Annotated in this window: 61 protein-coding genes, 1 tRNA gene and 2 pseudogenes (2 of these 64 cut by a window edge); 34 read left to right on the forward strand and 30 right to left on the reverse strand. The window is 68.8% G+C overall.

The features are described 5' to 3' along the window. The 3 genes in view from M1203_RS08785 to M1203_RS08795 are tightly spaced (at most 30 nt apart) and all read left to right on the forward strand, a layout consistent with a single transcriptional unit that may run on beyond the window. Positions 1-2,512, forward strand: the 3' portion of a protein-coding gene (locus M1203_RS08785) for a CHAT domain-containing protein (RefSeq protein ID WP_249948970.1). It extends 1,352 nt beyond the left edge of the window; only the last 2,512 of its 3,864 coding nucleotides appear in the window; its start codon lies beyond the left edge, outside the window; its stop codon occupies positions 2,510-2,512. A 30-nt stretch (positions 2,513-2,542) separates the two neighbouring features. Next, complete coding sequence (locus M1203_RS08790; RefSeq protein ID WP_249948971.1) at positions 2,543-3,241, forward strand: hypothetical protein; 699 nt, start codon at positions 2,543-2,545, stop codon at positions 3,239-3,241. 1 nt (position 3,242) lies between these two features. Continuing rightward, positions 3,243-3,914 (forward strand): RES family NAD+ phosphorylase, encoded by a 672-nt coding sequence (locus M1203_RS08795; RefSeq protein WP_249948972.1) that lies wholly within the window; start codon positions 3,243-3,245, stop codon positions 3,912-3,914. 18 nt (positions 3,915-3,932) lie between these two features. Here M1203_RS08795 and M1203_RS08800 read toward each other — a convergent pair whose 3' ends face one another. Beyond that, positions 3,933-5,102, reverse strand: coding sequence for a CaiB/BaiF CoA-transferase family protein (locus tag M1203_RS08800; RefSeq protein ID WP_249948973.1), 1,170 nt, complete (start codon positions 5,100-5,102; stop codon positions 3,933-3,935). Positions 5,103-5,356: 254 nt separating this feature from the next. Here M1203_RS08800 and nhaA point away from each other — a divergent pair, with 254 nt between their 5' ends. Then, positions 5,357-7,192, forward strand: coding sequence for a Na+/H+ antiporter NhaA (nhaA, locus tag M1203_RS08805; RefSeq protein ID WP_249949082.1), 1,836 nt, complete (start codon positions 5,357-5,359; stop codon positions 7,190-7,192). Between the two features lie 46 nt (positions 7,193-7,238). Here the strand turns inward: nhaA and M1203_RS08810 are convergent, their stop codons facing one another. Continuing rightward, entirely contained in the window at positions 7,239-7,523 is a 285-nt protein-coding gene (locus M1203_RS08810; RefSeq protein ID WP_249948974.1) for a hypothetical protein, read from the reverse strand. A 310-nt stretch (positions 7,524-7,833) separates the two neighbouring features. Between M1203_RS08810 and M1203_RS08815 the strand changes: the two genes are divergently transcribed. The 3 genes from M1203_RS08815 to M1203_RS08825 all read left to right on the forward strand — a co-directional run bounded on the left by M1203_RS08815 (position 7,834) and on the right by M1203_RS08825 (position 10,274). Beyond that, on the forward strand, positions 7,834-8,301 hold the full coding sequence (locus M1203_RS08815; RefSeq protein WP_249948975.1) for an ATP-binding protein: 468 nt from the start codon (positions 7,834-7,836) through the stop codon (positions 8,299-8,301). A 237-nt stretch (positions 8,302-8,538) separates the two neighbouring features. Further along, complete coding sequence (locus M1203_RS08820; protein ID WP_249948976.1) at positions 8,539-9,519, forward strand: PmoA family protein; 981 nt, start codon at positions 8,539-8,541, stop codon at positions 9,517-9,519. After that, entirely contained in the window at positions 9,516-10,274 is a 759-nt protein-coding gene (locus M1203_RS08825) for a cupin domain-containing protein (RefSeq protein WP_249948977.1), read from the forward strand. The genes M1203_RS08820 and M1203_RS08825 overlap by 4 nt, the downstream gene beginning before the upstream one ends. Positions 10,275-10,343: 69 nt before the next feature. Here the strand turns inward: M1203_RS08825 and M1203_RS08830 are convergent, their stop codons facing one another. Continuing rightward, positions 10,344-12,713 (reverse strand): discoidin domain-containing protein, encoded by a 2,370-nt coding sequence (locus M1203_RS08830; protein WP_249948978.1) that lies wholly within the window; start codon positions 12,711-12,713, stop codon positions 10,344-10,346. A 290-nt stretch (positions 12,714-13,003) separates the two neighbouring features. Between M1203_RS08830 and M1203_RS08835 the strand changes: the two genes are divergently transcribed. After that, positions 13,004-16,291 (forward strand): family 78 glycoside hydrolase catalytic domain, encoded by a 3,288-nt coding sequence (locus M1203_RS08835; RefSeq protein ID WP_249948979.1) that lies wholly within the window; start codon positions 13,004-13,006, stop codon positions 16,289-16,291. Between the two features lie 98 nt (positions 16,292-16,389). Here M1203_RS08835 and cobF read toward each other — a convergent pair whose 3' ends face one another. Next, positions 16,390-17,271 (reverse strand): precorrin-6A synthase (deacetylating), encoded by an 882-nt coding sequence (gene cobF, locus M1203_RS08840; protein ID WP_249948980.1) that lies wholly within the window; start codon positions 17,269-17,271, stop codon positions 16,390-16,392. Positions 17,272-17,429: 158 nt separating this feature from the next. Between cobF and M1203_RS08845 the strand changes: the two genes are divergently transcribed. The 3 genes from M1203_RS08845 to M1203_RS08855 are packed head-to-tail and all read left to right on the forward strand — an operon-like array spanning position 17,430 to position 20,316. Then, positions 17,430-18,149: a (Fe-S)-binding protein gene (locus M1203_RS08845; RefSeq protein WP_249948981.1), complete on the forward strand. Its 720-nt coding sequence runs from the start codon at positions 17,430-17,432 to the stop codon at positions 18,147-18,149. Then, complete coding sequence (locus M1203_RS08850; protein WP_249948982.1) at positions 18,146-19,603, forward strand: LutB/LldF family L-lactate oxidation iron-sulfur protein; 1,458 nt, start codon at positions 18,146-18,148, stop codon at positions 19,601-19,603. The genes M1203_RS08845 and M1203_RS08850 overlap by 4 nt, the downstream gene beginning before the upstream one ends. Next, positions 19,600-20,316: an LUD domain-containing protein gene (locus M1203_RS08855; RefSeq protein ID WP_249948983.1), complete on the forward strand. Its 717-nt coding sequence runs from the start codon at positions 19,600-19,602 to the stop codon at positions 20,314-20,316. The genes M1203_RS08850 and M1203_RS08855 overlap by 4 nt, the downstream gene beginning before the upstream one ends. Here the strand turns inward: M1203_RS08855 and M1203_RS08860 are convergent. Beyond that, the gene (locus M1203_RS08860) at positions 20,306-20,788 is read right to left on the reverse strand and encodes a DUF309 domain-containing protein (protein WP_249948984.1); all 483 of its coding nucleotides are present in this window, start codon (positions 20,786-20,788) and stop codon (positions 20,306-20,308) included. The two genes, M1203_RS08855 and M1203_RS08860, sit on opposite strands and share 11 nt — an antisense overlap. A 105-nt stretch (positions 20,789-20,893) precedes the next feature. Here M1203_RS08860 and M1203_RS08865 point away from each other — a divergent pair. Further along, a tRNA-Pro gene (locus M1203_RS08865) sits at positions 20,894-20,967 on the forward strand. A 1,151-nt stretch (positions 20,968-22,118) separates the two neighbouring features. Here M1203_RS08865 and M1203_RS38680 read toward each other — a convergent pair. Genes M1203_RS38680 through M1203_RS08880 form a run of 4 tightly spaced genes read right to left on the reverse strand, consistent with a single transcriptional unit; the run spans position 22,119 to position 24,241 of the window. Next, positions 22,119-22,244: a hypothetical protein gene (locus M1203_RS38680; protein ID WP_283958321.1), complete on the reverse strand. Its 126-nt coding sequence runs from the start codon at positions 22,242-22,244 to the stop codon at positions 22,119-22,121. Positions 22,245-22,284: 40 nt separating this feature from the next. Further along, entirely contained in the window at positions 22,285-22,950 is a 666-nt protein-coding gene (locus M1203_RS08870) for a hypothetical protein (protein ID WP_249948985.1), read from the reverse strand. Continuing rightward, complete coding sequence (locus tag M1203_RS08875; protein WP_249948986.1) at positions 22,947-23,558, reverse strand: hypothetical protein; 612 nt, start codon at positions 23,556-23,558, stop codon at positions 22,947-22,949. Before M1203_RS08875 ends, M1203_RS08870 begins: the two co-directional genes overlap by 4 nt. Before the next feature lie 2 nt (positions 23,559-23,560). Further along, on the reverse strand, positions 23,561-24,241 hold the full coding sequence (locus M1203_RS08880) for a hypothetical protein (protein WP_249948987.1): 681 nt from the start codon (positions 24,239-24,241) through the stop codon (positions 23,561-23,563). An 82-nt stretch (positions 24,242-24,323) separates the two neighbouring features. Between M1203_RS08880 and M1203_RS08885 the strand changes: the two genes are divergently transcribed. Further along, positions 24,324-25,103 (forward strand): isoprenyl transferase, encoded by a 780-nt coding sequence (locus M1203_RS08885; protein WP_249948988.1) that lies wholly within the window; start codon positions 24,324-24,326, stop codon positions 25,101-25,103. A 6-nt stretch (positions 25,104-25,109) separates the two neighbouring features. On the opposite strand, the gene M1203_RS08890 is transcribed toward M1203_RS08885, so the two are convergent. The 10 genes from M1203_RS08890 to M1203_RS08935 form a co-directional block, all read right to left on the reverse strand. Further along, positions 25,110-25,946: a hypothetical protein gene (locus M1203_RS08890; RefSeq protein WP_249948989.1), complete on the reverse strand. Its 837-nt coding sequence runs from the start codon at positions 25,944-25,946 to the stop codon at positions 25,110-25,112. After that, complete coding sequence (gene uppS, locus M1203_RS08895; RefSeq protein ID WP_308404853.1) at positions 25,943-26,698, reverse strand: polyprenyl diphosphate synthase; 756 nt, start codon at positions 26,696-26,698, stop codon at positions 25,943-25,945. The genes M1203_RS08890 and uppS overlap by 4 nt, the downstream gene beginning before the upstream one ends. Continuing rightward, complete coding sequence (locus M1203_RS08900; protein ID WP_249948991.1) at positions 26,632-27,726, reverse strand: polyprenyl synthetase family protein; 1,095 nt, start codon at positions 27,724-27,726, stop codon at positions 26,632-26,634. Before M1203_RS08900 ends, uppS begins: the two co-directional genes overlap by 67 nt. A 61-nt stretch (positions 27,727-27,787) precedes the next feature. Then, entirely contained in the window at positions 27,788-28,195 is a 408-nt protein-coding gene (locus M1203_RS08905) for an NUDIX hydrolase (protein WP_249949083.1), read from the reverse strand. Then, a complete protein-coding gene (locus M1203_RS08910) occupies positions 28,134-28,301 on the reverse strand; it encodes an NUDIX hydrolase (protein ID WP_249949090.1) in 168 nt (55 codons plus the stop codon). Before M1203_RS08910 ends, M1203_RS08905 begins: the two co-directional genes overlap by 62 nt. Before the next feature lie 334 nt (positions 28,302-28,635). Further along, complete coding sequence (locus M1203_RS08915) at positions 28,636-28,944, reverse strand: hypothetical protein (RefSeq protein ID WP_249948992.1); 309 nt, start codon at positions 28,942-28,944, stop codon at positions 28,636-28,638. A gap of 350 nt (positions 28,945-29,294) precedes the next feature. Further along, complete coding sequence (locus M1203_RS08920) at positions 29,295-29,741, reverse strand: DUF6082 family protein (protein ID WP_249948993.1); 447 nt, start codon at positions 29,739-29,741, stop codon at positions 29,295-29,297. A gap of 1 nt (position 29,742) precedes the next feature. Next, positions 29,743-30,147, reverse strand: a complete 405-nt coding sequence (locus tag M1203_RS08925) for a DUF6415 family natural product biosynthesis protein (RefSeq protein WP_249948994.1) — start codon at positions 30,145-30,147, stop codon at positions 29,743-29,745. Positions 30,148-30,301: 154 nt separating this feature from the next. Then, complete coding sequence (locus tag M1203_RS08930; RefSeq protein WP_249948995.1) at positions 30,302-30,787, reverse strand: hypothetical protein; 486 nt, start codon at positions 30,785-30,787, stop codon at positions 30,302-30,304. Then, the gene (locus M1203_RS08935) at positions 30,784-31,221 is read right to left on the reverse strand and encodes an ATP-binding protein (protein WP_249948996.1); all 438 of its coding nucleotides are present in this window, start codon (positions 31,219-31,221) and stop codon (positions 30,784-30,786) included. Before M1203_RS08935 ends, M1203_RS08930 begins: the two co-directional genes overlap by 4 nt. A 206-nt stretch (positions 31,222-31,427) precedes the next feature. On the opposite strand from M1203_RS08935, the gene M1203_RS08940 reads away from it, so the two are divergent. Further along, positions 31,428-32,210, forward strand: coding sequence for an aminotransferase class IV family protein (locus M1203_RS08940; RefSeq protein ID WP_249948997.1), 783 nt, complete (start codon positions 31,428-31,430; stop codon positions 32,208-32,210). Positions 32,211-32,219: 9 nt separating this feature from the next. Beyond that, positions 32,220-33,137 carry an SUMF1/EgtB/PvdO family nonheme iron enzyme gene (locus M1203_RS08945; RefSeq protein ID WP_249948998.1) on the forward strand — a complete coding sequence of 306 codons (918 nt, stop codon included), beginning with the start codon at positions 32,220-32,222 and terminating at the stop codon, positions 33,135-33,137. Between the two features lie 32 nt (positions 33,138-33,169). On the opposite strand, the gene M1203_RS08950 is transcribed toward M1203_RS08945, so the two are convergent. Then, positions 33,170-33,640: a recombinase family protein gene (locus M1203_RS08950; RefSeq protein WP_249948999.1), complete on the reverse strand. Its 471-nt coding sequence runs from the start codon at positions 33,638-33,640 to the stop codon at positions 33,170-33,172. A 325-nt stretch (positions 33,641-33,965) separates the two neighbouring features. Here M1203_RS08950 and M1203_RS08955 point away from each other — a divergent pair, with 325 nt between their 5' ends. Next, entirely contained in the window at positions 33,966-34,862 is an 897-nt protein-coding gene (locus M1203_RS08955; RefSeq protein WP_249949000.1) for a helix-turn-helix transcriptional regulator, read from the forward strand. A gap of 39 nt (positions 34,863-34,901) precedes the next feature. Next, positions 34,902-35,105, forward strand: coding sequence for a DUF397 domain-containing protein (locus tag M1203_RS08960; protein ID WP_308404856.1), 204 nt, complete (start codon positions 34,902-34,904; stop codon positions 35,103-35,105). A gap of 207 nt (positions 35,106-35,312) precedes the next feature. On the opposite strand, the gene M1203_RS08965 is transcribed toward M1203_RS08960, so the two are convergent. Genes M1203_RS08965 through M1203_RS08975 form a run of 3 tightly spaced genes read right to left on the reverse strand, consistent with a single transcriptional unit; the run spans position 35,313 to position 36,108 of the window. Next, positions 35,313-35,696 (reverse strand): hypothetical protein, encoded by a 384-nt coding sequence (locus M1203_RS08965; RefSeq protein WP_249949001.1) that lies wholly within the window; start codon positions 35,694-35,696, stop codon positions 35,313-35,315. A 53-nt stretch (positions 35,697-35,749) separates the two neighbouring features. Further along, positions 35,750-35,941, reverse strand: a complete 192-nt coding sequence (locus M1203_RS08970; RefSeq protein WP_249949002.1) for a holin — start codon at positions 35,939-35,941, stop codon at positions 35,750-35,752. After that, a complete protein-coding gene (locus M1203_RS08975; protein ID WP_249949003.1) occupies positions 35,938-36,108 on the reverse strand; it encodes a hypothetical protein in 171 nt (56 codons plus the stop codon). The genes M1203_RS08970 and M1203_RS08975 overlap by 4 nt, the downstream gene beginning before the upstream one ends. Before the next feature lie 105 nt (positions 36,109-36,213). Here M1203_RS08975 and M1203_RS08980 point away from each other — a divergent pair. After that, positions 36,214-37,049 (forward strand): IS5 family transposase gene (locus M1203_RS08980; protein WP_374402490.1). Its coding sequence is split into 2 segments (ribosomal slippage): positions 36,214-36,559 and positions 36,559-37,049, totalling 837 coding nucleotides; the frame shifts between segments, so codons are not numbered across the junction. Here the strand turns inward: M1203_RS08980 and M1203_RS08985 are convergent. Beyond that, a complete protein-coding gene (locus M1203_RS08985) occupies positions 37,014-37,418 on the reverse strand; it encodes a hypothetical protein (protein WP_249949005.1) in 405 nt (134 codons plus the stop codon). The genes M1203_RS08980 and M1203_RS08985 overlap by 36 nt on opposite strands. Before the next feature lie 428 nt (positions 37,419-37,846). On the opposite strand from M1203_RS08985, the gene M1203_RS08990 reads away from it, so the two are divergent. The 3 genes from M1203_RS08990 to M1203_RS09000 are packed head-to-tail and all read left to right on the forward strand — an operon-like array spanning position 37,847 to position 42,134. Then, positions 37,847-38,134 (forward strand): hypothetical protein, encoded by a 288-nt coding sequence (locus tag M1203_RS08990; protein WP_249949006.1) that lies wholly within the window; start codon positions 37,847-37,849, stop codon positions 38,132-38,134. Next, positions 38,127-41,828, forward strand: a complete 3,702-nt coding sequence (locus M1203_RS08995) for a hypothetical protein (protein WP_249949007.1) — start codon at positions 38,127-38,129, stop codon at positions 41,826-41,828. The genes M1203_RS08990 and M1203_RS08995 overlap by 8 nt, the downstream gene beginning before the upstream one ends. Positions 41,829-41,843: 15 nt before the next feature. Beyond that, positions 41,844-42,134 (forward strand): hypothetical protein, encoded by a 291-nt coding sequence (locus M1203_RS09000; protein ID WP_249949008.1) that lies wholly within the window; start codon positions 41,844-41,846, stop codon positions 42,132-42,134. A 146-nt stretch (positions 42,135-42,280) separates the two neighbouring features. Here M1203_RS09000 and M1203_RS09005 read toward each other — a convergent pair. From M1203_RS09005 to M1203_RS09030, 6 genes and pseudogenes are all read right to left on the reverse strand, one after another. Further along, positions 42,281-42,424: pseudogene (locus tag M1203_RS09005) on the reverse strand (IS5/IS1182 family transposase); the annotation flags it as partial. Between the two features lie 14 nt (positions 42,425-42,438). Continuing rightward, positions 42,439-42,807, reverse strand: a complete 369-nt coding sequence (locus M1203_RS09010) for a hypothetical protein (RefSeq protein ID WP_249949091.1) — start codon at positions 42,805-42,807, stop codon at positions 42,439-42,441. Positions 42,808-42,855: 48 nt separating this feature from the next. After that, positions 42,856-43,917, reverse strand: a pseudogene (locus M1203_RS09015) (IS630 family transposase); the annotation flags it as partial. A gap of 146 nt (positions 43,918-44,063) precedes the next feature. Continuing rightward, positions 44,064-44,432: a hypothetical protein gene (locus M1203_RS09020; RefSeq protein ID WP_249949009.1), complete on the reverse strand. Its 369-nt coding sequence runs from the start codon at positions 44,430-44,432 to the stop codon at positions 44,064-44,066. Beyond that, positions 44,429-44,824, reverse strand: a complete 396-nt coding sequence (locus M1203_RS09025; protein WP_249949010.1) for a hypothetical protein — start codon at positions 44,822-44,824, stop codon at positions 44,429-44,431. Before M1203_RS09025 ends, M1203_RS09020 begins: the two co-directional genes overlap by 4 nt. A 269-nt stretch (positions 44,825-45,093) precedes the next feature. Next, on the reverse strand, positions 45,094-45,489 hold the full coding sequence (locus tag M1203_RS09030; protein ID WP_249949011.1) for a hypothetical protein: 396 nt from the start codon (positions 45,487-45,489) through the stop codon (positions 45,094-45,096). A gap of 676 nt (positions 45,490-46,165) precedes the next feature. On the opposite strand from M1203_RS09030, the gene M1203_RS09035 reads away from it, so the two are divergent. The 13 genes from M1203_RS09035 to M1203_RS09095 all read left to right on the forward strand — a co-directional run. Beyond that, entirely contained in the window at positions 46,166-46,657 is a 492-nt protein-coding gene (locus M1203_RS09035; protein WP_283958421.1) for an ATP-binding protein, read from the forward strand. A gap of 508 nt (positions 46,658-47,165) precedes the next feature. Continuing rightward, a complete protein-coding gene (locus M1203_RS09040) occupies positions 47,166-47,441 on the forward strand; it encodes a hypothetical protein (protein ID WP_249949012.1) in 276 nt (91 codons plus the stop codon). A gap of 14 nt (positions 47,442-47,455) precedes the next feature. Then, positions 47,456-48,283: a hypothetical protein gene (locus tag M1203_RS09045; protein ID WP_308404854.1), complete on the forward strand. Its 828-nt coding sequence runs from the start codon at positions 47,456-47,458 to the stop codon at positions 48,281-48,283. Between the two features lie 229 nt (positions 48,284-48,512). Continuing rightward, a complete protein-coding gene (locus M1203_RS09050) occupies positions 48,513-49,067 on the forward strand; it encodes an SAF domain-containing protein (protein ID WP_249949013.1) in 555 nt (184 codons plus the stop codon). A gap of 50 nt (positions 49,068-49,117) precedes the next feature. Continuing rightward, the gene (locus tag M1203_RS09055; RefSeq protein WP_249949014.1) at positions 49,118-49,921 is read left to right on the forward strand and encodes a hypothetical protein; all 804 of its coding nucleotides are present in this window, start codon (positions 49,118-49,120) and stop codon (positions 49,919-49,921) included. Beyond that, entirely contained in the window at positions 49,918-51,267 is a 1,350-nt protein-coding gene (locus tag M1203_RS09060) for an ATPase, T2SS/T4P/T4SS family (RefSeq protein WP_249949015.1), read from the forward strand. The genes M1203_RS09055 and M1203_RS09060 overlap by 4 nt, the downstream gene beginning before the upstream one ends. Further along, positions 51,267-52,187, forward strand: a complete 921-nt coding sequence (locus M1203_RS09065) for a type II secretion system F family protein (RefSeq protein ID WP_249949016.1) — start codon at positions 51,267-51,269, stop codon at positions 52,185-52,187. The genes M1203_RS09060 and M1203_RS09065 overlap by 1 nt, the downstream gene beginning before the upstream one ends. After that, positions 52,184-53,083: a type II secretion system F family protein gene (locus M1203_RS09070; protein ID WP_249949017.1), complete on the forward strand. Its 900-nt coding sequence runs from the start codon at positions 52,184-52,186 to the stop codon at positions 53,081-53,083. Before M1203_RS09065 ends, M1203_RS09070 begins: the two co-directional genes overlap by 4 nt. Before the next feature lie 43 nt (positions 53,084-53,126). Then, positions 53,127-53,324 (forward strand): hypothetical protein, encoded by a 198-nt coding sequence (locus M1203_RS09075; protein ID WP_249949018.1) that lies wholly within the window; start codon positions 53,127-53,129, stop codon positions 53,322-53,324. Between the two features lie 3 nt (positions 53,325-53,327). Continuing rightward, on the forward strand, positions 53,328-53,741 hold the full coding sequence (locus M1203_RS09080) for a TadE/TadG family type IV pilus assembly protein (protein WP_249949019.1): 414 nt from the start codon (positions 53,328-53,330) through the stop codon (positions 53,739-53,741). A gap of 50 nt (positions 53,742-53,791) precedes the next feature. Continuing rightward, complete coding sequence (locus tag M1203_RS09085) at positions 53,792-54,172, forward strand: TadE/TadG family type IV pilus assembly protein (protein ID WP_249949087.1); 381 nt, start codon at positions 53,792-53,794, stop codon at positions 54,170-54,172. After that, on the forward strand, positions 54,169-54,618 hold the full coding sequence (locus M1203_RS09090; protein ID WP_249949020.1) for a pilus assembly protein TadG-related protein: 450 nt from the start codon (positions 54,169-54,171) through the stop codon (positions 54,616-54,618). Before M1203_RS09085 ends, M1203_RS09090 begins: the two co-directional genes overlap by 4 nt. Positions 54,619-54,667: 49 nt before the next feature. Beyond that, positions 54,668-55,184: the beginning of a BTAD domain-containing putative transcriptional regulator gene (locus M1203_RS09095; protein WP_249949021.1), read on the forward strand. It continues 2,279 nt past the right edge of the window; 517 of the gene's 2,796 nt are visible here — the first part of the coding sequence; it begins with the start codon at positions 54,668-54,670; the stop codon falls past the right edge of the window.

Here is a 55,184-nt window from a genome sequence, read left to right on the forward strand (position 1 = left end):
CGCACCGGCCGCTCTGGCGTTGCTGGGAGGCACGCTCGACTTCCACTATCTGCGGCACGGCACCCGCCAGGACGCCGAGACGGGACGGATCTTCCTGGACCACGCCACCGGCGCCGCGGTCGCGCACCGGCCCCTCAAACGCCCCGCCAGGTACCAGAAGTTCGGCGAGACCTTCCGGGCCCTCGCCCTGGGGCTGCGCGCCAATGAGGAGGGCGACGGCGCGGCGGAGGCGCTGGCCGAACTCCGGACCATCGTCGGGAGCGACGGCGCACTCCTGCTGCCCGCGCCCGTGAACGTCGCCACGGCCATCGGCATGCTCGGACACGCCATGAAGAACCAGGACTGGGACGAACTGACCGCCGGGCTGGACCTGCTGGAGGAGACCGCACTCGGTGACGATTTCGCCGTCTCCTGGCTCCAGCCGATGGCGGCCACGTTCGGCGGGCTGGCTGCCGTGGTGCGAGGGGCGGTACGGGGGGACACCGCCGAGCTGCGGCGAGGGACGTCCCTGCTGGAAGAGTTCGTGGCACAGGAGTCGCGGCTTCCCGCGGACTTCCGCCTCATGGGACACGCCGGTCTCGGCTCGGCCCGGCTGATGCTGAATCTGCTCAACGGCGATCCGGAGGTACTGGCGACTGCGCTGCTCGGCCTGGAACGCGCCCGGGAGCGGATGGGCCCGGATACGCCGCCCATCGCGGCCGTGGCCGTACTGGACGGCCTCGCCGACGGATATCGGCGGCGCGGAGATCCCGCGGCGGGCGACCTCTCCGCCGCGGTCGACGCGGGTCTCGCCGTGATCCGGACCGTGGCCGCCGAGGTGATGCTCCAGCGCGGCGCCCATCACGGACTGCTCCCCGCCAGGGGCGCGGCGCGCAGGGCCGTACGCGTCGCGCACTGGAGTCTGGCGGACGGACATCCGCGCACGGCCGTCGAGGCGCTCGAACTGGGGCGGGCGCTCGTACTGCGCGCCTCGACCACCGCGACCGACGTACCGGACCGGCTGGTGGCGGCCGGGCGGCCGGACCTCGCCGACCGCTGGCGCGCCCATGTGCTCGACAGCCCGGCGCCGGTGCTGCCACCGGCGCCTCCCCTGGTGTCCGCGCCCGGATCCGGGGGCGCGGCGGACCCGGACGCCGTCGTGGCCGAGAGCCTGCGCGGTACGGTGCGGCTGCTGCTCGAACAGGGCATGCCCGGCGGGGAGATCCCCAGCGAGCTGCGGCGGCAGGCACTGGGCGTACTCGCCGAGCACGACGGCCGGCACAGCCTGCACGAAGCGCTCACCCCGGCGGCTCTCGGGAAGTCCCTCGCCGCGGTGCACGCCGACGCGCTGGTCTACCTCCTGGACGGGCCCGAGGACAGCGATGCCCCCGGCGCCGCGCTGCTGGTGGACACGGACGGCCGCGTCGTACACATCCCCCTGCCAGGACTGGCGTGGCGTGCCTGTGCTCCGCTCCGGTCGTACATCTCCGCCCGCACGGCGTTCTCCCGGGCCCGCGGCGCCGGGCGCGAAAGCGCCGAGAGCGACTGGCGGGCCGCGCTGGACCGCCTCTGCGACTGGGCGTACCCGGCGGCGATGGGACCGGTGCTCGACGAGATCGCGGCCTGGGACCGGGACCGCGACCGGCCCCCGCATCTGGTGCTTGTGCCCTGCTCCACGCTCGGCGTGGTCACCTGGCACGCCGCCCGCGCCCCGGCCGCCGGCACCGGCGACGCGACGGGGTACCGCTATGTGATCCAGGACGCGGTGGTGTCCTACGCGGCGAGTGGCAGGCAGTTCGCGGAGGCGGCCGGACGCGACCAACTGCCGCCCGCCGACGACCCCGTCATCGTTCTCGACCCCAGCGGCGACCTCCTGTGGCCGGTGCTGGAGGCGGAGGGCATCCGCGACGCCCACTACCCGCGGGCCCGCGTCCTGGGCGCCGAGACGGAAACGGCCGAGGAACACGCCCGACTGCCCGAGCGCGTACTCGCCTGTCTGCCCGGCCGGGGAGAGACGGGCGCCTCCCTCCTCCATCTCGGCTGCCACGCCGACACACGAGAGGTCCCGCTCGATTCGGCCCTGCTCTTCGGCGGCACCCGGGAGAGCGAGCGTGCCGCGCGGACCGAACTGAAGCTCCCGATCTCGCGGGTGCTCGAACGGGCGGCGGGCCGCCGCCCCGGCAGCCCCGGCGGCCTCGTCGTACTCAACGCCTGTCTCAGCGATCTGAGCGAACGTGACCACGACGAGGCGCTCACTCTCGCCACCGCCTTCCTGACCGCGGGAGCGGCCGGCGTCGTCGGCTCACGCTGGAACGTTCCCGACCGGCCCGGCGGCCTGCTCATGACCGTGTTCCATCACCATCTCTCCCAGGGCGTCACGCCCGCACGCGCCCTGCGCGCCGCGCAGCTGTGGATGCTCGACCCGGAGCGCGCGCCCGTCCCCGGAATGAGCCGGCTGATGGCCGGGCAGGTGAACGACCCCGAACACCTTCACATCCACGCCTGGGCCGCGTACACCCACCAGGGACGCTGACCTCCCACCGTCCAGCCGGAGTTGACGCCGATGAGCTTGGCAGACCTGAACAGGATCGTGACGGACCACCGGGCCGACCTGGTCGCGCGGCTCGACGCCGGCGACCGGGCCGAAGTCGCGTCGATCCAGGCCCGGATGCGAGCCGCCGATGACCCGAAACCGCACGCGAGACGGCTGCTGCTCGCCCTCGCCGAGGCGCTTCCCCCCGACCACCCGGTGGCGCTGGCGATCCTTCGGGGGGCCAACTGGCGGGCTCCGGACGTGCTGGACCGCGCGGCCATCGACGCGGAGGCCGCGGCCATCCTGTCCCTCGCCGGTCTCTCCTTCGAGCCGGAGGACGCCGATACCACGGACGCCGGTATCCCGGTCCCCGCACCCGCCGCGCTCATGGACCTCGTCCGGCGCCGCGTGCTCGCGGTCACCCCCGTGCTCAGCGACGACGAGGCACGCGCTCTGCGCCGGAACCCCATGGCGCGCGACCTCATCCGGCTGGACAGGCCCGGAGAGGCGACGGCCTTCCCCCGCTTCCAGTTCGAGCCCTCGGGCCGGCCCCGGGAGGTGGTGGTACGGGTCAACCGGTTGCTCGGCGCCGACCGGGACCCATGGGGTGTGACCGCCTGGTGGCTGGCCTCGAACGTCTGGCTGGGGAAGCCGCCCGCCGCTCTGCTGGGCGCGGACAGGGACGACGAGCTGGTGGCCTGCGCCGGTGCGGCCCTGGGGGAGGACTGATATGACGGCGCAGGCCCTGCCGGACGTACCGGTCTTCCCCCACGCGCACACCGTCCCCGCCGGAACGGTGCTGTGGCGGGTCCATGGATCCACCCGCGCGGTGACGGACTTCAACCCCCGTCCCGCCGATCCCTACTTCGGCGGCTCACGCTTCGACGGCGTCACCGAGAGCCCATACCCGTTCCTGTACGCCGCGCCCGACCCCGCGACGGCGCTCGCCGAAGTGCTGCTGCGCGACCGGGACTTCGACATGAGGCTGGGGGTACGGGTGATCCTCGGCCATGAGGTCGCGGAGCGGACCCTGTCCGCGCTGGAGGTCACCGAGGATCTGAGGGTGGTGTCGCTGTGCTCGGCGGTGGAGCTGGCCGCGGTGTGCCAGGACGGCTGGCTCGTCGAGGCCGACGGCCCGCAGTACGCCTTCACCCGACGCTGGGCCAGGTACCTGCGCGACAGCGCCCCCTGGGCCCAGGGCCTGCGCTGGCAGGCACGCCGCAACCGGCCCCTGGAGTCCCTGATGTTCTTCGGCGACCGCCGTGCCCCCGACGCGCTGAAACCCTCGGCGGCAACGCCGCTCCCGCTGGGAACGCCCGAGGGGATCGAGCACGTCAACGAACTGCTGGCGCCGCTGCGGGCGGTGATCTTCCCGCCGGCCCCGCTTCCTGATCCGGCCTGATCCGGACGAGGACCCGCCCTAGACTCCCCGCGAGCCGCTGTGCCGCGCCGCCGTCGAGTTCAGTTCGGCCAGGATGCGCTCGCGGTGTTCGTCCAGGGCCGGTACGCGACCCATCCTGGGCTCCCGGCCCGCGACGGTGACCGGCGGCAGGAGCGCGTCGAGCGGCCCCACCGGGGAGTCCACGGTGCGCCAGCGGTTCCGGGCGGCGAGCTGCGGGTGCTCCGCGAACTCCGCCACGTCCCGCAGCCGGGCATGGGCGATCCGGGCCGATTCGAGGCGCCGCTCGACCTCGCTCGCGTTCAGGGTGGCGAAACGTTCCTCGATCCGGGTCCGCAGCGCGTCACGGTTCGCCACCCGCAGGGAGTTCCTGGCGAACCGCGGGTCGGTGGCGAGACGGGGCGCGTCCAGGACCCGCGCGCAGAAGTCCTCCCACTCGCGCTCGTTCTGGATGCCGAGGAAGACCCGTACCCCGTCGGCGGTGGCGTACGGACCGTAGGGGGCGATGGCCGCGTGCTCGGCGCCCGAACGTCGCGGCTGGGCGCCGCCGTAGCGGGTGAAGTAGCCCGGATACCCCATCCACTCCCCGAGCGCTTCCAGCATCGACACCTCGAAGGCCCCGCCCCGGCCGGTGCGTTCGCGTTCGTAGAGCGCCGTGAGGATGCCGCTGTACGCGTACATCGCGGCGGCGATGTCGGCGACCGGGATACCGATCTTCGCGGGTGTCTCCGCCGTACCCGTCAGTGACATCGCCCCGGACTCGCACTGCACCAGCAGGTCGTACGCCTTGTGGTCCGTGTAGGGGCCGCCGGTTCCGTAGCCGGAGATGGCGCACACGACGAGCCGGGGGTGGGCGCCGATGAGGGTCGCGGCGTCCAGGCCCAGCCGGTCGGCCGCACCCGGGGCGAGGTTCTGTACGAACACATCGGCCCGGTCGACGAGCCGCCGGAGCACGTCGGCGTCCTCGGGCCGCTTCAGATCGAGAGCGATGGATTCCTTGCTCCGGTTGAGCCAGACGAAGTGGCTGGACATGCCCCGGACCGTCTCGTCGTAGTCACGCGCGAAGTCGCCGGTCCCCGGGCGCTCCACCTTGATGACGCGGGCGCCCAGGTCGGCGAGCTGGCGGGTGGCGAACGGGGCCGCGACCGCCTGCTCGACAGAGATCACGGTGATGCCGTCCAGTGGGAGCACGGGAGGTCCTTTCGAACGGGGCCGGACGGGTTCCGCCCGCCCGCGCCCGCCCCGGAGGCGGGGGAGGCCCTACGATCGTCCTCCTCGCGACCGTATCCCGCCCTGAACACGGCCGACCTTCCGGAGCGCGACGCACCGGGCGTTCCACGGCGCGGCTGAGTCACTGAGCCATGGCGCCCGCGCCGCAGGAGAATGGCGAGGTGACCGCGGACCCGGCGACCCCGAACCTCTCCGGCCAGACCGAGCGCGACGACATGCGCACGCCGTTGCGCGACTTCCTGCGTACGGAGACGGGCAGCGCGGCCGTCCTGCTCGCCGCGGCTCTCGCGGCGCTCGTCTGGGCCAACGCGGGTCCGGGAACGTACGAGGAGTTCTGGCGGACGGCGCTCTCGGTCCGGATCGGCTCCGCCGGGATCTCGCTGGAGCTGCGCGAATGGGTGAACAGCGGACTCATGACGCTGTTCTTCTTCGTCGTCGGTCTGGAGGCCCGCCGCGAGTTCGACATGGGGGAACTGCGCGAACGGAAACGGGTCGCGCTCCCGATGATCGCCGGCGTCAGCGGAATGCTGGTGCCGGTCGCCATCTTCCTCGTCTTCAATGCCGGACACACCTCGGTGCACGGCTGGGGCGTCGCCATGTCCACGGACACCGCGTTCGCGCTGGGCGTGCTCGCCGTCTTCGGCACCCGGCTGCCGCGCGGGCTGCGTGTCTTCATCCTGACCGTCGCCGTCGTGGACGACTTCGTGGCGCTCGGTGTGATCGCGATCGCCTACAGCGGGCGGGTCCGTACGGTCGCGCTGGTCGTGGCCGTGCTCATCTTCGGGCTCGTCCTGCTGCTGCGCGCCTGGGGCGTGCGCCGGGGTGTGGTGTACGGGGTGCTGGCGGTGGCCATCTGGGTGGCGATGCTGGAGTCGGGGGTGGACCCGGTCGTCACCGGTCTGGCGATGGGGCTGGTGACCTTCGCGTACCCGGCCTCGCGCAGCGATCTGGAACGGGCGAGCGGACTGTTCCGGCTCTTCCGCGAGCAGCCGACACCGGAGCTGGAACGAACGGCGCGGCTCGGGATCGCCTCGGCGATCTCACCGAACGAACGGCTCCAGCGGATGTACCACCCCTGGACGAGCTATGTGGTCGTGCCCGTCTTCGCGCTCGCCAACGCCGGTATCACCCTCAGCGGCGGCCAGCTGGCACGGGCCTTCGAGTCGCCGATCACCCTCGGCATCCTGTGCGGCTATGTGCTGGGCAAGCCCATCGGCATCCTCGGCGCCTCGCTGCTGACGACCCGGCTGAGCCACGGCCGGCTGCGCCCGTCGGTCGGCTGGGGCGCCACGGCGGCCGGTGGCACCATCGCCGGTATCGGCTTCACGGTCTCGCTGCTGATCGCCACCCTCGCCTTCGACAGCGAACAGCTGGAGCAGGCCAAGATCGGCATTCTCGCCGCGGCCGTCTGCTCGTTCGCCACCACCTGGCTCGTCACGCGCGTCATCGGAGCACTGCCCCGGCGGCGGCGGATCCGGGCCCTGCTGGGCAGCGCCGAGCAGATCGTCGATCTCGTCGAACCGGTGGACCCGGACCGCGACCATGTGCGGGGACCCCGGGAGGCGCCGGTGACCGTGGTCGAGTACGGCGATTTCGAATGCCCGTACTGCGGGCTGGCCGAGCCCGTGATCCGCGAACTGCTCGCCGATTTCGGGGACGTCCGGTACGTCTGGCGCCATCTGCCGCTCAACGACGTCCACCCGAACGCCCAGCTCGCGGGGGAAGCCTCCGAGGCCGCGGCGGAACAGGGCGCCTTCTGGGAGATGCACGACCTCCTGCTCGGGCACCAGGGCGCGCTGCGGCCCGCCGATCTCCTCGGGTACGCCGAGGAGATCGGGCTGGACACGGACCGGTTCCACCGCCATCTGCGGTCGCACAAGGGCGCCGCGCGGGTCGCCGAGGACGTCGAGAGCGCGGATACGTACGGTGTGTCGGGCACCCCCACGTTCTTCGTCAACGGACGGCGCCACCACGGCGCGTACGACATCGACGCCCTCACCGCGGCCGTACGCGCCGCGAAGGCACGCACCGTGCTGGGCGATCTCCCCTGACCCCCTCGCCCGCCGGGTCGCCACGGACACGCCCCCGGGCGTGCCGTCAGAGCCCCGCCCGGCCGGTCAGGACGAGGTCCACGTCATCGGCCTCCGCCAGACGTCTGATCATCAGCAGCGCGGCCAGCTCCGTCGGGTCGCCCGCCATGCCGGGCCCGCAGTGCAGCTCCAGCCGGCTCACACCCCGGTGGGCGCGCAGCAACTGCCGTACGGTGTCCACCACTTCGTACGAGGTCTCGTCGTCCATCTCGCCGTCGAGCCTGATCTCGACCGTGTCGGACCGGGGAGTGGTGACGACGATGGTCAGCGGATCAGGCGGAGAAGAGGTCATAGGGGCATACCGGACGTCCTGACGAGGTGATGCTCGGCATCGCGGCCCAGCACCGTGGTCGTAGGCAACGGTCCTCCTCCGGAGCGCGCGGCGCAATCCCCTCCAGGGAGGATCCATCCGTGAGCGAACCAGGTCTGACCTGGCCTTTGTGCACGGTACGCGGCGCCGCCGACGGCCGCGTCCGCCCGGCGTCCCGGACGTACGTGACGCCCTTCACGAAACCGACGGGCATACCGAGGGCGTGTATGGGCATAAGGGGATCCGGGAAGAGGGCCCCCGAACGTCCTCATCGGTGGGCGGGGCAGGAGCTATGAACGAACGGTCCATTATCGGTACCGCCCTCGCGGCCCTCTCGGATTCCGTGCGGCCCCTGCGCAAGGCCGCCGAATTCAGCGGGGCCCCCGGCTGCGCGGCCGAGGCCAGGCAGCTCGCCGGCCGGTTCCTCCAGCAGTTGGAGGCGGAGTGGTTCGCGGTGCTCGGCGACCGCACGGCCGGTGATCTGCTGCTGGTCGTCACCGAACTGGTCACCAACGCCGAGCGGCACAGCCATGGCCCGTATCTGCTGGAGCTGGAGGGCACGGACCGGCAGGTGCTCGTGACGGTGTACGACAGTAGTTCGACCCTTCCGCACCGCTACGACCGGGACCCCGGCCGGCCGGGCGGTCACGGTCTGGAGATCGTCCACGCGCTGGCCGACCGCCTGGGCGCCGAGCGGGTCCCCGTCGGCAAACGCGTCCAGGCCGTCTTCGACCTGGAACGCCGCCGGGTCTCGTCCTGACGCGGAGGCCCGGAGGGGTGTTACGGGGGTCTCGACCGGACCACCCCGCCGGACCCGCCCGGCCCGATCCCACCCGTTGACATCACTGGGGGCCCATCCTACGTTTCTGTTGGAAAGCGCTTGCTATCGGCTGGTCGCCATCGGTGCTTGCCATATCGGTGCTTGCCATCCGCGCTTGCTGTCCGGAGCCCCCGGCCGGGCACCCTCGCACCCCGTCCCCACCACGGAGATCCCCGTATGACCAGCTCAGGAACGCCGGACACCCTGGACGCGCCTGTCTCGGTGGCGGACATCGCCGCGCCGGGACTTCGGCTGGCCCACACCCACGGTGACCGCATCGATCTGCGCTTCGGCGAAGTCACCCTGATCCGGTATGTCTACCGGCCCGAGGCGGCATGGGAGGCCCCCAAGCCGTATATGCATCCGCTGCGGTCGCTGTCCGGCGGTGTGGTCACCGACTACCGCCCCCATGACCACCGCTGGCACAAGGGCCTCCAGCTCACCGCCTCCCATCTGTCGGGACAGAACCTGTGGGGCGGCAACACGTATGTGCACGGCGAGGGTTACCGCCCGCTGCCGGAGCGCGTCGGCTCGATGAGCCACGAGGGCTTCGACGAGGTGACGGCCGACTCGGGGCGCGCCGTCATCGCCGAGCGGCTGGTGTGGCGCAACCACGACGGCGACGCGTGGGCCGACGAGTCCCGCCGTATCGAGGTCCATGACGTCGACACCGAGGCCGGCGCGTGGACGCTGACCTGGTCCTGCGCCCTCACCAACCGGCGGGACGAGCCACTGCGCCTCGGCAGTCCCACCACCGCGGGGCGCGAGATGGCCGGCTACACCGGTCTCTTCTGGCGCGGACCACGTGCCTTCCGGGGCGGGCGGCTGATCGGACCCGAGCGGGAGGGGGAGGAACTGATGGGTACCCAGGCCCCATGGGTCGCCTACAGCGGTGAGTTCGACGGCATCGACGGACAGGCCACACTCGTCTTCGCGCACGCGCCGGAGAACGATCACACCGGGGCGGGCGGACAGCACCCCGCGCACTGGTTCGTACGCAGCGATCCGTTCGCGGCGGTCGCCCCCTCCTGGGCCTTCTACGAGGAACTGGTCCTCCCGCCGGGCGACACACTGACCCGGCGCTGGCGGGTGATCGTGGCCGACGGCGGCTGGGAGCGCGAGGACATCGCCACGTACCTTGAGCGGCAGTCGTGGTGAGCCGGGCGGCGGGGTTCGCCGGACTCCCGGGGGCGGTCGCGGTCTCGCATCTGAGCGTGTACGACTGGGAGTCCGCCGACGGGGCGAGCGGTGGCACCCCGCATCTGCATCTCACCTGCTCCGAGGCGTATGTGGTGACCGAGGGCCGGGGCTCCGTGCAGACGCTCAGTCCCACGGGTCTCGACACCACACCGCTGGCGCCGGGGGCGCTGGTGTGGTTCACGCCCGGCACCATCCACCGGCTCGTCAACGAGGACGGGCTGCGGATCGTCGTCCTGATGCAGAACAACGGTCTGCCCGAGGCCGGGGACGCCGTACTGACCCTGCCACCCCCCTATCTCACCGACCCGGACACCTACGCGCGGGCCGTACGCATCCCGGACGCGCCGGAGCCCGAGCAGGCCGCCGCCGCGCGCCGCCGGCGTGATCTGGCGATCGAGGGATTCATGGCGCTGCGCAGCGCGTGGGAGGCGGGCGACCAGCGTCCCCTGCTCGACTTCCAGCGGTCGGCCGCCGCGCTCGTGCGGCCCCGGGTGGCCGAGTGGCGGGCGCGCTGGGAGGCAGGCGCGGCCGAGGCGGCCCGGCAGACCGGGGCCCAGCTCGACCGGCTGGCCGCCGGTGACGCCGCGCATCTGGCCGAGGCGAGGCTGCACGCCCGAGTCCCGGCGTACCACGGCAGGTTCGGCATGTGCGGGCGGCTGAACACGTACGACATCGACGGCCCGGGCGGTGACGGCCGGGCGGGAGCCTCCTGACGGGAGCCGCGTGCGAGAACGCCCGGCAGGGATCTCCCGGCCGGGCGTTCCGCGTGTGCTGTTCCTGGCTCAGCTGGTGTAGGCCTCCAGTTCGGAGAGCTGGGCGGCCGGCCAGCCGGTGTTGCCCGTGACCGTCAGCCGCAGATAGCGGACCGGGGTCCCGTCCAGGGTGACCGTCGCGGTGTTACCGCTCGCCGGGTTGAGGGTGTAGCCCGCCGACGCCTTGAGCGTGCTGTACGAGGAGTTGTTGGTGCTCCCCGACACACTGAGCGTCTGGGTACGGGTCGTCCACGCCGACGCCGGAGGCAGCTTCAGCACCACCCGCTTGACCGCCTTCGACGCGCCGAGGTCCACGGTGATGGTCCCCGGGAACGCGTTGTTGGTGCTCTCCCAGTACGTGGAGGCGTTGCCGTCGACCGCGTTGCCCGCGCCGTACACATCGGCATGGCCGGACTCCGTGACCGGACGGCCCAGAGCGAGATTGCCCGGGTCCGTCGGGGGGTCCGTGGGCGGGTCGGTGGGCGGATCCGTCGGCGGGTCGGTGGGACCGCCGGGCACACCGCCGTTGGTCCACACCGGGTCGGGCCAGGTGCCGGTGCACGCGGGCGGATTGGCGTACCAGCCCGAGTTCCCGGCGCCCTGGGTGATCTGGAAGCCGCTGCCCACACAGTTGTGGATCGGGTTGGACTGCGCGATATGGGTGGCGGTCACATTGGTGAAGGAGGCCGTGCCCGGAGCCTGGATCTGGAGCGCGTACGTTCCGGCGCCGTCGATCCGGATGTTGTTGAAGTGCAGCCCGTTCGTCGCGCCCTCGATCAGATGGATCGCGGCGTAGGAGCTGTCCAGGACCTCGCTGTCGGTGATGTTGATGGTGGCGTTGATCGGCTCGTTGAGACCGCTGAACCAGATCGCCCCGACGCCGAAGCGCCAGTTGTAGTCATTGTTTCCGGCCCGGATCAGGGTGTTGCGCGCGGCGGTGGTGGTGCCGGAGACCGCCGTGCCCTGACCGGAGTTGACGCCCGGGTAGCGGTTGGCGATATGCAGTCCGCCGCCGTTGGTGATGGTGTCCGACATGACGTTGTCGGAGATGGTGATGTCCCTGCCGCCGTACGTGACGATGTTGTTCGCCAGGATCGGCAGGATCACGGTGTTGAACGTGAACTTGTTCTTCACGTTCGGAATATTCTCGGCCCACATGGCCAGCCCGTCGTCACCGGTGTTGCGCACAAAGGTGTTGGTGACCGTCGAGTTGGTGACACCTATGTGGAAGTTGACGCCGTCCGCGGTCTGGTCGAGGATGCGGCTGTTCTTGATGGTGAAGTTGTCCATCGGGCCGTCCATCCAGGCGCCGCACTTGGTGTGCTGCATCCAGACGTTGTCGACGACCGAGTTGGACATGGCGCCGCCGATGGCGTTGACCTGGTCGTTGTCCACACGCTCACGGATGTCGCCCATGATGGCGAAGTCCTTGAGGGTGACATTGCTGCTGCCGCCCGCGTTGGCGTATTTGCCGTAGACACCGACGGCCTTGCTGCGGTCGGACGGATCACGTCCGGTCAGCACGCTGTACCAGGGACCCGCGCCACGCAGGGTCACCTTGTCGACGATGATGTGGTCGCGCACCTGGAAGGTGCCCTGCGGGATATAGACCTCCCTGCCCTGCGTACGTCCCGCGTCGACCGCCGCCTGGATCTTGGCCGTCGAGTCGGCGGCGCCGCTCGGGTCCGCGCCGAAGTCGCTCACCACGTCGAGCGCGCCCGAGGGCTTCCCGATCGGGGCGGCCACCTGCTCGAAGTCGGCGAGGTCGATGGTGAACGTGGGCGACGCGGCGGTCGAGGAGACCTGGAGCCGGACCTTCGTGCCGGTCGGCAGCGTCGACCCGAACATGGTGCGGGTCTCGTCGTAGAAGTGGTGCGGGTTGGTGTCACCCGGGTTGTTGTTGAACGGGTAACCGCCGTAGTACCAACCGTATTTGGAGGTCACGGGCACGCTCTTGAGGGAGGTGCCGTTGACCCGTAGATCGATGGTCGCGTCCCGGCCGGTACCCGCCGCGTTGTCCGGCAGCGAGTAGCGGAACGACATCGCGTTCGCCGGTGCGGTGAGGGTGAACTCCACATACTCACCGACCGCGTCGAGCGTCACGGCCTGTCGGCCCGAGGCTTCCGAAGGCAGCGTGCCGTAGAGGCGGTTGGGGCCGATCAGGGAGCCGTTGGTGGCGGCGTACTCGGCTTCCTGCTCCTTGAACGGCACCGTGGCGCCGCGGCCGGGGACATTGATGGGGGAGGGGGCGGGTACCGCCGCCGCCTGCGCGGCGGGGGCGGTGGAGAGCACCACCGCCGCGGCCGTCCCGGCCACGGCGAGTGCGAGGGATACAGATGCGGCGATGCCGCGCCGGAGCAGGCGGGCTCGTGGGGGTCCGGTGGGGAGTGTCACAGACATACGTCCTTGCGGCTCGTGGGGACTCTGCGGACGCGAAAAGGTTAGAAGTTGCCTTACAAGAAGTCTATGAATCCGCGCAAATTTTGGAGGTGGATGCAAAAATCCACGACCCGGTGGGGGTCCGAGGGGCCCGAAGCGGGAGTTGGGGCGCGGGCGCGTGGGTGCGGGGCCGACTTCCGGCCCGCCCGCATCAGGGGTCCCGCGCACACCTCTTGTAGCGCGGACGCGGTCGGCCCTACGATGCCCGACAGGGGCATGAAACGTTTCAATCCAAGGGAGCCGCGATGGGCATGGGCTGGACACGCCGAGGTCTTCTGCACACCTCCGTGGCGGGCGCCGGGGTGGGGATCGCGGGGCTCGCCGCCGCCTCCCCCGCCGCGGGCGCGCCGACCGGCGGCTCGCCGGGAACGGGCGGGCGGCAGGGCCGGCTCCATGTCACCACCGCCACGGTCGAGTACACCGAGCGGCTCCTCGGCACCGACGCCGAGGCCCCGCTGCTCTCCTGGGAGCTGAGCGGTGAAGAGGGCGCCAGGGACGCCCGTCAGAGCGCCTATCAGATCCGGGCCGCGACCGATCCGCGCGCGCTCACCTCCGGCCGAGGACTCCTCTGGGACACCGGCCGCGTGGCCTCCGACCGGAGCGTCGCCGTGCCCTACACGGGCCCGCAACTGCCACCCCGTACCCGCTGCCACTGGCAGGTCCGCGTCTGGGACGCCGATGGACGCGTCTCACCGTGGAGCACGGCGGGCTGGTGGGAGACCGCGCTCGGCGCCGAGCCGTGGCAGGCGCGCTGGATAGGCGCCGACCAGGCGCCACAGCCGCCCGGCTTCGACGGCGCGTCCTGGATCTGGACCGAGGGGGCGACCACCGGCAACGCCCCCGTCGGCCCCCGATGGTTCCGCGGCGGACTCGAACTCCCGCCCGGCGCGAGGGGCGAGGACATCGCACGGGCCACCCTCCTCGCCACGGCGGACGACGACTTCACGCTCCATCTCAACGGCAGGCAGACGCTCCACGCACCCGAACAGGTCGACGGCTGGCGCACCGGACGCACGGCCGAGGTCACCGAGGCCGTACGGTCCGCCGCCGACGGCCGGCTCGTCCTCGCCGCCCTCGCGGCCAACCGCGGCGCGGTCTCCGTCAACCCGGCGGGACTGCTCGTACGGCTGCTCGTCGAAACAGCCCAGGGCGCCAGGCACGAGCTGGTCACCGGCCCCGGCTGGCGCGCCGCGGACACCGAGCGACAGGGCTGGGAGCAGCCGGACTTCGACGACAGCGGCTGGGCCCCGGCGGCCGTACTCGCCCCCTACGGCCAGGGCCCATGGGGAAGCGGAGTCTCGATCCCGGCGCCCGAGGCGCCCGCGCCCCTGCTGCGCCGCGAGTTCACCCTAGCGAGGCCGGTCAGCCGCGCCCGGCTCTACATCAGCGGACTCGCCTACTACACAGCCGAGTTGAACGGGAAGCGAGTCGGCAGCCAGGTGCTCGACCCGGCCTTCACCGACTACGACGAGACCGTGATGTACGCCGTCCACGATGTGACCTCGCTGCTGCGGCGCGGTGACAACGCGATCGGTGTGACCCTGGGCCGTGGCTTCTACGGCATGACCACCCCCAATGTCTGGAACTGGCACCAGCCACCCTGGCACGGCGAACCCCGGCTCCTGTGCCGGCTGGAGGCCGAGCACCCCGACGGCTCCCGCACCACCGTCGTCTCCGACACCGACTGGCGGATCACCGAGGGCCCCACGCTCACCAACTCCCTCTACGCGGGCGAGACCTACGATGCCCGGCTGGCCCCCGAGGGCTGGACGATGCCCGGCTTCGACGACAGCTCCTGGCGCTCCCCGAACCCCCAGATCGCGCCCAAGGGCACCCTGCGCGCCCAGCCGCACGACCCCATCGAGATCATCGAGACCCTGACCCCCACCGCGATCACGGAGTTGCGCCCCGGGGTGTATGTCGTCGACATGGGCCGCACGACGGCGGGCTGGACCCGGCTGAGCGTACGGGCCCCGGCGGGCACCCTCGTCCAGCTCGTCCACGGCGAGAAGCTCAAGGCGGACGGCAGTGTGCACGCCGAGACCGGTCATGTGCCGGGACGCTTCCAGCGCGACGAGTACATCTGCGCGGGCGGCGGAACCGAGGTCTGGGAGCCCTCCTTCTCGTACAAGGGCTTCCGCTATGTCCAGATCAGCGGATTGCCGAGCCGCCCACGCCCCGCCGATGTGCTCGGCCGGGTCGTCCATACGAAGGTGACCGAGGTCAGCTCCTTCGACTGCTCGGAGCCCTTCTACGAGCAGCTCGACCGGGCGATGCGCCGCACCCTGCTCAACAATCTGCACGGCATACCGACCGACACCCCCATGTACGAGAAGAACGGCTGGACCGGGGACGCGCAGCTCGGGGCGCCCATCATGGCGTACGCCTTCGGAGTCCACCGCTTCCTGGCCAAATGGCTGGACGACCTGGCGGACAGTCAGAACGCCGAAGGACAGCTGCCGGTGATCGTGCCCAGCGGCGGCTGGGGCTACGGCGACCTCGGGCCCTCCCCGGAGTGGACGACCGTATACCCGTTCCTGATAAGGGAGATGTACCGGATCTACGGCGACGACCGGGTGGCACGCGCGCACTGGACCACCCTGACCCGTTATCTGGACTGGGAGTTGGACCGGCTGGTGGACGGTCTCGCCATCACCGCGCTCGGTGACTATCTGCCACCGGGATACGGCGGCAACCCGCCCGAGGACACCCGCCTCACGGCGACGGCGTATCTGCACCGCGCGCTGACCCAGACGGCCGAGCTGGCCGAACTGCTGGGCCACGGCGAGGCCGGGGACCGCTACCGTACGGCGGCCACCGGGCTGAAGGACGCCTTCAACGCCACATTCCTCGACCCCGCGTCCGGCCATTACCGGACCGCGAAGGACCCCGGCTACCGGCAGACCTCCAACGCCCTGCCGCTCGCCTTCGGTCTGGTACCGAGCGGCGCCCGCGCGTCGGTGCTCGACAGTCTCGTCGCCGACATCAAGGCCCGCGGCGACCACCTCAACACCGGCGCACTGGGCACGAGCGTGCTGCTGCGCGTCCTGTGCGCCCACGGCCGCCCCGAGGTCGCGCACGCCATCGCCACCCAGCGTACGTACCCGAGCTGGGGCTACTGGTTCGACAACGGCGCCGACACCATGTGGGAGATGTGGCCCGTGGACTCGCGCTCGCGCGACCACTACTTCCAGGGAACGGTCGTCCAGTGGCTGTACGAGAACGTGGCCGGCCTGCGCCCCGGGGACGGGGGCTACCGCACCTTCACCGTACGGCCCGACGGCCGGACCGGAGTCACCTGGGCACGCACCTCGATCCGTACCGTACGGGGCACGGCCTCGGTGGCCTGGTCCGCGATAGGTCCCGATCTGCGGCTCTCGGTGCGGGTGCCGGTCGGCGCGACGGCGGAGATCCATGTACCGGCCGAGCGCCCGGAGCTGGTGAAGGCGCCGGGCGGAACGGAGTATGTGCGTACGGAGCCGGGCTTCGTGGTCTATCGGGCGGGACAGGGGACCTGGGACTTCGTGGGGCGCGGCTGACGGCGCAGCCCAGTGGGGCCCGTAACGCGCCGCGAGGGAGCCGACGGGAAGCCGAGGGGGACGTGTCCTTGAACGTTTCGGAGCGTCCCCGGCGGGCCTCAGTCCCGGCGCAGCAGATACGTGTCCATGATCCATCCCTTGCGGGCGCGCGCCTCGGACCGCAACTCCCTGATCCGGTCGGCCACTTCGGAGAGCCGGCCGGAGACCAGGATCTCGTCCTCGGTCCCCACATAGGCGCCCCAGTGGATGACGGGATCGGCTGCCAGATGGTGGCGGAAGGACTGGTGCGCGTCCAGCATCACCACGACATCGTCCGCGCCGTCCGGCCAGCCCTCGGCGAGCCGGCGGCCGGTGGTGATCTGTACGGGCCTGCCCACCCGGGTCAGTCCGACGCGGTGCCTGGCGGCCAGCGCGGAGACGCTGCTGATGCCGGGGATCACCTCGTACTCGAACCGGACCGAGCCGCGCGCCAGGATCTCCTCCAGGACGGCGAGCGTCGAGTCGTAGAGGGAGGGGTCGCCCCAGACGAGGAACGCCCCGGTCCCGCCGCGGCCCTCGGTCCTGGCGCGGTCCCCGGTCCTGGCGCGGTCCCCGGTCCCGTCCCGGTCGAAGACCTCGCTCTCGTCGGGGCTCTCGCTCCCGTCAGGGGCCTCGCCGCCGCTCAGCTCATCGATGATCGCGCGTTCGCAGAGGGCGGCGCGTCGGCTCCGCCAGTCGTCGACGGTCCCGGGATAACCGGCGCTGTCGGTCGTCCCCTCCCGCACCGGGTCGCGGATCTCGACCAGCCGATAGCCCCGGTCGCCCGAGGCCTCCCCGGCATGGCGGCGCAGGATCTCGTGCCGGAGCGCGATCAGATCCGACTTCTCGGCGCCCTTGTCGAGCAGGAAGAAGACGTCCACGCGCCGGAGAGTCTTGACCGCCTGGACGGTCAGCTGGTCGGGGTCGCCCGCGCCGATACCGATGACATAGATCTTTCGCACACCGCCGAGTCTGCCGCATGTTCCTCGGCCGCCCGGATGCCGCCCCGATACCGCCCGGATGCCGCCCGGAGGAAGGTCATATCCATCGGATGTCTGATGAACCGTCACTCACCTCGAAGGTCTTCCGCGCACCCTCGCGGCCGACATATGCTCCGCCCATGCGCGCCGCCCTCTTCGTCACCTGTGTCAACGACGCCGTCTATCCGGCCACCGGCATCGCGACCGTACGGCTCCTGGAACGTCTGGGTGTCGATGTCGACTTTCCCGACGCGCAGACCTGCTGCGGCCAGCCCCAGTTCAATACGGGCTACCGGCGGGAGACCGAGCCGCTGGTCCGGCGGATGACCCGGGCCTTCGAGGGGTACGACTATGTGGTGACCCCGTCCGGGTCCTGCGCCGCCATGGTCCGCCACCACTACCCCAGGATCGGCGACGAGGCGGCGGCCTCGCTTGCCGCGCGGACGTACGAGCTGACCGAGTTCCTGGTCGACGTGGTGGGCGTGACGGATGTGGGGGCGCACTTCCCGCACACCGTCACCTACCACCCCTCCTGTCACGGTCTGCGGCTGCTGGGGCTGGGGGAGCGGCCACGCAAGCTGCTGGAGTCGGTTCGGGGACTGGAGTTGCGGGAGCTGCCCGGCGCGGACGAGTGCTGCGGCTTCGGCGGCACCTTCGCGGTGAAGAACTCCGATGTTTCGGCCGCGATGGGGCAGGACAAGGTGAGCAACGCGGTCTCCACCGGGGCCGAGGTGCTCTGTGGCGCGGACAATTCCTGTCTGATGCACATCGGCGGGATCGTGAGCCGGGAGGGTGCCCCGCTGCGTCCCGTACATCTCGCGGAGATCCTGGCGTCGACGGAAGAGGAGCCCTGGTCATGAGCGGTACGTATCTGGGGATGCCGGCGTTTCCGGTGGCGGCGAAGGAGGCGGTCGGCAACGAGACGCTGCGCGGCAATCTGCGGCACGCCACCCACACCATCCGCGACAAGCGCGCCAAGGCCGTGGCGGAGCTGGACGACTGGGCGCTGCTGCGGGAAGCGGGCAAGCGGATCAAGGACCATACGCTGCGCCATCTGGACCGCTATCTGGTGCGGCTTGAGGAGTCGGTCACGGCGGCGGGCGGGGTGGTGCACTGGGCGGCCGACGCCGAGGAGGCGAACCGCATCGTCGCGGAGCTGGTGAAGGCCACCGGCGAGACCGAGGTCGTCAAGGTCAAGTCCATGGCCACCCAGGAGATCGGACTCAACGAGGCGCTGGAGGCCGAGGGCATCTCCGCGTACGAGACCGACCTGGCCGAGCTGATCGTCCAGCTCGGCCAGGACCGGCCCTCCCACATCCTCGTGCCGGCGATCCACCGCAACCGCGGTGAGATCCGGGACATCTTCCGGGACCGGATGGGCGCCTGGGGCCGCCCGGCGCCCGACGGACTCTCCGACACCCCCGGCGAACTCGCCGAGGCCGCGCGGCTGCATCTGCGGGAGAAGTTCCTGCGCGCCAAGGTCGGTATCTCGGGGGCGAACTTCATGGTCGCCGAGACCGGCACGCTCGTGGTCTTCGAATCGGAGGGCAACGGACGGATGTGTCTGACGCTTCCCGAGACACTGATCTCCGTGGTGGGCATCGAGAAGGTGGTGCCGAGCTGGCGGGATCTGGAGGTCTTCCTTCAGACGCTGCCGCGCTCCTCGACGGCGGAACGGATGAATCCGTACACCAGCATGTGGACCGGCACCCATGACGCGGACGGACCGAGCACCTTCCATCTGGTGCTGCTGGACAACGGCCGTACGGACACCCTGGCCGACGAGGTCGGCCGGCAGGCGCTGCGCTGTATCCGCTGCTCGGCCTGTCTCAATGTCTGCCCGGTGTACGAGCGGGCCGGCGGGCACGCGTACGGCTCGGTGTACCCGGGCCCGATCGGGGCGATCCTCAGCCCCCAACTGCGGGGAACCCAGAGCGAGATCGACGCGTCGCTGCCGTATGCCTCCTCGCTCTGCGGCGCCTGCTACGACGTGTGTCCCGTCGCCATCGACATCCCCGAGGTACTGGTGCATCTCCGCGAGCGGGTCGCGGACCAGGGCGGCAAGGGGCACCGGCTGGAGAAGGCCGCGATGAAGGCGGCGGGCTGGGTCTTCGACCATCCGCGCGTGATGGCGGCGGGGGAGCGGGCCGCGTCGAAGACGCGCCGGCTGCATCCCTCGAAGCTTCCCGGGACGGGGGCGTGGACCGACTCGCGCGATCTGCCCGCGCTGCCGGCGGAGTCGTTCCGCGACTGGTGGAAGAAGCACCACGACGACCACATCAGCCCTAACGACCGTAAGGACACAGGGACATGAGCACCGGCGCAGCCGCGACCTCGCGACCCGGCCCCGGCCCCGGCCCTGGCTCCGGCCCTGGCTCCGGCTCCGGCCCCGGATCCCGGGAGCGGATCCTCGCCCGGATCCGCGCCGCCGTCGCGGACGCCCCCGAGGCCCCGGAAGCCGCGCGCGACTACCTGGACACGCACACCCCCGCCGCACGCGTCATCGACCTGCTCGCCGAGAACCTCGCCGACTACCGCGCGCTCGTCCACCGGACGGACAGCGACGGGCTCCCCGCGCTCATCGCGCGCCTCCTGGCGGAACGGGGCGCCCGTACCGTCCTCGTCCCCCCGCTGCTCCCGGCGCTCTGGCTCTCCGCGCTCTCTTCCGTGGGCCCCGATCTGATCAAGGTCGAGGACGATCCCGGCGCCACGGCCCGGGAGCTCGATGTCGTCGACAGTGTGATCACCGGCTGCGCCCTGGCCATCGCGGAGACCGGCACACTCGTTCTCGACGCCGCCCCCGACCAGGGACGGCGCCGCATCACACTCGTGCCCGACCATCACATCTGTGTCGTACGCACCGCTGACCAGGTGGTCGGTTCCGTACCGCAGGCCATGCCCAGGCTCGATCCCACCCGCCCGCTGACCTGGATTTCCGGACCGTCCGCGACCAGCGACATCGAACTCGACCGAGTGGAGGGCGTACACGGCCCGCGCACGCTCGAAGTCATCCTGCTCAGTGAGTGAGCGGCACCAGCCGGGGAGCCTCGCGGGCCGCGTCCACCTCTTCCCCGCGCGCCACCCGCCCCGCCAACTCCCGGGCCCAGGTGATCAGTCCGGCCACATCGATACCGTACGGGTTCGGATACGCGGCGATCGCCCCCGCGCCACGCGACAACAGCCGCGCCCCGCCGGTCGCGTTCCCCCGGGCGGCGTGCGTCAGCCCGACGGCGAGCTGAGCCATCCCCTTCCACAGCGTCCGCTCCGCGTCGGGCCCCGACTTCCACGCGTCCTCGAACACCTCGTGCGCATGGAACGGCATCCCCGCGTCCAGCAGCCGCTGCGCCTCCCGAAGCGTCTCCCCGGGCGTACGGACCACCCCCTCGGGCCCCCGCTCCACCCCCGGAACCCCATACGCCAACGGCCGCCCCAACCCATCGCGAGGCCGCGCACTCCGCGCCCGCCCCTCCTCGTCACGATCCCGCCTGTTCTCCTTCATACGCCGATTGTCGCGCGGACAGGGCGCGTCTTCGCGCCGCTCGGAGTGGGGTAACCTTCTCTTGCGCGGCCGACCGGGGGGAGTCTCCCCATTGAGGCCGCACATCGGGACGTGGCGCAGCTTGGTAGCGCACTTGACTGGGGGTCAAGGGGTCGCAGGTTCAAATCCTGTCGTCCCGACAGTGATGTCGGATATTTTCGCAGCTCAGGGGCCATCTTCGGATGGCCCCTGAGACGTTTCACGGGAGCGCTTCGGGAGCGAGTGGGAGCACTGGCCGCTCCCATTCGCTCCCAACCCGCCGGAAGCTGGGAGTGACGTCAATCTACGGTTGAACGTGTGTCGCCCGATGGTGTCGCTCCCGGTGAGGATCTCCGCCGTTCGGCGCTGCTTTGCTGGTCAAGTGCTCGGCTTTTCGACCCCTTGTCCGGGCTTTCGTCAGGGGGTCGTGCTCCCGCCCGACCCCTTGACTGTTTCCGGCGACCCCTTGACCACGAGTGCTCCCCGTCTCGATGCACACTGCCTCCAGATCTTGAACGCGCCGAGTGGCATAGGGGCAGGTGGCGGGCGGTGCTGGTGGGAGAGTGGGGCGTCGTATGGGTTAACTTGGCCAGTGGGAGGCCGCCGTTGGTGGCAGTAGGGCGCTCCTCGCGGCCATCCCGGACGCGCATTTTGTCCCCGTCCTCAGCGGCGTCACGTCTATGGCCAGGCCTGTGCCGCTCGAGAAGTCGTCGCTGCAGCTAACGCGGCGTATCAGTACTCGTTGATGACGCCACCGAGGGTCCGGGTGGGCAGCGTCTGTGGGTGCTGATGTCCGTTGCCGTTGCTGGGCGTCCGGCGGTAGTTGGTTGGGCCTGGTGGGGACGGTGCCTGTTGTGTGGCGAGTGTCCGGGGTGGGGTGGAGCGCTTCTCCGTAGTTCTCACGGTTCGACGTCGTTTCCCATGCCCATGTGCCCTGGTGAGTTGGCATCGTTTGAACCCACGACCCCATAGTCCGCAATTGGGGAGGCAGGGTAGAGCCTGCCGATCCATCGCGTCCTGACCTGCACTCTAGCCCCGCAAAGGGCCAGGTCATAGGGGTATCGGTGGGCCTGTTGCCTGGCGGCGCGACTTCTCGCCCACCGATGACACACCTTCCGATCTCTTCTCGCTCCTTCAAGATCACACCCCGTTCACACCCAGATACGGCAGAAGTACCTGAGAAGTATCCGCAGGTCGGAGCCTATGCAGCGCAGTGGGACGACACCTGGGTGTCGGCGGTCCGGCTGGGTGTCACACCCGGAAACGAGAGCGCCTACCGGCTCCTGTTGGGGACCTGTACGAGCGTCGCCGCCTAATCCGCCATCCCCAGTTTCCACGGCGTCCCGTCCTCCTCGGCGATTTCCCGCCAGAGGGCCGGGGTGGCCGCACCGAGCGCCGCGAGCGCGTCCGGTTCGGTGTTCCGCGAGATGCGGCACATAACCGCCGCATCCGAGCTCAGCCCCCCATGGCGCCGTCGATCAGCAGATGATGCCCTGATTGACGAGCTGGAGCTTCATGGAGCGGTACTCCTCGATGGTGACCGGTCGTTGGCCGTTGGCGTGCTTCGGCTTCCCGGCCTCCGCCGGAGGTGGCCACTCATCGGCCGCCGGGAGCATGTCAAGGGCGGCGTGGGACCTCTGCTTGGCCCGGGGGCCGCGCATGAAGAGCGTTACGGTGCCGGGTTCCATGATCGTCTGATGGATCATCGGATGGCCGAGCGTGTAGAGCGATCCGGGCCGCTCGACTGTAGTGATCCCGGGCTCGATGTCCTGCCCGGTGAACTCGCCCTCGTCAGTCCCGGTACGCCGACGCCAGACATGCGTGTACGCGCCGGCCAGGATCCGCACGGTGAAGGTGTACTTGTGGTTATGGGGCACGAGTTCCCGAGAGCCCGGAGACATGTGCAGCCGGATCTGGAACTTCCGGTCGTCGTCCTGGTAGAGGACCAGGCGGTTGATCAACGGGTGGATCTCGCTCTCGCGGAGCCGTGTCGGGTCGTGTTCGATTTCGTCGACGAGCCGGGTGAGGAGTTCCCTGTCGTCGCCGAGCCGCAGGAGGACCGACCGGCAGGCCGCATGCGCGGCGCGCGCATCGGTATCGTCGAGAGCGGGCAGCGTGTCGAGCCAGCTCGTTGTGGCGGTCACTTCTGGTCTCCCGTGCCGGTGAGGGGATGGGCGGGGACGACTGTGTTCAGGGCGTTGGTCAGCAGGCGGTGTGCGGACTTGACGGCCCTCAGATACTCATCCGCGCTGAGCGTGCGTCCCGTTGGGGTGAGGCTGTCTTGGGTGATGACGAGCTGACAGGAGTCGTGGCTGCTCCGGAGCGCCACGATGGTGTCGGCGTGGCAGGCGTAGATGCTCTCCGGGCCGAACTCGCGTACGTACCAGGGGTGGTCGTCGGCGACGTCACCCTCGTGCCGGAACGCCTCCAGGTCGGACGTCCCGGCAAGGCCAAGGACGACGGTCTTGTCCGCCGCCGCCTCGGGGGAGACGTCGCCGGAGGCGTGCAGGCGCAGATAGACGGCGGACCGGGTGTCCGTGCTCGGGGCGATCAGGAGGTGGGTGTGGCCGTTGCCGGTGAACGACCCGCCGGCGTGCGCCGGGTCCGTGTCGGAGAGCAGCGCTAGTGCCTGGGCCGTCATGGGTGTCAGCCAGTTCCCGCACAGGATGCCGGGGCTGTCCGGGACGTCGTGAGGCGCCCCGGTCTGGGCCAGTAGGGCGGCCACGGGCTCGAAGAGAGACAGGTCGGTCATGGTCATGAGGGCCTTCCAGGGTTGATGATGGCGCGCTTGGCGAGCGCGCCGACGAGGCTCTGGTACTCGGGTACGGTCATCGGGGCGGAGCCGCGGTACGCGCCGCCGTCCTGGGGCGGGGCTTCGAAGCCGTTCATCGCGCCCTGCATGTCGCTGGCGGCGTGCCACCGCTGGTGGCGTACGGGGCCTCGGAGGAAGAGCGTGATGGTCTCCGGGCCAAGGGCGGTCTGGTGCACCAGGGAGTTGGCGAGCAGGTATCCTGTCGTCGGCCGCTCGACGGTGACGATGCCGGGGCTTACGTCGTGCGAGGAGAATTCGCCGGTCTGCCGCTTTCCGGTACGGCGGTTCCACACGTGGACGTAGCCGCCGCTGACCACATGTACGGCGAACGGGTACTTGTGGTCGTGAGGGGTCAGGTCCCGTTCCCCGTCGGGGAAGACGTGCAGCCGTAGTTGCCAGAGGCTGTGGGGGCCCTCCGCGAGGCACAGGCGGCTGATGATCGGGTGTGTCTCGCAGCGGGCCAGACGGTAGGGCTCACGGCCGATGGTGTGCACCAGGTCGGTGAACAGCTCCCGGTTGTCGGCCAGCCTCCGGAGGGTGGTACGACTGTTGTCCGCGCACTGGCGTGGGTCGTCCCAGTCGATGGCATTGATCGCGGTAACGAGGTCTGAGCGCGTTCGCATCACGGTGCTGGATCCTCAATGGTGGACGGCTACGGATGTTCGTTGCCGGTTCGGCAACTCAGTGTGAGCACTTGGAGAGGTGATGGCGACAAAGGCAATTCGCACCGCACTGGAAGCCTTATATGCACGGCGTCTGGCGCGGAAGCTCGAAGGGCTGCCCCGCCCGGAGCACGTCGGGATCATGCTCGACGGGAACCGCCGTTGGGCCCGTGAAGCCGGCCACGACGACCCGCGTGAGGGATACCGGGTCGGCGGCGCGAAGGTCGCGGAATTCCTGCGCTGGTGTGTCGCCGCCCGGATCGAGCACGTGACGCTGTGGATGCTGTCCGACGACAACCTCGACCGGCCCCCGCAGCAGCTCGGGCCCCTGATTGGGATCATCCAGGAGACCGTCCAGGACATCTGCAAACCGGAGCACCCGTGGGAGGTGGCCGTCATAGGGTCACTGGACCTTCTGCCCGGCGACAGCGCCGCCGCCCTGAAAACCGCGGCAGGCCAGACGGCCGGGCGTGGTGGGCTCAGGGTCGACGTCGCGGTGGGATACGGGGGACGCCGCGAGATCGTGGACGCGGTGAAGTCTGCCTTCGAAGCCCACATCGCGGCTGGAGGCGATCCCGCCACGCTCATCGAGAACTTCGACATCGAGCACATCTCGCAGCACCTGTACTCGACGACCGGCCGCGACCGTACGGACTTCATCATCCGCACCTCGGGCGAACAGCGTCTCTCCGGATTCCTGCTGTGGCAGTCCGCGTATGCCGAGGTCCACTGGGTCGAGACCTTCTGGCCCGCGTTCCGCAGGGTCGACTTCCTGCGAGCCCTGCGCTCGTACGCCAAGCGCGACCGTCGGTACGGCAAGTAACCCATGTCAGCGGGCGATCCTCGCGTCGGCGAGGATCGCCCCGACAGCCGACGCGACCGCGGACTGCTTGCCCGTGCTCGCAGGCACGACCACGCACCCCCAGTCATCCGCCAGAGCGTCGAAGGCGTCCTGGGACCGGGCCTGGAGATCGATGTACGCGGCACGACCGGTGCCGCCGCCCACCGGCCCGTAGTGCTCCAACGCGCCCAGGGCGCCCCGCTGCTTCATGCGCCGCTCGTACGCCCGGTGCGGATCGCAGCGTACGAGAACAGGGACGTGCCCGGCCGCCGGTCGCAGCACCGTGGTGGCCGAGCGCAGCACGGCGACCGCCGCCTGGTGCGCCGGGTCCTCCTCCTGTAAGGAGTGCTGGGCGAACAGACAGAGCTTGGCGATCATCTTGAAGGGGTCAGTCTCCTCGAGGACCACTGTTCCGCGCGCGAGCTCCGGTTCGACAATGCTGACCCGGTACGCCAGAGCGCCGGCGATCTCGCACAGGGCAGCCGCTGTCAGGGTCCGCGGGTCGTTCGTGCCAATCGCCGCGGTGTTCAAGGTCTTCTCCAGCACCTCGTTCCGCAGGTCCCCGGCCGGGCCGGGGAACACCTCTCCCAGACAGGCGCCGTCAGTCGTCGTGGCGAAGGAATAGAGGCTGCGCAGGGAAGCGTCGTACAGCGCCCGGTGGGCATCGCCTGTCGCCCCTTCCGGCTGGCTGAGCAGGTAGTCCCGGCGGGACAGGAGGCGCACCCGGTGCCCGTCGGCACGCAGGCGATGGTGCAGCGCGCGGGCGATGGTGGACTTGCCCACCCCGTCCATGCCGAGGAAAGAGATGATGAGGCCGCCGGTCATGGGTGTCGTGCCTTTCGGTATTGGGTCAGGGCCTGGTCGAGGTCGTTGCGGGTGAACGCTGGCCAGTACGTGGGGGTAAACCAGTGATGTGCCTCAACACCGGTCCACAGCAGGAATCCGGAGCTGCGCTGCTCCCCGGAGGTACGGATGATCAGTGCGGGGGCGGGCTGTCCGCCGCGTATCGCCACGTCGAGATCTTGAACGGTCAGACGATCCGCAGCGTCGGACGCTGAAATCCCGTCACGGACCCATCGATTCAGAACAGCTCGTACCGCGCTGGCGATCTCGGTGCGGCCCCCGTAGGCGACCGCAAGGTTCGCGGTCAGACCGGCGGGCAGACCGGTGGTGCTCTGCTCCGCGTGGTGCAATGCCGAACTGACAGTCGCAGGCAGCCTGTCGGCCTCCCCGAGATGGCGGATTGCCCACCGCCGGGTCCAGGCCAGGTGGAGCGCGGTGGCCGTGATGACGTCCATGAGGACCCTCACCTCGGCGGGATCGCGGCGAAGGTTCTCCGTGGAGAGCATCCACAGGGTGACGTACCTGATCCCAGCGTCCTCGCACCAGCCGAGAACATCGGGAATCCGTCCGAACCCCGCACGGTGCCCGTCGGACGGGCACAGGCCGTGAGCCGATGCCCATCGCCGGTTCCCGTCGAGGACGATCCCCACGTGCTCCGGAGCAGCACTCACAGCGCCCGCTCCACACCCCACACCGGGACCAGCTCGAAGAACCGCACGCTCTCCTCGTTCCACTGCCCGCGCCAGGTCGCGGCCTCCGTACTGGCCATCTCTGCGTACCGGTGCATCTCGTCCCTGAGCAGCCGGTCGACCTTGTTGGTCAGCGCGATCTCGCGGACTGTGTCCACGTCGACCTCGCTGGCCTCCTCCTTGGCGAGCACGACCTCTAGGAACGCCTTCTCCGCGTTGCTCGCGGACACCACGGTCTTCCTGATGGCGTACGTGAACCGGCCGTCGACCACGTCTGCGCTGGTCGGCTTGCCGGTCACCGCCCCGTCCCCGAACAGCGACAGATAGTCGTCACACATCTGGCCTGAGACCCCGAACGCCCAGGCGTACCGGCGCAGCGTCGCGTCGTGATCCGCCGGATCCTCACCCGCGGTGAGCAGGCCGAGTTGCAGCGGAGCGAGGGCAGACGAGCGGCCGGCCTTGTAGTCGGAGACTGAGTGCAGCAAATCCATGCTGGGCAGTCCGTTGAAGTCCCGCTCCAGATCGAAGATCTGGCCGGTGAACGTACCGATGCCCGCGGTGACTTGCGCCGACAGCATCGCCCACACCAACTCGGCAGCAAGGCCGGAATCCAGGATCACCCGGATCGCCAGGAACGCCGCGAGATCACCGGCCAGCAGAGCCAGACCGAGGGCGTGCTGAGGATGCTCGGGGAAATCCGCTCGATACTCGTAGAAAGTGGACGGCCCGCCCCGGCGCAGCGGCGCGTCATCGATGATGTCGTCATGGATCAGGAGGTGCGTCTGCAACAGCTCAATGCTGAGCGCCGCGACATCCTCGGCGTCCATATCCCGGGTACCGGCCAGGTTCGCCGCCTCGTGCAGGAAGGCGACCCGCTGGCGCTTGCCTCCACGCAGAGACAGCTCCTCGACGAGGCGTAAACAGCGCGGTGTGAAACGGCTGAGCTCGGGCGCGTCGAAAGTCTCGATCAGGGAGCGGAAGTAGTCCTGGAAGACCGTCTCGAACCGGACCTGATGGCCTGAGATGCGCTGCTGCATCTCCTCTGTAGCAAGGTCGAGATTCACGGTGTGCATTTCCTCTCATAGCTCTGCGTGGTGGCCACCGTCCCTACAAGGGGCTGCGTTGCAGCGGCTGTCATTGCGGTGTGTCGGTGGATAAATCGGCCGGACGTCCACAGACCAGGTCTGCGGTAGTGCCATTGGCCACCGCGTCCAGCACGGCGTGCGCGCGGCGCACGCCGTGCGCGGTCAGGTACTCATGCAGCTGCTCACGAGGGACGAACCGGTATGCGGACAGCTCGTCCGGCAGAAGGGCAATCGGCGTCTCACCGGTGACGAGTCCACCGTCATAGACGCGGTTGTCGCCCTCGGCGCTGGTCTGCGTCGCTGGGACGTAGTCGAGGGCCACGAGACGCCCGGCGCGAAGATCCTGCCCCGTTTCCTCGCCGACTTCGCGCCTCCAAGCATCGCGCGGCAGCTCGTCAGCGCCGACTGCCCCCCCCGGGCAGATCCCAGGGGCGAGTGGAGCCTTGCGCCTTCCGATAGACCTTCTCGACCACGAGCACGCGGTCGTCCTGGTCTCGGATGAGTGCCAGCACGCCCCTCCGGCGCGGCGGAGGGTTGCGGAAGTAGTCGTCGCTGTGAGGCATGGGCAGTTCCTCTTTCGGCAAAGATGCGGGGAACCACGGGGGTTGACGTCGGGGGCGGAGATGAGCCCGGCCGGTGTCCCGGTCGGAGCCAACCGATCCGTCGGACGGTATGGCCCGGTTCAAGGCGTCTCGCATGGCGTCGAACTGCCGGAAGAGTTCGCGCTGCGTGACGTGACGGCACCAGAAGTCTTCCGCTCTGGTCAGGACTCGGTCGAGGCGGTCGCGCAGCGTGGGGGGTGGAGGGTTGAGGATTCGTTGCACGTTGCGCTCGTAGGTACTGAGGGGTTCCTGCCGAGGGCGTATCCACGATGGCCGGTGCAACCACATGTGACCGTCACCGGCCTTGAAGCGTGGTGGCGACGATCAGAACGAGGAGCAGACTTGAGACGCTGAGGTAGGTGTAGAGGCCGTGCACCAATACGGGGTGCTCTCGGCACATGGCCTTGAACGCGGCGAAGCCGGTCTTGCCGTCGGACTGCGCCCGAAAGCTCAGGACCGAGATCTCCAAGGACGACCGGGTGCCTTGCTGCTTCGCCTCACCACCACCGTTGCCGTCGACGAGGTTGTTGATGAGGGTGTACGGCTCGTACTTCTTGCGGGAGCGGTAATTGCGGATGCGGCGCAGCGCCCAAAAGTCAGGCATGGTCAGTTGACTCTCTCTCGTTTGTTGTGACGGGAGGACACGGAGGTTGCCAGGGGGTAGCGCATGGGGAAGAGCTGGTGGAAGGGGCTCTTCCCCACGCGCTTCTCCGGCACCGGGCCTTGTTCCAGGTCCGGTTGCCGGGCTGTGCACCCGCCCGCCATTCAGTACCGTCGCGAACCGATCGGCGGACGGGCGGTTGAGCGGGCCGGCCGAGGCTCCCCCACAGAGCGCGGCCGGGGCGCGGTCAGGCGCCGTCTCCCCTTCAATGGCGTGGTCGCGGGATGCCCGTGGCAGGCACGGCGGTCATCGCGACCGGTAGGAGACCCCAGTCCGTGGGTGCGGGAGGGAGGTCAGACGCCGGCCGTTTCCTTGTCCGCGAGGACGGCGTACTCGTCGGCCATGATCGCGTTGAAGGTGCGGTCGATGCGGTCCGCCGCCTCGTCCCTGCGGAAGGCGCCGAACCTCTGCCAGTAGCTCCGGGCGGCGTCGCGGTCCATCAGCCACCGCGCCTGGACCCTCAGCGAGCGCTTTGTGAGCAGCCCCGCGCGGAACTTCGCAGACAAGAAGGACATCTGCCGGTTGACGTGCAGGAGGTTCGTGTACTCCTCCGTCGACACTCCATTATCGGAGACCGTCCAGATTGCTTGCAGCTGAGGGTCGTCCGCCATATCGGAGATCCACTTCTGGTGCATCTCTTCCGCGTGCAGCGCGAGGCGGCGTTGGGTGTTCCTCTCGGCCTGCGCGAGCCGTACGGCTCCGACCGCAGCGACGACGAGAACAGCGTGCGCGATCTTCATCTCAGGTGCCTTTCGTAGTGGTGTGTTGTGGTTTCGGGCCCTCGGCCTGGGCCTCGTTGACCTGACCGGTTGCGCGGACCAGGGCCTTGATGAGGCGGGCGAGGTGCTGCGCTCGTTGCGCAGCGGCTGGCTGGGTAGCAGTCGGGGGCGGCAGGTGAGGCCGTCGAGTTGATTCGCTCAGCGCGGCCTGTGCGGTACGGCCGGCGTCCGAATCGGCGGGGATGCTGAAGCACAGAGTGCGCAGGTCATCTGCGACGACTCGTCCGTACACGGTGAACTGTGTGACCAGGTCGAGGGCTTCGCCGAGTTCGGGAAGGCTCTGGGATTGCAGGTCCCAGCCGAGCGCCGTCTCGACGAGCGGAAGGATCTCGACCTTGTCGGGGACATCGCGGGTCAGAGCAGCCATGCGATCACCTGCTCCGAGGTGGTTGCCCGGCGCCGAGGCGCGACGGCCCCCAGAGCGTGTAGAGCCTCGTTATCTCGGCGCCGGGCGGGTCGGGACTGCTGCCGTGGAGAGCCATTTCTCAGGGAAGGCCCGACGTCTGTGGTGGGAGAGCGCATCACTCGTCGTCTCCCATCAGGTCAAGGAGGTTGAGGATGGCGAGGGCAACCCGGCGCAGGTGTGCGAGGGCTGCGCCCGGTTCTGGGCGTTCGTCGCGCAGGGCGAGCAGGAGCCGCAGTTCCTCAGTGGGGTACGTCGAGACGCGGTGCGGCACGACGTGCGTGAGCTGGGCGATCGCCCTGCGGAACCTGTCGCCGATCCGCGCGACTTCCTCCTCACTCAGGGAAGGGGTGAAAACCTGCGGCTTCCGGCGGGGCAGCGGGAGGCCGAGACGGACCAAGAGGTCGTCCGTCTTGTAGCTGCGGCCCGCTGGCGCGGTGGCGGTCTGCTCGCCGAGGATGCCCTCCAGGACGTCGACCAGGTCGTCGCTGATCCCCTCGTCTGCCAGGGAGCGGGACAGCGAGAGTACGAGCCGGCGCATCGTCTCGTCCTGGGTGGAATACGAACCGCTCAGCGGGGTAGTGGCGTAGTCCACGGCGATCACCACGTCCTCCCTGCGGGGAGGCGGAAGGTGCACCACGTCGTCATGCCGTCGTCGCTGACTCCCCAGTCCTGTGCGAAGACGGCGACGAGGAACAGACCTCGGCCCGTCTCGTCCACAGGGCCCGCACAGCGCAGGGCTGCCGGGGTCGGGTTGCCGTCGGTGACGTTGATGCGCAGTTCGTCCAGGGTGCACCGGATTTCCAGCCCAACGTGTCCGCGGCCGTGCTGGATGGCATTGCTGACCAGCTCGGAGACGGCGAGCACGATGTTCTCGCTCAGCGTGCCGGATACCTTCCACAGCCGCAGGTGGGCCACAGTGATACGCCGCATGCGGGCGACATGGAGCCTGTCCGGAGTGAACGCCACCGCGAAACCGCGAGAGTCCGGGGACCGCACTTCGACAGCGACCGGCGCGACGGCTGTGGCGGGGGTCATCGGGAGCCTCCCAGGTGGGCGGAGCGGTGCGCGGCGTGGGGGTGCTGCATGGCACGCCTCATCTCAGTGGTCACCAAGCGTGTCCGTACGGTGACCAGCGAACACCGCACCGTGAAGCCTTGGGAATGACGTGCTGATGACGTTAACCCGTCAGTAACTACGTTTGGGGTGCCGCCGCGGACGCCCGTCCTGACATGCTGGGCCGCATGGCGACACTCAATGGAAAGCCCGTATCCGCAGACGACTTGCTCCCGCTGGCCCTGACGAACCTGGGCCACTTCACATCCATGCGGGTCGATGCCGACGGCAGCATCCGCGGCCTCGCACTGCACATGGAACGCCTCGTGAAGGACTGCAAAGCAGTGTGGGGCGCCGACCTGGATACGGGGCGTATCCGCGAATACGTCCGCCAGGGCCTGGACGGTCAGAGTGCTCCGTGCGTCGTCCGCGTCACCGTCTACGACCCCAAGGTCGAGATGGGGCACCCGGCGAACGCCGACGAGCCGCATGTCATGGTCTCCGTGCGCGGTGCCGGCGCGATGCCCCCGGAACCGCTGCGGGCCATGAGTGTCCCGTACGAGCGCGACCTTCCCGAGGTCAAGCACGTCGGACTCTTCGGCGCTCTGCACGCCCGACGCGCCGCGCAGTTCGCCGGATTCGACGACGCCCTGTTCGTCGGCCGCGACGGGCACGTATCCGAGGGCGGCACCTGGAACGTCGGCTTCGTAGACGAGAGCGGCACCGTGGTGTGGCCGCAGGCCGCAGTACTCCCCGGCGTGACCATGGCGCTGCTCCAGCAGCACGCCGGGCACCGGGTCGCCACCGTTACTGTGGAGCAGGCGAAGGGTATGACGGCCGCGTTCGCGACGAACACGAGCATCGGCGTCCGCGCCATCACGGCGATCGATGACACCGAACTTCCCGACGAGCACCCCGTCCTCAGCCAGCTTCGGGAGACCTACCTCTCGATCCCCGGCGAAACCCTGTAGAGCGGGACCATGACGGGGGTGACCAGATGGACCGGCCATGAGGCTCGCCTGCTGCGCAAGGCGATGCGCAAGACCGGCAAGGCGTTCGCCGAACTGGTCGGCGTGAACCAGCGTCAGATCCCCCGGTGGGAGGGCCGCGGCGAGACCCTGGAACTCAGTCTCGTCAACCAGGCGGCCCTCGACACCCTCCTCGCACAGGCGGATCACCACGTACAGCAGCGGTTCGTGGCCCTTCTCACCGAACGGGCCGCCGCCGAGCACGACGAACGCGCCGAAGAACTGCTGCGCCGTGACTCCCGCATCATCAGGCATTCCGTCGACGGAAAGCTGATGACCTCCGTCGAGGAGGGTATCTACCTGTCCGGCGCCGACAACCGTTCGGTGTGGCTGGACAGCTTCCTCATCGACGTCTACCCGACGACCAACGAGGACTACGGAAAGTTCATCGCCGCCACCAGGCGCCGACCCCCGCAGCACTGGCCCGCCGGCCGCTTCCCCGTCAGCCTGGCCACTCATCCGGTGGTGTGGGTGACGTGGCACGACGCATCCGCGTACGCCCGCTGGGCCGACAAAGCGCTGCCCACGGCCCGGCAGTGGGAGAAAGCCGCCCGAGGCTCGAAGGGCCGCCGCTACCCATGGGGCAACGAGCCCACAGCCGCCAAGTGCAACGTCGCCGAGACCGGCATAGACGCGACAACACCCGTCGCCCGCTACCAATCCGGCGTCAGCCCATGCGGCGCTTTCGACATGTGCGGCAACGTCTGGGAATGGTGCTCCACCGAGGAAGGACCCGGTAATGGCCGGTACGAGCTGAAGGGCTCGGCGTTCACCAGCCCCTTCGAGCGCTCCACGCCGTCGCTTCGCAACGCGGCGAGCGCGACCATGCTGGACAACGACACCGGCTTCCGTTGCGTGAGCGAGCCGTAGAGTGCTATTCCCGCAGCCGTACGCCGGGGCTGTCATAGCCGCCCCGTATAAGCCGTCGGGGCGATCACTGCGACGAATGCGCAGTGCATGTGGAACCAGTGAAGTTGCCGCTCGTACTCGTCGGCGTTTCTGCTGATCACGCTGGTGGTGGTCACCACCACGCCGTCGGCGTATCCCGCGCGGATCTGGTTCCGCACCTCGCACCAGCCCGCGCGCAGCTCGGGGTCGGGCGAACCGTGGTGGTCGGTAAAGGTCTTCTTCTCGCCGCCGACCTTCCAGGAATTGAGCACCGCGAAGGCGGCCGCCGCGTCGAGGGAGTTGGACGGCCAGTGGCCGCCGACGGACAGCGCGTACCGGCAGACCCGTGGTACCCGGCCCTGGACTCGAAGCCGGGCAATCACTTGTTCAAGGTTGTCGCGCCGTAATGCAGCGAGCCGTGTGTGGGGTTCGGACTCGATTCGGACTTTGTCCGGGTACAACCTGGCTTCGTGCTGCAGCTCCACGTCCGTCCAGTGGAGTCCTTCGTGGCGGGCAGTGACGCTCTGACGCATCCTTGGCCTCGGCTTCATCGGGGTGGGGAGAGACAGGGCCTCCAGAGGCGAGATTCGCACCTCAAGTACGGCAACGCGGTCCCTCACGACTTCCTGCTGACCTACCGTGGCGGGTAGTCAGGTAGGTCTGCAACAGGGTCGCCAATGAAAATTCAGCGAGACTCCAAAGTGGACTATGCGGCAACGTGCACAGGGGGCTGCGCTGCATGCTCAGAGAGTGCGACACTCTGCACGGAGCTATGGTCCGCGTGCACGACGACTTAGAGAGGGCGCGCAGGTGGCAGCGAAGCTTGGGGCTACTGGTCGGCGACTGGAACTCGGCATCCAGATGAGGCAGCTACGCGAGAACTGTCCGCCAGTCGAGCCGGACAGAGTCAAGGGCATGACCCGGAGGGAAGCAGTCCGCGGCCTCAAGGATCTCTCCGAGGCAACGCTGTCCCGCATCGAGAACGGAGAGATAAACTTCCGGCGCAACGTGGGCAACCTGCGCACGCTCCTGAAGCGATACGGCGTCCACGATCCCGAACTCGTCGCACAGTTCGTCGAGTTGAATCGCGATTCGCCGGGAGAAGACTGGCTGACCCAGTACCGCAGCGTCATGCCGACGGGCATGCCTCACTTCGTCGGCCTCGAAGCGGAGGCCGTGGCCATCACCGCGTACCACCCGACACTGGTGTACGGCCTGCTACAGACGGAGCGCTACGCCAAGGCACTCTTGGAGTGCCATCGCCCGGTCGAGGACACCACAGCAGACTCTGTGAAGCGCAATCTTGAGCTTCGTATGCTGAGGAAGAACAGGGTCTTCCGCCCTGAGGGCCGCGATCCCGCCCGGGTCAGAGTCATCCTCGGCGAGACAGCGCTCCGCATCCCATACGGCGATGAGGACGTGATGCGGGAGCAGTACCAGGAGATCATCAAGCTGACTCAAGGGGACCATGTCTCAATCCAGCTCCTGCCCAACCGGCGTGGCTACCGGTCGAACAACGACTTCACCATCCTGAATCTCGGCGATCTGCCCGCCCGCGTACAGACCGATAATGCGTGGGGGGCTGTCTCCACATCAGATAAGCCCCGAGAAGTGGACCGGTTCACACGCCGGTTCGATGCGATGGTCGGCGTAGCCCTAGGGGTTGAAGAAACCATCGAGTTCCTGCAGGACCTCACAAAAGGATAAAGGGCCATCAAAAATGACACAGCGGCCTGCCGGCCGATCATCCCCGAGAGCGCATGGTTCAAGTCGTCGTACAGCGACGGCACTGGCAACAACTGCATCGAGGTCGCGAACGTAATCGAGACGCACTCCAGCATCGCCGTTCGCGACTCGAAGTACCCCAACGGGCCCGCCTTGCTGTTCACCCGCGAAGCGTTCACCAGCTTCGCCGGGAACGCGGGGCGAGGCACGTTCAACCCGTCCTGACCACCACCATGAGGAATGGCCCGGCTCCCCCAGCCCATATCCGGGGGAACCGGGCCACTCTCATACAGCCGTGCCCATGGGTTAGTGGAGCGTACCCCGCGTGATCGACAGCCGGAAGGCCGACGGGCGAGAGCGAAGGCACGCTCACCCCGCCTTGACCGTGCGACGCAGAGTGCCCGCCCCGGAGTCTTGGGGTCGGGCACTCGGTCACGAGGAAGCGGACATCGGGGGCGGATCCGGGGCGCCGGCCTTGTCCTCGTCCGGGAGGTCCGGACACAGCAGTGCCAGCCGATGGTTCGCCAGGTCCACGGCATCGCGCAGGCTGGCGCCGCTGTTGGGATACATCTCATGCTCGACGGCCGTAAGCCGGTCCTCGATCCCGGCGACGCGTTCCATGACCCCCGGGCTCCCGGGGACACCGAGCCGGTCCGGTGCACCGGCCCAGTCGTCCATGAACTGTTCGACCCTGCCAGCGAGGCGCAGCGCGCCCTGAAGAGCACGCCACAGCACGAAACCGACACCAGACAGGACGGTGATGGCACCGCCCCACACCAGGGCCACGTCCAGCGACTCGATTCCTGTTCCTTCCACACTCACCCCTCGTCGTCCGGGACATCGGTGCCCCGTGGGGTGTGACTGGATCTCTACCCGGCCCAGAACGTCATGGCCGTGGGCACGAGGGCCAGGGCGAACGGGCTGATGGAGTCAGGCATCCACGCCAGCAGTTGGGCGTCGTCCTGGACGGCCGCGAGGATGCCGAGGATCCCCGTGGAACTGAGGTAGGCCGCGGCGGTCGCAAAGCTGACCTTGCGCTCCACGGGGGCGTGCATGCTCATGGTCGGGCCCTATCTAGGTCGATGTCCAGCCGACGGTTCGCCTCCTGGAACTGTTCGTAGCGGTCCAGGAACTCGTCGCCCAGCACTTCTGCCTGGAACACGAACGTGGTGTCGCCGATCTCCGCCTCGTGTGGAGCCGTGTTGAGGGTGAACTGCTTCTTAGCCACGGGGGCCCTTCTCTTCCCACGCGAGACGCCCGGCCTAAGAACTCCTAACGGAATGATCTTCGAGGTGGTTGGATCGCTTCGGGAGTGACGATCCGGGAGTGTGGAGTGGCTCGGCCGAAGCCGTGGCATGTTGAGGACGGGCTGTGGGCGGTGATTGAACCGCTGTTGCCGAAGGTTGAGCGCCGCACTCGCTATCCCGGGCGCAAGCGGCATCCGGACCAGCTGGTGTTCCAGGGCATTCTGTTCGTGCTGCACACCGGGATTGCCTGGGAACACCTGCCGCAGGAGCTCGGTTTCGGCTCGGGCATGACGTGCTGGCGCCGCCTGGCCGAGTGGACTGAGGCCGGCGTCTGGCCGCGGCTCCACGAGGTCCTTCTGGCCGAACTCCGCAGGGCGAACCTGCTGGACTTCTCCCGGGCTGCGGTCGACGGCTCCCACATCCGGGCGTTAAAAGGGGCTCCAAGACGGGACGAAGCCCCGTTGACCGGGGCAGGACGGGCAGCAAACAACACCTGATCACCGACGCCACCGGCATCCCACTCGCCGTCACGCTGACCGGTGGGAACCGCAACGACGTTACCCAGCTCATCCCGCTCCTGGAAGCGGTGCCGCCCGTGCGGGGCAAACGCGGCCGTCCCCGGCGGCGCCCCGATGTCGTTCTCGCTGACCGCGGGTACGACCACGACAAGTATCGCCGCCTGGTCTGGGGGCTGGGAGTGAAACCGCTGGTCGCGCGACGCGGAAGCGAACACGGATCCGGACTGGGCACTCAGCGCTGGGTTGTCGAGCGTGCTTTCGCCCATCTGCACTGGTTCCGCCGTCTGCGTATCCGCTGGGAGATCCGCAACGACATCCACGAAGCCTTCCTCACCATGGGATGCGCGCTCATCTGCTGGCGACGCCTGTCAGAGCCGACCCGGTCCCTCGCCCTCTCGCAGTAGCCATTCCCGGACCGAAGCAGCTTGGTCAAGGAGCCGCCTGACCTGCATTCCCTCTTCGCGCGAGGTCACCTTAGGCAGCGGGGTGAAGTCGTCGGGGATCACGTCCAGCCAGCTCACCACCTGGTCTCCCGTACGCAGGGTGATCAGCAGTTCCCACCGCACGTGATCGGGAACGTCCGGGCAGTGGGACAGGGTGTGCCACAAGGCCGGCCACAGATAGTGGGTGCCGCCGGGCGCCGCATTCGCCCGCACCCACGCCGGATCCAACCGCTGGCTCAGGCCGAGGTCACCCGCCCGCTCCTCCAGCCGGAACAACGAGGCCGAATCGATGACCTTCACCTCGCGCGGCAGCGGTTGCTCAACGTCCATCGCCCCATGCTGCCCGACAGCACCTCACGCCGGGCAACCGACCCCAAAGAGTCATTCCGTTAGGAGTTCTAAGACCAGCAGTGTGAAGGGAGAGGATATCCGTCAATCAGGGCGAGATGCCATGAACGTTCACAAGGCCCGCAGTGGCCCCCTGCAACTGTCCAGGTCGGCTGTTCGGCATCAGTCGGGGCGTACCCGGTCCACTCCTTCAGTGCGGAGGAGGCCCGGCGGGAACGCGGATCACTTCCGCCTCTCCGCAGCCGGAAAGAGCTGAGGTCACCCGCCGCCCATATGTGTTCATTCTGTAGCAAATAGAAGGAATGCGTAATTTTCGGCGCAAGGATCCGGAAAATTGCTTGCCAGGCTCCCCTTCCTCGGTTATGGCAAATCAGCTGATGTGCCTCTTGTGTGGCCGGAAGGGTCATGAAATGATCACAGCGGTTCAAGCGGGGGAAATTGCGCATGTCGCGGGAAAATGGATCCTTCGGGCTATTTTGCATGCCGTGAAACTTCTTCCCCTGATTTTTCTTGGGCTGGTCGAAGATTCCACGGAAAGGAAATTCAATGCGAAGACCTTGTCATCCGGTGCGACGTCGCAAAGCGGGCATGAAGGCACAGCGGCTCCTGGCAGGTACCGCTCTCCTCGTGGCGAGTTCGGTATTGTCCACTCTGATTTCGACAGTCCCGGCATTCGCCGTCACCAGAGCGGTGGATGAGGAGGACACCGGCGCCTACCGCAACAGTATCGGCAATGAACCCCGGCTGTTGCGCTGCACGGCGGGCGTGGCGTTGCATATCGGCGGCGCATCCCTGAAGGCGAAGGCTATCGAGGGGCTGAAGGGCACTGGCGCCGAGCTGGCTGCCATCGTCGGTACTCCCGCACACTGGAACGAACTCGCCGAAGCGGCGGACGAAGACAAGGAGTCGGCGGACCAGTACCTCGACCAGTACGATGCCAGGCATAAAGGCTGGGAGGACTCGAATCGCGTCTATGCGATGTCCTCGTACGGGGAGGAAGTCGATCTGCATGCGCCGGAATTCGGTGCCGCAGTAAGGGACTTCACCGAGGGTGCCTACCACCGGGTGATCGACAGGCTCGGGCAAGACGGTCATGCGATTCCGTCGAGTAAGTCGCTTCAGAGGGCCGCTGAAATCGCGGAGGAGAACCGGGGCGAGAACTCGTGGAATGACCAGATCATCGACTGGATCCTCCGCGACGCAGGCCGACCCTACTACAACGCGGATACCGCGAGCGACATAGCCTCCTACCTGCGGCGCGGTGGGTTCCCCGCAACGGCTCCGGCCGAGGGGTCTGCCGAATTCCGTGTGGAGGTCGAGTACCTGAAGAACTCCTGGGGCGCATGCGACAGCCTCAACCCGGTCGACCCCGGCCGTGTCCTGAACCCCGTGCTGGCCACCGCCACTGCGGAGTGGGAAGCGGAGTACGCGGCACAGGCCACGCAACGCAACACGATCATCGAGGCTGAGGCTGAAGCCGCGGCCGAGATGCAGAGATCCACTGACGCCATGATCGCGGGGATCGGCCAGGCCTGGTTGGCCGAGCAGATCCTGCTCTGGCAGAAAGAATGGGCATCCGAGCCTGCTGATGACCCGTTGCGGCCGAAGCCAGAGGTTTTCGCCCAGGCCAATCGGGATCTGAAGATCGCGCGCCAGAATGCGCTCGCCAACACGACCAAGGCGAGCCGGGCAGTCCGCATGGCCGAATTCGCCGTGTCGAAGTCGGAGGCAGCGCAGAAGTCCGCGTACGAAATCGCGGAGGGCCTGGGTGCTCCACGTGGCCGTGGGCTGGTGTATGCGCAGCAGTCCGCGCAGGTGGTCAAGGCTTCGTACGCCGCCGCCCAGGCTGCGGCGAAAGCCGCTGAGACTGCCTCGAACGCGGCGGCGGCGACGGTCGCGGACAGCAAGGCGCTGTTCGCGCTGAGCCAGACGCAGTCCCACGCGGTCAACACGGAGTTCCGTAAGGCCGCCGCTCAGGAGGCCGCCGCTCAGGCGAAGGCCGCGGCGGCGGCGGCTGATGTCCAGGCCAAGGAAGCCGCGGCCAACGCCACCAAGGCGAAGACGGCGCAGACGACGGCTGAGAGCGCGGAGAAGACGGCCAAGGCCGCCGCAGCCACTGCCAAGGCGGAGCGGGCAAACGCCGAGAGGGAGATGTCCGCCGCCGTCAGCCAGCGCAAGACTGCGGACAGCGAGCGGGCCAAGGCCGGCGCGGCGAACGAGCGGGCTCAGGGCGAACGGGATACCGCCGGGCGGGCGCTGGACTCCGCCCGGGCGGCCGCCGACACAGCGAGTGAGAAGCGCACGGACGCGGAGACCGCCGAGCACCGCGCCTACCTGGCGCGGGACGAGGCGGAGGCTGCCGAGCGCCGAAAGGACGCGGCTGCTTCCCGCGCCAAGGCCCTCGAGTCTGCCGCCGCGGCTGCCGAAGGAACCGAGGCCGCGGCCGAGGCCCGGCAGGCGGCGACCGAGGCCCGTACCGCCGCCAATGACGCTGCCGGTGCCGCCACCCGGGCCCGTACCGCCGCCAATGAAGCCTCCACCGCCGCTGTCAACGCGCGTGCCGCGGCGACCCGGGCCGATGGTGCCGCTTCCCGCGCCCGCGCCTCCGCGGACCGGGCGTGGTCGGCCTACCAGACGACCTACGCGGCCGCGCAGACCGCTCACGCCGCGGCCGCCGAGGCCATCGACGCCGCCGACTCGGCCGCGTTGAACGCCAAGACAGCGGAAGCGGAAGCCAAGAAGGCGCAGGCGGCTTCTCTCAAGGCTCATCAGCAGGCGCTGGCCGCGAAGGACGAGGCCGCCAGGACGGCCGCGTGGTCGGCGAAGACCGCCGGGTTCGCGTTCGCCGCCGCCGAGTCGGCAGCCGCCGCGCGTGACTCCGCGGCTGAGGTGATCAAGCCCGCCAACACGGCCATCTCCATCGGCACCCCCTACCGGGAGACCGACAGCGCGGCCGCCTTCGCGGTCCTGGTCGGCCAGATCTCCAAACCCCTGGCCGAACAGCAGGCAGCAGCGGCCACGTCCAAGGCCACTGAAGCCGCCAAGGCCGCCGCCGACGCCAAGGCCCTCGCGGACAAGGCCGCCGGCGACGCCAAGATCGCCGCCCAGGCAGCAGCCGCCGCAGCAGCCGACACGGCCAAGGCACTGAAATCCGCCGCTGACGCACGCACATCCGCGACAGCGGCAGCCAAGTCCGCCACAGCGGCCAAGAAAGCCGACACCAACACCACCGCCTACAACACCCAGGCCGGCAGCGACGCCTTCTACGCCGACTCGGCAGCCCGCGACGCCGAACGTGAAGCCGCCGCCGCCAACGCGGCTGCTTCCGATGCCGAGAAGGATGCCGGCAGCGCCCGCTCGGCCGCGACAGCCGCGCAGAAGGACGCGACCACCGCGGATTCCACCGCGACCAGAGCAGAAAAGGACGCCACCGCGGCGGAGACGGCGGCAAGCAACGCCGACACCGCGGCCAAGGACGCCGACGCGGCCGCGACGCGCGCCGAGGCCGAGGCGCGCAAACGTGCTGCGGCCGAGTACGCCGCGTGGGCGGAGTCCAGCAAACAGGACACCACTGGGCCGGATCTGTCGACGGATGAGGAAGCGCTTCTGCGGGAATATTGCGGCCAGCAATGCGTGGAGGAGTTCCGCGCCGCCAAGAAGCTCGCCGCGATGCACGTCATCGACTGGATCAAGGAGAACGGCGACGACATCCTCCTTGAGGTCTTCGGTATCGACAACATCGTCAACTGTGTGTCAACCCGCGACCTCGAGAGCTGCCTGTGGGCCCTGTTCGACGTCGCCAGCGTGGCCCTCAGCGTCCTCAAGGCCCCCAAGGTCATCAAGGCCATCGACCGGACCGTCAGCGGCATCGACGCCTTCTTCGACGCCTCCAAGACCGCCAAGCGCACACTTGAGCGGTACCGCGAGCTGATCGAGAAGCTGAAGAAGGGACCGGAGGAGAACCCGAAGCCGCCTGTCTGCCCGACGGCCAAGAGTGCAGCGCTGCGGGCCTCTTCGTCCGCGACAATGGCCGCTGGCGGAGGTTGGGACGACTACTGCGACTATAAACTCCCTGCCGGAGCAAAAATCCCGTCGCTGGACCCACGCTCCATCAAGCTCCTGCGGGACACACACTTCCCCGGAGGAGTCTCAGTCGACCGAAGCAAGGGACTCTTCAAACCAAGCCTGACGGATGTCGACCTGCACAAGCTGCTCAGTACAGCTCTTGCTGACTCGGCGAATTTCGTGAAGAATCCTCGCGGTTACTATGAGAAGACCTTCAAGCACCCAGGAGTCGGATACACATCCGAGCTGAACAATTCGCTTCCCGCATCATTCGTCACGCTCGTGATAAACGGCGGAGGCGACGTCATAACAATGTATCCACACTGACCAGCGAGAGGGAAAATGGGACTCGGTATCTACGTGGAAGATCTATGGCGCGGCCGGATGAGTGCCTTCACAGACGATGAGGAGGCTTCCTTTATGCGTGTCTGTGAGTCGGCGCCCGAGGAAAGTCTGCGCTTCGGAGTGAACAAGTACGGGGAAACCCTGTTCAACAGCATCCAGTTGCGCCAGCTCGTGAAAGAGCTGGAATCACTTCCCGAGGACGACCGAACCCCTGTCGTCCAGCAGGTGGTAGACGGTGCAAGGCAAGCCATTCACCGGACTGGCTACCTGCACTTCATCGGCGACTGACCTGTCAACCAATTGACGTCGGCCTGTGTAGCCCCCACGGGCGGCACAGGCCGACGCCGCGTCCCCAGTTCCGTACTTGACACAGAGGTGCAGCCTGCGGAAGGCACGGCGCGCGGTCTAATGGATTCAGCGAGCCTTTTCAGCGGTGCTAGGGCGGCCTTGGCGACTGACGTCATACGGTTGGCGCTGATCCGGGATCTTCGGAAGATCCGCCAGGACTTCAGCAGTACCGTGCGCCGCCCGACGGGTGCCCGGGATGCGGCCAGTGCCCGGTTGACCGTCCGTCGTGTTCGCCGCGTGGCTGTTATGCCGGACCCCGAGGCTTGAGCGCACTCCGCCCCCCGTCTTGCGCGTGGCGGTCTTCGGCGTAGCCGCCGAGCAAGACATGGCCGGTGAACGACGACCACGGGTGGTTGTACGGCATGGGCTTCTGCCCGCCCCGCAGGTCAGGGCGGACACAGACGCTGAGCCGAACCGTGCGCTCAGCGGTGACGAGCAGGCTCATCTCCGCCTTCGACAGCTCGCCCTGGTCGTCGAGAATGAGTAACCAGCCCCCGGGCGCCGTGAACCTCTCCCACTCCAGGGGCCCAACGTCAGGGGCATGGGCGGCAATTCCAGCCGCCGCCGCCTCAAAGATTCCTTCCGTTACCGTGAACTGAGGGGTGATCTCCATTCATCCATCGTGCAGTCCGCCACCTAGTGTCTCGTGATCCTGATTGCGTTACTTCGAGTTGTTATTGACGAGTTTCTTCATGCTGGCCTGGACGAGTCGGACCTTGGCGAGGATCTCGTCCGCGGTGGCGGTCCAGGTGAAGGGTTTCGTGTTCTCGTTCCAGGAGTTGATGTAGTCGCGGATCTGTTTGACCAGGACGTTGACACTCGAGAACGTGCCGCGGCGGATGGACTGCCGGGTGGTGATCCCGAACCAGATCTCGATCTGGTTCAGCCACGAGGATCCGACAGGGGTGAAATGGAAGTGGACGTGCGGCTTCTTCGCCAGCTACGCCTTCACGTCCGGAGTGGTGTGCGTGGACAGGTTGTCCAGGACGACATGGATCTCCTTCCCCGTATGCGGCTCGACGGCTTTCTTCAGGAACGCCAGGAAGCTCGCGCCGTTCCGGTTCGGCTTGCACTCGTCCAGCACTTCACCGGTCGTGACGTTCAGCGCGGCAAACAGGTTCGTGGTGCCGTGCCGGACGTAGTCGTGGGTGCGCTGCCCGGTAACCGCGAAGGCCACCGGCAGCACCGGCTGGGTCCGGTCCAGGGCCTGCACCTGCGTCTTCTCGTCGACCGACAGCACCACGGCGCCACCGGGCGGGGCCAGGTACAAACCGACAACATCGGCGGCCTTCTCCGCGAATCCCGGGTCTTTCGAGATCCTGAAGGTGCCCGAACGGTGTGGTTTCAGATTCTCCTCACGCCAGACGCGGGCACCGTAATGCCAGGACACCGAAACGCCCTCACGTAGCCTCAAGTGATCGGCCAGCGTCCGCGTCGACCAGTGCGAGAGCCCGGAATCCGCCGGCGGGGACATCCTCGTCAAAGCGATCACCCGGGCCCTCACCCGAGGCGGCACCTGAGTTCGTGGCCCGCCCCGGCTTTTGTCCTCCAGCCCGGCCAAACCCCGCTCCGCATAGCGGGCCTTGCAGCGGTCCACCGTAAGCGGTGCCACACCGGCAAGCTCGGCGATGTCCTTTCGCCGCCGCCCCTCGGCCGACCACAACACGATCCGAGCGCGAAGCGCCACGAGCGTCGGCACATCTCGCGAACCGCCAACTCCCGCAGCTCAGGCATCTGTTCAAAGGAGCGATCCGTACCCGACTCAACGACCATGGACGCCTCAGGTTCCACAAACAGAATCACAAGACACTAGCTTCACCAGCGGTTTCTGTTTCCAATTCATATTGGAAACAGGAAACACCCGGAAGGTCAGCGTCCCTGCCTCAGCGCTCGGGCGAGGAAATTGCTCGCCCTCGTCCCCGGGTGCCGGGCGTACGCCGCGTACACCACCCGGCCGCCCACTTCGAACCTCAACGCCTTCGCCCTGCGCGGGCGGATGATGTGCGGCCGGGTGCCGTCGAGGACGTACCGCACTGCCGGGTGGTCGCAGACGATGACCCCATTGAGGCCGCCCGGCCCGTCCTGCACCTTCCAGGACACGTACCGGCCCATGGACCCGGGCGCCTCGCGCTCCGCGATCCGCGCCGTCCGCTCGGCCAGCCGCCGCGCGACCACTCTGTTGCGCAGCCGCAGCGTCCGCGCGATCCGGCCAGGATCGAGCCGTACCTCTACGCTCACGGCGACTCCTCTCCACCATCCGGGCACTTCCCGCAACCCGGCAACGCCACGGTGACGCGCTGCTCCAGGCCGACGCAACCGCCTTCCGGCCCGATGACCTTCTGGACGCCCATCACGAACCGTCGGCCGCGCCGCGACTGCTGAGTGCCTGGCAAGCAGCACAGCAGCGCGTAATAGACCGTGACCATGTCGACGTGGAGGACCTGCGAGGCCCGCGTCAGCTCGTCGCACGTCGGCGGGCAGCCGACTTCGGTGAAGGTCGGCGCGCACCGCAGCAGGGTGACAACCAGTTCCAGCGCGGTGACGGGCGGCGCCGTACAGGCCCGCACGCCCTGGACGACGCGGGACTCGCTGGGGAATTCCGCGTCGCTGCTGCCATAAATACGGGCCACGGACACCGACAGCTGGCCGCCACCTCCCTCTTCACCGCACGGGTCGTCGCAGGCGTTCCACGCCGGCAGGCCCGGTACGACGCACGCCCGCCACGGACACCCGGGCCGGAGTGCAGCTCGACCACAGACGGCCCCGCCGCCTCAGATGTGTCCTTCGCGACTGTCTTTCGCCGCCAGTTCCGCACCGGTCATGTCCCGCTCGGGAGGGACATGAGGTCTTCCCTCGGCACGGAGGCAAGGGTGCCGTGAACCGTCAAGGGGAGGAGATGTCAGCGGTGGATCTTCGCACATGGAGAGTCGCCATCCTTGTTGAACTCGATGCAGAGCCAGGTGCCGTCTGGGAACTTCCGACCTTTCAGGTTCCAGTTCACGTCGGAGAACCTCGTCATGCCCACGCTGACCGGGGTTGCGTCCTTCCAGCCCGTGATATTTGATCGCCCGCCCTTGTAGACCCTGTACAGGCGAGCCTCTACACCCGTGCCGTGCCCGTCCACCCAGCCTCCAGCCCGGTTCACCACCAATCCCTTGCCCTTGACGGTCAGCCCGACCTTGCCTTCCTCCACAGTTGCGTCCGCGTGCGCGGGAGTGGTGACACCAACCAGGGCGAGAAGCGCCGCTCCAGCGGCGCAGGCCATCTGCTTCATAGTTGGCCCAACGAGATCCATGTGGCGGAGGGTAACGGCGGCTGCCAGACAATCACCCAAGGGGTTGACGGCCGCCGTAATTTCTGCACGAGTCCGGTTCAGGCCACGTCAGAGGCACGATCGCCCTGCAACCCAGCGTCGGGCCGACTCTGCCGGCGCCGACGTGCGTCTTCTGAAGGCGAAGTGTTCCGGTCTTTCCGCAAAAGTGGTGCGCCTCGCAGCAGCAGCGCCACGAGACGGGTCGCCCTGGGGCCTCAGCGTCCCTCCGTACCTGTTGTCGCGCACCGCGGTTCGAAACAGACGGCCGAGCAATCGGCCAGGGCCTGTCCCACTACGTCAAGCAACCAATGAGGTCCGCCATTTGCCGCAGCCTTCCGGAACTTCGGCACCGGTCCGGGATGAGACGGCCGTCTTTGGAGGAGCGATGTCCAAAGTGATGGAAAGTCTCTGAGAGAGCTGGTGAGAGGGGTATTCCGCTCTTCACCGGAGCCAGGGTGTGGTGGTCGCGTCCAAACCGCGATCGCCGGGAGGTCTCTGCCGTGGCACCCACCCTCTTCACCCTCCTTTTGCTGCTGCCTTTTGTAACGGCAGCCACCCCGTACGCGCTCTTCGAAGCGCGCGACTACGTACGCCCCGGACGAGGCCGCCACCGCCGTGTCACACAAGGCCGTCACGCGGCTCGCGGAGGGCGGCGATGATGCTAAACCGTACTCTGGGAGCCCTCCCCGTCGTCTTGTGGTGCTGGACGAGCCGCACTCCCGACGCCCCGGCGCAGGCCCGCACCGCACTGCGCTGCGCCCTCGACGAGCTCGGCTATGACGGAATGCTGATCAGCGACGCGGTGCTGGCTGTCTCCGAGTTCGTCGCCAACGCTTCTGAGCATGCGGTGGGGCCGTACGAGCTGCGGCTGCGGCGCATCGCCGACGGAGTGATCTGTGAAGTCGAAGACCGTGATCCACGTATGCCGAGGATGCCTGTGTTCCCGGCTCAGGAACCGTTCTCACCGGCGGAAGAGCACCGAGGAGGCGGCCTGGAGGACCTGTGTGCGCTGCTCTCCGAACGAGGTCGCGGCCTGCACATCGTGCACGAACTGACCAAGGGCGCATGGGGATTCCGAATCCGCAGGGGCACGAAGACAGCCTGGTTGGCTCTGCCGGCTGCTCCACGTGATCCGTTGAGGTCCTCGTAGCGCTCGGACGCTTGCTCCTGTGCCAGCAGGGATGGCCCATCGGGGCTTGACGATCAGCCGATCAACAGGCCCCGCTCTTCTTCTCCGAGAAAGGCCAGACGGAGCATCTTCATGTAACAGGACGAAAATGGCGGTGAATTCACCCCTCCTGTCGCGGCTTGTTGACGCAACACCCCGTGCATCAAGCCCCACTCACTCACTCATGGTTGCTATACATGTCGAGAGAGTGACGAAAGGTGGGGACGGTGATGAAGCAGTGCGAGCCAATGCACTCCTGGCTGGGGCGAGTGCGCTGATCACGGGGCTGCTGGTGGGTTGTGCTGGCGGCCCGACAGATGCAAAGCCATCAACGGAGGAGAGAGCCCGGACGTCCGCTCCTCAACCACCTGAGGGCAAGCCTTCGGAGTCGCTCGTCGCCTACCGGGCAATGTGGGATGACCTCACCGTCGCTGCCGCGAGATCGGATGCGAAGCATCCGCGGCTGAAGGCTCATGCTTCAGGAGGAGCGTTGGAGCTGCTGCGCTACATGATGACGCAGGACCGCAGGAAGGGCGTCGTCACCAAGGGGCCGCTTCACCTCACGCCCGCCGTGGAGAGCAGCGAAGCGACGAAGTCGGTGATCCGAGATTGCGTCGACGCCACCGATTGGTTGCACTACACCGCTGCTGGCAAGCCTGAGAACGGCGTACCTGGAGGCCACCATCGCGTGGATGCCACCGTCGAGCAGCATGGCGGCGTCTGGAAAGTTGAGCGTCTGTACATCGACCAGGTGGGGACGTGCTGAGGACTGGTCCCGCTGTGCCGGTTGCAGTGGTCGCGGCGGGTATCACGGTACTGCTCGCGGCACATGACGTGGCCGCCGACGACGGATTGAGCACTGGCGTCGGCCTGACATGCGTACCTGGTTCGTGCGACGCGGAGGCGAAGAGCGTCACGAGGAGCCCGGGCAAGGCAGGGAAGAGCAGGCCGGTGCCGCCCGGAGGGCCTGTGAGGCCCAGTGGCGGCGGTGGCGGTGAAGGTCCGAAAGGGCCGCCGACCATTTCGTCGAGCGGTTGGGAGTTCGACTTGGGTGGCGGTTTGGGGATCTTGCCGCGCTTCGACGGCAAGGCGGCGAAGAAGCCGGAGTCGGGCGGTGGGCGGCGGGTTCCTGTGGAGGTGGTCGTCCAGCGAGCGGTGGAGCGGTTGGAGTTGCCGTCGCCGGTGATCCGTACGAGTCCGGATGAGGATTTGGCGCAGGTGGTCCATGTGCCGACGTGGATGTGGGTGGAGCGTGATTCGTGGGGGCCTATGTCCGTGTCCGCTGCGGTGGAAGCTGTGGAGGTGACGGCGACGGCCCGGCCACGAGAGGTGGTGTGGTCGATGGGTGAGGGCGGTGAGGTGGTGTGCGGAGGGCCGGGAACGCCGTACTCGGACGCGTACACCCCCAAGGCGTCGTCGCCGGACTGTGGTTACACCTACCGGCGGGCATCGCTGTCCGTTCCGGGCGGCGCGTACACGGTGGCGGTGCGGGTGATCTGGGATGTCGAATGGCACGGCGCTGGGCAGAGCGGTGTGGTGCCGGGGCTGACCATGACCGCTGAGCGGCGGCTGGTGGTGGATGAGGTGCAGGCCGTCGTGACGCACTGACGGTCTGGTGTAACGGCGCGGCCGGTATGGGTCGGCCTGGTCGGTGGACATCGGAATTTTCTTGATCGCGAGGTGAATTGTGGGTACCTCCATGTCTTCTTCCGCTCCTGCGAGGGGCGGTGGGCTTCGAGTGCCGGGCGCACGCGAGTCGGGCCCCGAGCAGCGGCCAGCGGTGACGGGCGCCCGGAGGCGCAGGCTGGGCTGGGTGTGGGCAGGGGTGGGAGCGGTAGTGGTCTCGGCGGTCGGCTTCACACTGGTCGCGCGGACGGTAGGAGAGCGGGATCAGGTTCTGGTGGCGGCTCGCGACGTGCCGGCCGGTCAGGTACTGAAGCCGATTGATGTGCGCGTCGTCGAGGTGGCCGCGGACGTGGGCGTGGTGCCCGTTTCGGAACGGGGTGAGGTGCTTGGGCGGCGGGCGCGGGTGCCATTGGTGGCTGGGGCATTGCTGGCACCCGGGCAGGTGGGCACCCGTGCCGCCTTCCCGCCGAAGGGCTTCTCGCAGGTCGCGTTCGCGGTGGAGCCGGGGGGTGCGCCGCCGGATCTGGCTCGTGGGGAACGTGTCGCGGTCCTTCCCGGCCCGGCTGGCGCCGGAGCGGTGAACGACCCGGAGGCGAAGGCGGTCTCGGCCGTGACGGGGACGGTGGCGGGGGTGCGGGAGGCGGAGTCTGCTGGCGGGCCGCGGGTGGTGACGTTGTTGGTCGAGACCGGGGCGGCACGTCGTGCGGCGCAGCTGGAGCATCCGCGTGTAGTGGTGCTGCCCGCGGAAGGGCGCGAGGCTCCGTGAGGCGACTGGTCGTGATGGGGTCGGTTTCGGGTGCGCCGGGGGTGACGACGATGGCGCTGGCTCTGGCTGCGCAATGGCCGTCTCGTGTTGATGGTGGGGTGCGGCCGGTGATGGTCGAGGCGGACGCCTCGGGCGGTGACCTGATGATCCGGTTCGGTCTGCCGACGGCGCCCTCGCTGCTGGACGTCGCGGCGGCGGCGGGGAAGCCGCAGCCGGGGTCGCTGCTGGGAGCGGCGTGCGAACTCCCCTTCGGGTTGCGTGCGGTGGTCTCGGTGCCGGGGCGTGGCTCGTGCCGGGAGGCCGTGCGTCTGCTGGCCGGTGAAGCGGGGCGTCGCGTGCTGCTGGGGGATGACCACGATCGGGGCACGGTGCTGCTGGATGTGGGGCGCCTGACCGAGGACGTGGCGCCCCTGCTGGATGCGGCAGACCAGATGGTGCTGGTGGCGCGGGGCGGGGCGGAGCCGTTGACGCATGTGTCCTCGTGTGGCCTGGACGTTGGCGAGTTTGCCAGCCGGCTGACGCTTGCCGTGGTGGGGCCGTGCCCTTATCCGGCGAAGGAGATCAGGGAGTCCCTCGGTATCGAGCGTGTGCACCGGGTGCCATGGGATGCCAGGAGCGTGGCCGCGATGAGCAACCGTAAGAACAGGGCACTTCGGGCTTCCGGGTTTCGGCCGCCGCCACTGATGACTGCCGCACGGACGCTTTCCCGTCAACTGGCAGGGCCGACGCAGAGCGGTACCGGGACGGGGGACGCGGTCGTTGATCGCGGGTTCGTAAGTGACGGGACACGGCTGGTGAGGCGGAGCCGAAGGGATCAGGTTCGGGTGCCGGGAGTTGAGGAGAGCGGGTCGTGAACGAGCGGGTCTTGGTGCCGGGTGTGCTGTCCGGCCCCGGTGAGCGAGAGCTGGCGCATCTGGTGCGTCAGCGTGTGGCGGCGCGACTGGCAGCGTACGCGGGAGAGCGTGAGGCGGCGGGTCTGCCGGCGGAGGACGAGTCCGCGCGGCGGGCTACCGTGGGACGCCTGCTGGCCGAGGAACTGGGTACTCAGCGGCGTTTGGCCTTGTCCCAGGGCAGGCCGGTGATGGACACCGGGGCTGAGGAGCGAGTCGCCCAGACGGTCAAGGACGCGCTGTTCGGTACCGGCGGTCTGGAGCGGCTGCTGGCGGACAGGGCGATCGAGAACGTCTGTGTCAATGGCTGTGATGTGGTGTGGGTCAAGGACGCGGCGGGTGGGTGGCGCCGGGAGAGCCCGGTGGCTGCCTCGGACGCGGAACTGGTGGAGCTGGTCCGTACGCTCGCGGCCCATGCAGGCGGTGAGGAGCGGCGCTTCGACCGGGGTATGCCGCGTCTGAACCTGCAGTTGCCGGACGGTTCAAGGCTGTTCGCGGTGATGGCGGTGACCGGGCGGGTGTCGCTGACGATCCGCCGCCACCGCTTCCCGGCTGCCTCGATGGGCGAGCTGGTGCGGCTGGGCGTGTGTGACGAGCGGCTCGCCGCGTTCCTGCGGGCACTGGTGCGGGCGCGCAAGAACATCGTCATCGGAGGCGGCACCAATGTCGGCAAGACCACGGTGCTGCGGGCCTTCGCGCACGAGATCCCGCCCGCCGAGCGGCTCGTGACGATCGAGGACACCTTCGAACTCGGTCTGGACGCTGATCCGGTGGCGCACCCGAATGTGGTGGCCATGCAGGCGCGGGAGCCGAACATCGAGGGTCAGGGCGGCATCGATCAGGCGGAGCTGGTGCGGTGGGGGCTGCGTATGTCGCCGGACCGGGTCATCGTGGGAGAGATCCGCGGGGCCGAGGTCATCCCGATGTGCAACGCCATGAGCCAGGGCAACGACGGCTCGCTGTCCACCATCCACGCTTCCACTTCGCGGGGGGTGTTCACCAAACTCGCCTCCTACTCCGCGCAGTCCCCGGAGAGGCTCACGCTGGAGGCGACGAACCTGATGGTGGCCTCGGCGGTCCATTTCGTGGTTCACCTGGGCCGGGACACGACAGGGCGCCGGGTCATCGGTTCGGTGCGCGAGGTCATCGATGCGGACGGGGCACAGATCGTCTCCAACGAGGTCTACCGGCCCGGCCCCGACGGGCGTGCTGTGCCCGCCACCCCACTGCGCAGCGAGACCCTTGATGACCTGGTCCTCGCGGGACTGGACGTTCAGGGCACCGGCTTCCAGTGGTGGGGTGCGGCCTGATGAGCGGTCTGTTCGGCCCGGGTTCGTGGACGGGCGTGGCGGTGGCGTGCGGGACGCTGTTCGGCCTGGGCCTGGTGGCCATCGGCTACGGTGCTGTGCGGCGGGCGGCGCGCGAGGAGCGGCCTGGGCCTGGAGTGTGGCGTGTGCTGGTGGCACGGCTGCCTGGGGACTGGACCCCGCGCCGCGTGGTGATCGTGACGGTGGCCGGGGCGGTCGCCGGGGCGCTGACAACGTGGCCGGTGGCGGCGGTACTGACCACGGTTGCCATGCTCACCCTTCCCGGCCTGCTCGGCCCTGACCGGCAGGCGGCACGGCGTACAGAACGGATGGAGGCGCTGGCTACGTGGACAGAGATGCTGCGCGACACTCTGTCCGCGGCGGCCGGTCTGGAGCAGGCGGTGCTGGCCACCTCGGACATCGCCCCGGCCGCGCTGGAGGCTGAGATGCGCCGTCTGGCCGTCGCCGTACGGTCGGGGCGCCCGTTGCCGGCCGCGCTGCGGGAGTTCGCCGAGGAGGCCGATGACCCGCTGGCCGATGTGGTGGTGGCCGCGCTGGTGATGGCGGCCGAACAGCAGGCCAGCAAACTCGGACCGCTTCTTGGTGAGTTGGCGGAGTCGGTGCGTGAGCAGGTGGCCATGCGGCAGCGCATCGACGCCGGACGGGCGAGCGTGCGTACCGGGGTGCGTGTCACGGTGATCGTCACCCTGGGCATGGCCGTGGGGCTCGTCGTCTTCAACCGCCCTTATCTGGACCCGTTCAACACAGTCACGGGGCAGGCGGTTCTCGCGGTGGTGGGTGCCCTGTTCGCTGCGAGTTTCACCTATCTCACGGCGATCGGCCGCATCGAGGAACCAGTCCGGCTCATCGGCCCGCCCGCTCTCCGCGCCACGGCTGGCAGCGACCCAGGAGGCACACGGTGATCGTCATGCTTCTTGGCGCGCTGTTCGGCGCCGGGGCGACGGCTCTCGTCTACGGGCTGCGGCCACCCCGGCCCGCCCTCGCGGACGTCCTCACCACCCTCAACACTCCCACACCGGCCGCTGAATCGCGTACGTACGAGGCGGGAGAGGCGGAGTGGGCCACCCGGCTGGGCCGACGCGCCGTACCGCTGGTGCGGGCGCTCGGCTTCCCCACCCCCTCGCTGCGCGCGGACCTGGCCGTGTGCGAGACCAACGAGGAACGCCATCTGGCGGGCAAGGCGGTCTGCGCCACGGCCGGACTCGTCGCCCCCTGGGCCGCCGCTCTGCTGCTGCACCTGGGCGCGGGTGTCGCGGCAGGCTGGTGGATCCCGATGGCTGGCGCACTCGCCCTGGCCGTGATCCTGTTCTTCGCCCCCGACCTGTCGGTACGCCAGCAGGCGGCGCGGCGGCGCCGCGAGATGCGCCACTCCCTCAGCCTCGTCCTGGACCTCACGGTGATCGCGCTCGCGGGCGGCGCCGGCGTCCACCAGGCCCTTGCCCAGGCTGTTGCCGCCCCTGAGGGGTGGGCCGCGGCGAGACTGCGGCACGCCCTGCACGTCGCGCAGCTCACTCGCACCAGCCCCTGGCCCCACCTCGGCGACCTCGGACGGGAGCTGTCGGTCGGGGATCTGACCGAGCTCGCCTCGACGCTGAACCTCGCAGGCAGCGAAGGCGCCAAGATCCACGGCTCGCTCGCGGCGAAAGCGCGGGCGATGCGACGGCGCCGCATCTCAGAGGCCGACAGTGCGGCACAGTCCGCGACCGAACGGATGTCGCTGCCCGTGGTCGGGCTGTTCGCCGCGTTCCTGCTGCTGATCGGCTACCCCGCCCTCGCCCACGTCATGTCGATGAGCTGACCCCTCACTCCACCGTACGAGCCCCACGGAAAGAGCACTCGCCATGTTCCCACTCGACACCCTGGCCTGCCTGCTACGTACACACCTGGCCGAAGTGCGTCGGCACGCCCGCTCCGACGCGGGCTACACGACCGAGACCATCGTGGTCACCGCTCTGCTGGCGATCCTGAGCATGTCCGTGGTGGGCATCATCGTCTCCAAGGTCATGGCCAAGGCCAACGGCATTGACCTGGGCGGCTAGCACGTGACCGCGTTCCTTCACCGATCGCACGGCGACCGTGGGGCGGCGAGTACGCAGCTGGTGCTCGTCGTCCCAGCTCTGCTGCTGCTCGCACTGCTGGTGGTGCAGTTCGCGCTGGCCTGGCACGCACGGCACATCGCACAGTACGCCGCTCAACGCTCCCTTGCCGCCGCCCGCACCCACGACGGCACAGCGGCGGACGGCCTCACACAGGCGCGGCACAGCCTCGCCGCGCTGGGCAGCAGGGTGCTGACCGCCCCGTCCGTGACCGCCGAGCGCACCGAAACCCGAACCACCGTGCGCGTGGACGGAACGGTGATACGCGTACTCCCCGTCCCGGGGCTGGTACTGCACGCCTCCGGTACGGCATCCGGCCCCACCGAAAGGATCACCACCCCAACAGGAGTCCGACGGTGACGCGGAGGGCGCACCGCGCGCGAGACGACGGGGAGCGGGGTTCGGCAGCGGTGGAGCTGGTGCTCGTGACGCCGCTGCTCGTCCTCGTGCTCCTGGTCGTAGTGGCACTCGGGCTGCTCGCTGACGCCCGCATGGTCGTGGCGGACGCCGCCCACCAAGCCGCCCGCGCCGCCTCCCTGGCCCGCACTGGGAAAGAAGCCCGCGCCCAGGCGCGGCACGCGGCGAGCGCGGTGCTGCGCGAGGCGGGAGCGTCCTGCACGCGCCCCAGCGTCCGTCTCACCACCGGCGGCCTCACCCCGGGCGCCACCGTGACGGCGAGGGTCTCCTGCACCGCCGACCTGGGCGGTCTCACCCGCACCGGATTGCCTGGCCACGTGCCGCTGACCGATACCGCCTTCTCCGCCGTCGACACGTATCGGAGCGCCCCATGAAACGGCGAGCACGAACGCCTTCGTCACAGGTCCGCGCCCGGATGGCGGGCGGGGGCGACCGGGGGCAGGCCACGGCGTTCGTGGTCGGAGTCTTCGCCGCTCTGTGGCTTTTCGCCGGCATCGTCATCGACGGCGGGCTCGCGCTGGCCGGCAAGGCCAGGGCGCTGGATGTCGCGCAGGAAGCTGCCCGCACCGGCGCACAGCAAATCGACGTCGGCCAGCTGAGGAGCGGCGGCGATGTCCGGCTCGTGCGCGACAAGGCCGCCGCGGCGGCCCGTACGTATATCGGCTCCACCGGAGACAGCGGCACGGCGTCGGTGAGCGGCAATGCCGTGAGCGTGCGGGTCACCCACCGCCAGCGCACCCAGATCCTGCAGCTGATCGGCCTGCGCACCCTCTCTGTCCACGCCAGTGGCACCGCACGCGCGGAACGCGGCACCCCATAGCGACCATTCGCCACAACTGCTGCTTTCGGGCGAAGAGAGCGAACCGGTGATGAGCCATCTTTCCCAGCTGCGCCGACGGCTGACCGCAGGCGTCACGGCAACAGGCACGCTGGCCGTGACACTCGCCCTGTTGGCCGGGATGCCCTATGTACTGTGGCGAGCCACCGGCCTGCCCTGGCCCGAACACGTCTCCTCCCTCTCCGAGTTCGGCCAGCGGCTGACGCAGCCGGTCAGCGACCCTTTGATGACCGACCTGCTGGCCGTGGTGGGCTGGGTGTGCTGGGCCGCCTTCGCCGGCACCGTCATCCGCGAGATCTGCTGGTACACGATCCATCTCCCCCAGCTGCTGCGTAACCGCCACGCACACGACGAACATGTCGCCGCCCTGTCCGTGAAGGGATCGCTGGCCGCACTGTGTATCGGCACCCTCGTCATCGCCCTGATCAGCCTGTGGCGCCCGCAGACGGTCAGTGCCCAGCAACCCAACTCCCCGGTCGAGGCACGAGCACACATCGCCGCAACAGCCCCGCTCATCCCCGCCCCGGACCAACAGCCCACCACTTCTG

The sequence above is a fragment of the Streptomyces sp. 35G-GA-8 genome, assembly GCF_023534745.1.
Classification (GTDB): Bacteria; Actinomycetota; Actinomycetes; order Streptomycetales; family Streptomycetaceae; genus Streptomyces.

Coding starts and splice junctions, on each gene's coding strand:
- M1203_RS08790 (WP_249948971.1), top strand. CDS start 2,543: ATGAGCTTGGCAGACCTGAACAGGATCGTGACGGACCACCGGGCCGAC.
- M1203_RS08795 (WP_249948972.1), top strand. CDS start 3,243: ATGACGGCGCAGGCCCTGCCGGACGTACCGGTCTTCCCCCACGCGCAC.
- nhaA (WP_249949082.1), top strand. CDS start 5,357: ATGCGCACGCCGTTGCGCGACTTCCTGCGTACGGAGACGGGCAGCGCG.
- M1203_RS08810 (WP_249948974.1), bottom strand. CDS start 7,523: ATGACCTCTTCTCCGCCTGATCCGCTGACCATCGTCGTCACCACTCCC.
- M1203_RS08815 (WP_249948975.1), top strand. CDS start 7,834: ATGAACGAACGGTCCATTATCGGTACCGCCCTCGCGGCCCTCTCGGAT.
- M1203_RS08820 (WP_249948976.1), top strand. CDS start 8,539: ATGACCAGCTCAGGAACGCCGGACACCCTGGACGCGCCTGTCTCGGTG.
- M1203_RS08830 (WP_249948978.1), bottom strand. CDS start 12,713: ATGTCTGTGACACTCCCCACCGGACCCCCACGAGCCCGCCTGCTCCGG.
- M1203_RS08835 (WP_249948979.1), top strand. CDS start 13,004: ATGGGCTGGACACGCCGAGGTCTTCTGCACACCTCCGTGGCGGGCGCC.
- M1203_RS08845 (WP_249948981.1), top strand. CDS start 17,430: ATGCGCGCCGCCCTCTTCGTCACCTGTGTCAACGACGCCGTCTATCCG.
- M1203_RS08850 (WP_249948982.1), top strand. CDS start 18,146: ATGAGCGGTACGTATCTGGGGATGCCGGCGTTTCCGGTGGCGGCGAAG.
- M1203_RS08855 (WP_249948983.1), top strand. CDS start 19,600: ATGAGCACCGGCGCAGCCGCGACCTCGCGACCCGGCCCCGGCCCCGGC.
- M1203_RS08860 (WP_249948984.1), bottom strand. CDS start 20,788: ATGAAGGAGAACAGGCGGGATCGTGACGAGGAGGGGCGGGCGCGGAGT.
- M1203_RS38680 (WP_283958321.1), bottom strand. CDS start 22,244: ATGTGCCGCATCTCGCGGAACACCGAACCGGACGCGCTCGCGGCGCTC.
- M1203_RS08875 (WP_249948986.1), bottom strand. CDS start 23,558: ATGACCGACCTGTCTCTCTTCGAGCCCGTGGCCGCCCTACTGGCCCAG.
- M1203_RS08880 (WP_249948987.1), bottom strand. CDS start 24,241: ATGCGAACGCGCTCAGACCTCGTTACCGCGATCAATGCCATCGACTGG.
- M1203_RS08885 (WP_249948988.1), top strand. CDS start 24,324: ATGGCGACAAAGGCAATTCGCACCGCACTGGAAGCCTTATATGCACGG.
- M1203_RS08890 (WP_249948989.1), bottom strand. CDS start 25,946: ATGACCGGCGGCCTCATCATCTCTTTCCTCGGCATGGACGGGGTGGGC.
- M1203_RS08900 (WP_249948991.1), bottom strand. CDS start 27,726: ATGCACACCGTGAATCTCGACCTTGCTACAGAGGAGATGCAGCAGCGC.
- M1203_RS08910 (WP_249949090.1), bottom strand. CDS start 28,301: ATGCCTCACAGCGACGACTACTTCCGCAACCCTCCGCCGCGCCGGAGG.
- M1203_RS08915 (WP_249948992.1), bottom strand. CDS start 28,944: ATGCCTGACTTTTGGGCGCTGCGCCGCATCCGCAATTACCGCTCCCGC.
- M1203_RS08920 (WP_249948993.1), bottom strand. CDS start 29,741: ATGAAGATCGCGCACGCTGTTCTCGTCGTCGCTGCGGTCGGAGCCGTA.
- M1203_RS08925 (WP_249948994.1), bottom strand. CDS start 30,147: ATGGCTGCTCTGACCCGCGATGTCCCCGACAAGGTCGAGATCCTTCCG.
- M1203_RS08935 (WP_249948996.1), bottom strand. CDS start 31,221: ATGACCCCCGCCACAGCCGTCGCGCCGGTCGCTGTCGAAGTGCGGTCC.
- M1203_RS08940 (WP_249948997.1), top strand. CDS start 31,428: ATGGCGACACTCAATGGAAAGCCCGTATCCGCAGACGACTTGCTCCCG.
- M1203_RS08945 (WP_249948998.1), top strand. CDS start 32,220: ATGACGGGGGTGACCAGATGGACCGGCCATGAGGCTCGCCTGCTGCGC.
- M1203_RS08970 (WP_249949002.1), bottom strand. CDS start 35,941: ATGAGCATGCACGCCCCCGTGGAGCGCAAGGTCAGCTTTGCGACCGCC.
- M1203_RS08985 (WP_249949005.1), bottom strand. CDS start 37,418: ATGGACGTTGAGCAACCGCTGCCGCGCGAGGTGAAGGTCATCGATTCG.
- M1203_RS08990 (WP_249949006.1), top strand. CDS start 37,847: ATGATCACAGCGGTTCAAGCGGGGGAAATTGCGCATGTCGCGGGAAAA.
- M1203_RS09000 (WP_249949008.1), top strand. CDS start 41,844: ATGGGACTCGGTATCTACGTGGAAGATCTATGGCGCGGCCGGATGAGT.
- M1203_RS09010 (WP_249949091.1), bottom strand. CDS start 42,807: ATGGAGATCACCCCTCAGTTCACGGTAACGGAAGGAATCTTTGAGGCG.
- M1203_RS09030 (WP_249949011.1), bottom strand. CDS start 45,489: ATGGATCTCGTTGGGCCAACTATGAAGCAGATGGCCTGCGCCGCTGGA.
- M1203_RS09035 (WP_283958421.1), top strand. CDS start 46,166: ATGCTAAACCGTACTCTGGGAGCCCTCCCCGTCGTCTTGTGGTGCTGG.
- M1203_RS09055 (WP_249949014.1), top strand. CDS start 49,118: ATGGCGCTGGCTCTGGCTGCGCAATGGCCGTCTCGTGTTGATGGTGGG.
- M1203_RS09065 (WP_249949016.1), top strand. CDS start 51,267: ATGAGCGGTCTGTTCGGCCCGGGTTCGTGGACGGGCGTGGCGGTGGCG.
- M1203_RS09075 (WP_249949018.1), top strand. CDS start 53,127: ATGTTCCCACTCGACACCCTGGCCTGCCTGCTACGTACACACCTGGCC.
- M1203_RS09090 (WP_249949020.1), top strand. CDS start 54,169: ATGAAACGGCGAGCACGAACGCCTTCGTCACAGGTCCGCGCCCGGATG.